The following is a 57,671-nucleotide window of genomic DNA, read 5'->3' as shown; positions in this document are numbered from 1 at the left end:
AAAGCAGTGTGGGGGGTTCTTTCGGTCGTCCTTATCGGGGCAGTAACGCTTATTGGCTTCGTGGGTGCAAAAATTGAGCATGATACAGTCACCGATCTTGAGACATTAGTGCTCATTCTAGGGACTTTCCTTACCGTAGTAATGGGAATGGGCATCCTTATGAACAGCACTTTAGTCGGAGGATCTATTAGTGAAGAAAAAGACAAGAAAGTAGTTGAGATTCTACTCTCCCTAGCTAGACCAGAAGAACTTTACATCGGAAAAATGCTCGGTCATTCCCTCATTGGGTTTACTCAGCTCGTTATCCTGTGGGCAACAGTCCTTGTTTTTACGCTGGTCTTTGATATTTCCACGCTGTCTAAACTACCCCTCTGGTTTTGTTTCGTCATGCTCGCCTTTATGCTGCTAGCATACTTATTATTCACAGCTCTCTACGCGCTTGCTGGGGCACTCGTATCCAACGTAGAGGACTATTCCGTCGCTCAGATACCGATTGTTTTCCTTTTCATGGCGTCAATGTTCCTGCCTTTTGCGCCAATAATCGGATGGGGTTCATTAAACGAAGGATGGGTTCCGTTCGCGTCCTGGATACCGCCGCTATCAATGACGCTGGCTCCGACCCTAGATGCTTTTGGCGACGGGCTATGGATCCGAACAATCTCCTCATTTGTGATCTTCTTTGTGGAAATTTCAATTCTAAATTATCTGGGAACTAACATATTCCGTAAGAAAGTTCTGAAATAAAGAACTTCTGATGCTGTCCCAGTTAAGCTAACACTCGCGGCGCTTCGCCAAGTCAGATACGAGGCCGGCACGAGAGTGTGTGGGGGTACGTAGTCCACGAAACGGTTGGGGTAAGCCACGGCTAGTTGATTGATGGCTTGTTTCCATCCGGTTGTTTTGACTCCTTCAATATAGCCGTTGCATCTGATGTCAAGTTTCGTTTTCTTTGCTCGTTAGGCAGTGCGCGTGAGAGTCTGATGGTTTGTGTGTTAGCCTATGCTGGGTAAGGAGATGGACCAGAATGACTACTCCTGCGAGACGAGATCCGGCCGATAAGGCCACAAATTGATGCGATTGAAAAGGCTGTTTGCTAACCCTTAAATCGCGAAACTAATTGTGTGATGTCTAGTGACTTTTTGGACTCTGGCTTGTTGACAATATGGGGATGGCAATTCCCATTACTCTCCGCAAGAAGATAGCGGATTTCGACCCCATCCGTGAGGGCATCACGGTCCAGCAGTTCTGCAAGAACATCGGCGTATCGAAGCAGACGTACTACAACATCAAAGCACGTATCGCCGAAGGTGGGCGGGCTGGCATCGTGCCGGATCGCACGGCACCGCTGAACCCGCGACGGGTCTACGATGTCAAGATTCGACAACAGGTCCTGCAAGCTCGCGGTACGTTAAAAGCCCACGGCCAAGACTACGGCCCATGGTCAATCTTCTATTTCTTCTTCGACGAACTCGGCTACGACCAACCACCGTCACGAGCTTTAATCGCACAATGGTTGCACGAGGCTGGCGTCGCTGAGATCAATGCACGGAAACGACCGCGTAAGTCCTACAGGCACTTTGCCAGGGGCGAAGTCAATGAACTGTGGCAGATCGATGCGTTTACCTACAGACTCTTCGATGTGGCTCACACGCAAGTGACTATCTACCAAGTCGTCGACGATGCCAGCCGCTTCGACGTCGGCTCCTAAGCTTTTGGAACTCCAGAAAACGGCACCGATGCCCGCATCACGCTAAGTGGAGCCATTGATGCTTACGGACTTCCCCAAGAAGTCCTGTCTGACAACGGTGATGCCTTTGCCACCTACCATCGCGGCCGGCTGTCGCAAACCGAATGCTGGCTCGCCAGCCTGGGAGTTCAATCAAGTGCGGGCTTTGCTCCCACGACGCAAGGCAAAGATGAGCGATCGCACCAAACCATGACCAGGTTTTTGGATGCTCGTACCCCGACGACGCTGGCGCAGGTCCAACAGCTGATTGTCGACTACCGCAACTTCTACAACACACGCCGTCGCCACCAAGGACTTCTCAAAGGCAAGATGCACATCACCCCAGCCCAAGCCTGGGAGATTATCTCGCATGCCCAGCCACCGACGCAGCCGATTGACCCAGATGTTTTATGGACAAAAATCGCGAAACAATATCACCGGATTCACCCCGACAACCAGGCAGATGCCTTAGCAGCCGAGACAGTGGTCGCGACAGATAATGCCCTGCCTGAAGTTGCAGCTTCAGACAGGGCACCAAGTAACGACACTCAGGCGATCCAGCAAGATGCACCCCATGCCGATTCCTCAACCGTAATGCCAAGCTCTACCGGTGTAAATGCACTCTGGCCTATCCCGGACAAGCTGTGGATCAACAAAAGCGGGGTGGTACGCGTTATGGGACACGGCCTTTACGTCGGGCTGCGCTTTAAAAAATCGAGCCATCTACAGCAGCGTAGCCGATGACTATGTGGAATTTTTTACTGATCACGACGGTGAGAAACTGTTGTCATTTCCGCTGCCGATCCAACTGAATCAGCGTCCACCCGGCGGTCAAATCAACATAAACCACGTTGTCGGCATGTGGCACCGACAACCCCCCAGAGCTAAAACCCAACCTCTCTGGGCCACGGCCAAGCCGCCGGAAGAAGCCAAGTTAGCACCAGTACAAAAACTCCGTGGACTCCCCGTCCAAAAAGCGGGGAGACTCCGCGTCCACAAAGTCCCTAGACTCCGAGTCCAAAAAGTAGCTGGACTCCAAGTCCAAAAACCTCATGGACATAACATCACGAAACTAATTGATGATCTAGGAACGTCCACTCCGGATGCCAATGACTTAGTCCGGAGTATGGGGCAAGTCTCCATTACCAGGGGTTTGAATGCTGAGATGGATTCCCTTTTAGGCTACGCCCCTGGCGGTAGAAGCCCTAAAACTGCAGTTGGAACAGGCAATCACCGCAACGGCATCTACCCAAAAAACCGTGGATTCTCACTACGGGCCGGTTACTGTGGATATCCCCAGAGACAGTGCCGGGTCGTTTATCCCAACCATGGTTCCTCAAGGATCAAGGAGATTGACCGACGTTGTGGAGATGATTGTGAACTTGTATACCGGTGGGATGATCAACCGCAGTGTATATCACCACATGGCAACTGCGATGCGGGTTGATATTGGCGAGAGCGCATACATATACTTGTATGTAAGGTAATAAAATCGTTAGCGAGAAGATCATAGTCGACCTAGAAGAGTGAAATCAGCAGGCACCACGAATAACAGGAATACAGACACTCCAAAAATGGGTAGCCACTCAACTTTCTAAAGTGCTATGCTGAGATGTAACTGTCAGATTTGAATCATACAAAAAGCTAAAAATTAGATCAGTAATCAATAAAAGGTGAGACGGAACCACTATAGAGGCGTAACTAAACCAAAGAGAAAAATTCTAGAGCCGGAGAGATACCGAAGGGATAAAACAATGAAGTGCAGTTTCAGTCTAGTTGAAAGATCAAACATAGAACACAAGTGGGCCCTATGACTAAAAAAACTAGGGAAGCCCCTAGGATTATCCAGAAGTCCCACGCTGCAATGCCCATTACGTTGTTAGCAGTTCCGCTTGGAGGAGCCTAGACCAACTTCCCACCTTAAAAGCCTGCGGTCTCATTTCAGCGGTAAGCTCCGCTAGGCCTCCCCTTTGTCTTCGGCCGGATACCGTCGGTAAAGATATTGCACAGTTTGCGACACCATATTCATTTCGTTTGCCTTTCTGTCCGCAGATTCCGCCAGTCTAACGAGTTTCCACTGAAGCATTGCAGTGGATAAGCTCCTGCCGGATTTCATCCCGGTCGGCATACAATTCGTTTTCTAGCCTTCCGACTTCAAGCCCAGTACAACCCAAAATCAGTACTCAACACACTGCTCACCATCTTTTTGTATGGACACACCTATTGTAAAGTATTTAAAAACGTGGAAGACGCTCCGTCAAACGATCAGGTAAAGTTGGAACTGGTTCCCATTATTTGCCTAGCATAAAAATCGTTGCGGCAGTGGTTTTCCTGAAAAGAGGACACTTGAAAGCTGCTGTAGTAGGGAGCGGCCCAAACGGACTAGCTGCCGCTGTTGTATTGGCTCAGCATGGAATGGAAGTCACCGTATTTGAAGCTGATAACACGGTAGGCGGTGGGATGCGTAGCCACCGGGGCCTCCGTGCCGGAGTGATTCACGACATGTGCTCCGCGGTTCATCCGCTTGCTGTAGCTAGCCCTTTCTTCCGCGAAGTGAAATTGGAGCGCCACGGGCTAGACTTTGTGTTTCCTGAACTTGATTTGGCCCATCCTCTGGACGACGGTAGCGCTGGCCTCTTATACCGTAGCCTCAATCAGACTACCGAAAAAATGGGCAAAGATGAATTGTTGTGGCGTGCAACTTTTGGCCCACTAGCAAAAAACTTTAACTCCATTGCTTCCGATGCGTTAGGTCCGGTGTTACGCGTTCCACGTAGTCCAATATGGACTGGACTGTTTGGCTTTAATGCAGCTCTTCCAGCCTCGTTGTCAGCATTGCGATGGAGGGAGGAAAGTACACGGGCTTTGTTCGCAGGTATAGCTGCGCATGCTTTTTCCAGATTGGATACTCCACTAAGCTCTTCGGTGGGAACACTGTTGATAGCCGCCGCACATAATACAGGCTGGCCCGTCGCGGTAGGAGGAAGCCAGTCTATCGTGAAAGCGTTTCTTGCAGAATTGGCACAGTTGCGTGTAACGGTCATGTGTGGAACACGCATTGACTCGTTCCAGCAAATTAATGATTTCGATGTGGTGATGCTAGACACCGCACCACAAGATGCGCTGAGAATACTCGGTGATCGATTGCCGAAACGCATGCAGAAGGCCTATTCACGGTTTTCCCACGGGCCTGGGGCGTTCAAGGTGGATTTTTTGATTGACGGCGATATTCCGTGGAACAGTAAAGAACTTCGGCAGGCGGGGACCGTACATCTGGGAGGTACTTTTGCAGAGATCGCGAAAGCAGAAAAGGGTATTGTGACAGGCAAGATGCCTCAAAATCCTTTCGTATTGCTGGGGCAGCAGTACCTTGCAGACCCGAGCAGATCGGATGGAAGGCTCAATCCTGTGTGGGCTTATGCTCACGTGCCGAATGGGTTCGATGCCGATGCCACGGAGCTAATAGTCCGTCAGATTGAGCGATTTGCGCCCAATTTCCGAGATACGATTGTGGATTCAGTTTCGTTCAGCACCGAAGAATTGCAGCACTATAACGCTAATTACGTAGGTGGTGATATCATCGGTGGCGCGTCTGGAGCACGGCAACTTATTGCACGACCTATATTATCTCTTGATCCGTATTACACTGGGGTTTCAGGGGTCTATATTTGTTCATCTTCGACGCCACCAGGTGCCGGTGTACACGGGATGTGCGGGAAGCACGCAGCAGAAAGCGCTTTGAAGCATTTACAACAGCGGTGAAAATGTTGGGCGGAAATCCTATATTTGACGATGTATATTATGCTCAACTGCGTGGCCTCCTTTTTTGAATGCACCTTCGACCGGAAATGTCTCGTCATAGCCGCTGAACCAAATCATTTCGATCTGACTGCCTATCTTAATGAAAACAATCACTAAAACCTCGCCTAGGCGGACGCGGAAAGGTGATTTTTCATTTTTATCAACTGGGTCTGAGCCCTGTTTGGTATGCACTTGATATCCAGCCCAGTCGCGCTGGCAAGATTCGTAATCTACCACCATGTCCAGGTTTCCGAACAGTTCAAACGCGATGCCATGGTCCTCTACAAGAGCAATGAGGACTTCTCGCTGAACACAGTATTAGCCCAGCTCGGCATCAACCGAGCCTCGATACATTCTTGGGTCAACAATTATGGCACCACAAAGCGTGCCCGCACGAAAGCCGTGCAAGATAAAGCGGTCAAGTCCCGTGGAGTGGTGTAGCCGTCTAGCTTTCGGCTCAGTATACAGTTCTGTGTGTTAGGTCAGGCGGTTAGCTGGTGGTGGTCACCATGGTCACTTCCAGGTTGGTCAAGAGGACGCATGAGTTGTTTTGTTTATTCGAGTGCTGAAAGTGACATGTAGCGTTTTTGCTTCGACCCAATCCTTGGGTTGTCCACCAAGGACCGCACCGACAAGCCAGATGATGGCTTCCCGGTTTCAAAAGATGCCAACTACGTCGGTACGTCGACGGACCTCCCAGTTTAACGGCTGTGTGGGGTTGGTTGACCAGACCTTCGACCACACCGGCTTTGGGACTGCGGTGAACACCAATACTCCATCGAGTGACTGCTTCCAAATAGGTCACAACCTGAGGGAACTTTGGCTCTAGTAGGTCGACTACTTCGCGGGCTTGGGACGAGGTGGATTGGGCACCTGGTTGTTGAAAGATTGCCTGGAACATCGCAGAGCCCATTGGCCACTGCGTTTTCGGGACCATTTCGTAGAGGTTTTTGCACAATGCGTGCGGCAGTGCTGCCACGTCGCATCGGGCAGCAGTTTAGATATCGGGTGTTGGATGCCCTTGTGAGCATTACTGGTGACAAGGAGGACGCGCGAAGCCCGCGGGCTTTTAAGTCTTGGAGGAGGCATTTCTATGACGCGTTGAATGATGCGGTGGCAACATACATGCCAAGTATCTTGCGGTAGCCGTCGGCGTTGACCCCAGTGGCCAACAGTACGCAGCATGTGACCACGCGGGCGTCTTCGTTCACTTTGACCGTCAGTGTGTCACACGGCAGGTAGGGGTATCGGCCGGGATCGAGCGGGTGGTTTGAGACATCGGCGACCACCTCGTCGAGTTCTTCCCACATGCGCGAGACATGGGATGTCGGAATGTGAGCAATGCCTAGTGTTGCCACCAGATCATTCATCCTGCTTTTAAGGTAGCAGGTCGCAATCACAGTTGATAGTGCGCATTCGGCACGTGTACGGCGCTCAAACAACCAGCCCGAGAAGAGGGCCTGTTGGGGAAATTTTCGTACTACCACATTGATTGTGGCGACACGGGTGTCAAGGTCGCGATGGCGGTACCCGTTGCGGTGGTTGGGTCCGTTCGGTGGAGGCAACATTGTATTCGATATCGCAGACGATGTCTTGGCATGGGTGGAGAGGATTTGGTTGATACCTGAAGCGTCCCATCTACTCAAACGGAACAAAACCTAGGACATTTCAACGGATGTATTCATCAATTGCGTGGTAGAACTCCTCCACACTGGTGAATGATTCACCGTGGTACATCTCTGACTTGAGATGCCCAAAGAAGTTTTCCATCACCGCATTGTCGTAACAGTTTCCCCTCCTTGACATCGACTGTGTACCACCAATACCTGTGATGAGTCTGCGCCAACTGGAATGCTGGTACTGGAATCCCTGATCGGTATGCACAACCAATCCTTGATCTGGTGATTCTTGCGCAATGGCATCACGCAAAGACTTCGAGGTAAACACCGTATTCGGTGAGGTTGAAACGCTGTACGACACGATCGAGCGATCGCATAAGTCCATAATCGGCGATAGGGGCCTGACCCCCGGAAAGTGGACACGTCGGGGTTAACTATGCGACTTTAGCCAGTGTAGCTGAAGTCGTAGCTTCAAAGACATCAGGAGCCACAAGATTGCACCAGGAGTGTCGTCTGCGCGTGTTGTAGCGCATGCACCATCGAAAGACTTCCTGGCGGCAGGTAATCGGATTGTCAAAGACTTTCCTATCACGCAAAACTTCCCGCTTTAAGTTGGCGTTAAACGATTCCGCCAAAGCATTATCAGCACTAGTTCCTACCGCACCCATGGATTGGCGCACACCAAGTTGGGCACAGTGGTCTTGAAATGCCTGTGAGGTGTACACACTGCCGTGATTGTCAGTGGAATACAGCCCCGTCAAGACTGCCACGCACGCCGTGTGCGTGGGCTAGGGCTTCGATGACCAGTGAGACACGCATGTGGTCTGCAAGTGCACAAACTGCACGTTTCCGTGAATAAGTGTCAATGACCGTGGCAAGGTACATGTTCTTGCCGCTCTTACACGGCAGGTAGGTAATATCGCCGACATAAACGCGGTTCGGCTCGTTAGCGGTGAATGTGCGTCCCACTAAAACCGGCATGACACGGTGGCCAGGCTTGCGCTTGGTGGTGATGCATCGACGCCGTGTGCTCAAGCCTTTTAGCCCCATAGCTTTCATGATTCGTGCGACCTTCTTATGGTTGATCGGACCGAGGTCCGTACCTTCGTTGAGGCTTGCAGCGATGCGTTTAGCCCCATAAAGACCAAGCTCATCATCAAAAATGGACCTGATTTTTACGCCAATAAGACTGTCAGAATGCATCTTTAACCTGCTCTTTTCGCAGGTGCTGACCCATTTATAAAACGAGGAACGATTGAGCTGTAAAACGTGACACATCCGTGTGAGCCGAATACTCGGTTCGGTGGTCATAGACAAACTGGAAGCAGATCACCAGTGAGTCTGCTTTCAGCAAAATATTTGGCAGCCTTGCGCAGAATATCGCGTTCTTCGCGCAGCTGAGCGTTTTCTTTTGTCTCACTGGTGGATTTGCTCAGATTCTGTGGTGGCTTGGGCTTTATCACGTATGGCTTTTATGCGGGCACGCTTTCCGGTGCCGTACTTTTTGACCCATGAATGTAGCGGGACTCGGTTGATGACGAGCTGGGCTGATGCTGTGTCCAGTGAGAGTTCCTCATTGTTTTCGTACAGGGCTACGGCATCGCGTTTGAATTCTTCGGAATACCTGGGCATGGTGGTAGATTATCTTTCTTTCCAGCCCGACTGGGTTGGGTATCAGGTGTCCACCAAACAGGGTTCAGGTCCCACTTCATCATGACGTTCGTCGATGATCTCGCCACCATCGACTCGCAGGAGGAATTCGATCGGGCACACAAGGAATGGTGCACGAAGACAGTCGCGGAGTTCGAATAGCATATCCATCTCACCTGGACTGGTTTCGAATTCCACGACGGCCAGGCGCAGAAGTGGCTGAACATGACATCGCAATACTTGGCAGTGTTGGACCATCCCGATGTGCAGAGGGTTTGCTCCTACCTGCACGCGCCCGTGGACCTGTAGGTCTACAACGAAGCCTCCAGAGAAGAGGTCAAACGCCTAACCGCCTGGTCAACACTCGGCCCAGAGAAGTACATTGCCTATTAGGAGAGCCTGAGGGAAATGGTGAAAGCCAAAGGAAATACTTCTCCTCCCCCCCGATTGGGAGACTGACGTGTGGGTCGCTAGAGATAGCGCCACCCCATCCCCATAAAGAAAGGACCTTGGGCTGACCAATCGGTTTGACCCCGTAGACTTCTCTGACTCCTTCCCAAACTGCGAAACCTTCGAAAATTTTTTGCCGAACGGAGCGTAAAAACATCTCGAACGGCATCGGGGGAAGCGGATATCTCGTGATCGACTGGGAGGGAAATCAGGTATATACACGAAAGTACTCTTGAAGGAAAGCGTCCCTTATATAGGATGCGACCGAGCACTTTTAAAACCGAGGTGTTTACGAGACGTACTTTTCCGCTTCTCTCATCATCATCTCAAAATGGCCCCGGTGTGCTCCATTGGAGGCTTTTTGGAAAACCCTATTAAATGCTTCCAGCCAGCGCTTGTTAGAGGTGGACGACTGAGCGTAGACTTCTGCATCTACGATGGTGTGGGAACCACGATGCGACCAGGCAATGAGCGCATCGTGAAGTGCTTTCTCTGTGGGCCTCAGCCCTTCACCAAGCTGGTACAGATTCTCCTGACCTCCTAGAGTGGAAAAATAGCTCTCTAGAATTCTTCGCAAAATGTTCGGGAGCCAAGGCATCCCAGAGTCGGGATATAGATGTGCCGCAGCTACCTCGTCCCAAAGTTCCTGATAAGCCGAACGAATAGGATTCTTCGGTCCACAGTCTTGCATCTGATTCGGTTCAGGAGAGAACTTTCTGATCCGGTAGAATTTCACTTCCGGCGACTCTTTACCCTTGTGGCTATAGCTGACTTCTTCATGGAACCGAGTGCTATGAGTCAGGAGAAGCACTTGTGAGACGCGAGCGTGTTTTTTCTCGCGGACACTCCGAATTAGGTCGCGGATTAAAGCAGAGACCACGAACATGATATCACCGTCAAGACTCGAGACGGGGTCGTCGATGATCGTGCAGATCTTCTCGGTTTCCCCGTCCTGCCTTACTTCGGAAAGTGAATGGTAGAAGTAAAGGAAGGTGATGAAAGTGCGCTCTCCCTCACTGAGAGTAGCGATATCGGCTGTTTGACCATCGTCTCGAACGATTCGATAACCGTCTTTCGTGCCTGCTTTCTCCAGCTTGAAACTATGAAACTGGCTCATTTCAAGCATTTCGTTAATTGTTTGAATGGTGGCTTCACTGGAAGTGGTCCGGGCTCGAAGTTGACGTAGATCGCTCTCGTACCCTTGGAGGAATTCCTTCTGCTGTTTAATACTTTGCTGGAGCCCGTCAACCTTCTTGTCTATTCTTCCTTTTTCCTCAAGAAATGTCGTGATGAGCTCGTTTACGTGCCCCCGCACAAACTCTCGCCAAGCGTTGTCGATAATGATGGAACCCTGGTTCTTACGGTTCCGAACGATTGTGTTGGCCTTCTCAATCTCTTCATTCGCCTGATCGACGATCGACACAAGCGCTGCATGAGATTGGGCTGCACTGCCCACTTCTATGACATCCGAAGGTTTCATCATTTTTTGTTTGAGAGATGTTGCAATGCTTTCCAAGCTCACTTCGACAGCCTCGAAGGCCTGGTTGACCTCAACAGATTCAACGCCACGTTGCAAAGAATCAAAATTCTGATTTTTATAGGAGGTCAGGGATTGGATAGAGGATTCAACCTCCTGTTGTAACTGTTCGATCTCGCCACGCTTTTCTTGGTAAGTGTCGTCAAAGAGCCGCGCAAGCTGGTCACTTAGGTCTTTTGGGGCAATCTGCTGACAAAAAGGGCACAGCTTGGAAGGGTTCCGCGGACCATGGAAATGATCCATTCCCTCCCTCACCCAGTCGGAGATGTCTAAACGTTCAATCATGTCCGCCAAGGGAACATCTGCACTGCCAACAATCGGGGTCCTGAGCGCTTCGCGCAGTTTTTCTTCATCCCATGTCAGGTCTGGAACACGAAGAATTGGAGGTTGCTCATCGATTTCCTTTGAGAACGCAACCTCGGCTCTTGGCGCAAGGGATTCGAAGGTTTCTTCGCCTCGATCAGGGAATTCGGCAGCTATACCAAGCGTACGGGCAAGGCACTGATCTCGACTTCTGTTCAACCCGGTCATCTGAATCCTAATTACTTCAGGTATATCGTCACGACGCTTCCATACTTTGTCAGCAAGGTCCTGGCGCTTAACCTCGAGTTCCTCTTTCGCTTGATTGATGAGGGTTTCACAACGATCGATTTTTTCCTTAGCCTTTTGGAATTCCTCCTGCAGTTTTTTGATCTGGTTAAAGGTTTCTTTGCTGTCCTCACCGAGAAGAAAAACGCCACGTTCCTCCGCTTTGGTGAACGTCTTGTTGACGTAATCCCTGTTGTAAACCTTTACCGTCTGCAGTTCCGAAGACCAATTGACATGAGAGTAGTCATTGTCATTACCATTTAAGCTCCGGCTAATCGTTGTTTTGCCAGAACCATTGGGCCCAAAAACGTAGTTTACCGTGGTGAGATTATTCAGAACTTCATCATCGCCAAAACTAGGAAACCCGGAGAGGGAAACCGACCTGATCACGAGTGCCTCCTAAACACTTCCGCAACCCAGATGCCGAGTCAAGGCCGTTCTCATGGTTCCGGCCTAGCGCGAGCATCGAGGGCAACGCATACACATCATCCTAAACTTGAGCACCCCACGCCCTCCAAGGCCACCAGACGGCGATAGGCTTTTATAGGGTATCAAATGTAACGAGGTTGCTCGGTGGCCGAGACGGACGTCCTGCAGGTAGCCGCGGGCTTGGTTTTGTGTGGTGAGCCTACCTCAGCGCTTGATCACGCGACGGCTGGGGGAGTCATGCGTAAGCTATACGACGCGGCTGCCGCCGGGTGTGCTGTGATTATTGTTAGCCATGAGGAAGGCTTATTGAAACAGTGGTGTACTAGAGTGCTGCATTTTTCCGAGCTCGCGGGGCGCACATGAAACTCAATCAAAGCTTGCTGACGCAGTAACCATATTTACTGCAAATCCTGGACAGTCTAAATTAATCGACGATCCCGGGCAGCGGTGACGGCGGCGGTGCGCGATTCCACACCCAATTTCTGAAAAATATGAATCAGGTGCGTTTTGACTGTCGCCTCAGAAATAAAAAGCTTCTTTGCCAAGGCCTTATTGCTCGCACCGGTGGCGAGTTCCCGCAGAATTTCAATTTCACGCTGCGAAAGGCTCTGCTGCGGTTGCGAAGTCCGCTGCGCCAGTGCCGCCGCCACATCCGGCGACAACGTGCGCTTGCGTTCATGGGTGGCGATGATGGCGTCGAATAAACTTGTCTCAGGCGAATCCTTCAGCAGATAACCCAACGCACCGGCCTCAAGAGCAGCGACGATATCGGCTTCGGTGTCGTACGTCGTCAAGATCAACACTGGTGGACCGCCTGCCTTCGCTAATTTGCTGGTCGCGGTGATTCCGTCAACCCCTGGCATCTGGATATCGCACACCACCACATCCACATCAGTGATGCTGCCGTCGACAAGCGCATCCACCGCGCTACCATCGGCGGCCTCGTGGGTGACATGCACCCCGTCGAAGCTATTCAGGATTGCACGCAGGCCAGCGCGGACAACGGGGTGGTCGTCGAGAAGCATAACGCGGATCATGGTGGTCTCCTGGAACTAGCTAGCTGGTGTGTGCTGCGAAGTCAGCGGGATGCGGGCCGCAACAACCGTGCCTTCACCTGGGCTCGATTCAATATTTACTGTGCCAGATAATGCAGCAATGCGTTGCTGAATCCCACCAAGCCCATAGCCGTGGCTGGCGTCTTGCTGGGGTGCCCGCGCCGGGTCGAAACCGCGGCCGTCGTCAAAAATATCGACGGTTAACTCGTCGCCAAGCACCGCGACCGACACCACCGCATGATCAGCATGGGCATGCTTGGCGACGTTATTCAACGCTTCTTGCACGCATCGCACCACCGCGGTGACCACGGATTCGGGCAGCCGACGGTGCGTATCACCAGAGAAATTCGCCCGGAATTCGGTGGATTCGCCCAAGCTGCTACCACGCCGACGCATGCGCTGAAGAATCTCAGTGATGGCATCTGGCAGATCTGCTTGCGCAGATGGTGCGGTCAGATCCCGCACGAAACGGCGCGCCTCCGCCAGGTTGTCACGGGCGGTGTCCTCGATGGTAGACAACACGTCTGTAGCTGCATTTTTGGACTCGGGCGATGCTGCCTCGGCGGTGCTAGCGCTAGCCCGTCCAGCACGCGCCAACAACACGATGGAACTCAACCCCTGCGCGAGCGTGTCGTGAATATCGCGGGCCAGGCGCTCACGCTCTTCCAAACGCCCGGCCTGATGCTCGGTGGCTGCTAGTTCCTGCTGGGTCGCGGCTAATTCTTCCGCGATACGCCGCTGGGTCAGTGCCTCACGATGCAACGCGCGATAACTCACATAAATCGCTACGGCAAAAACCGTACCGATGCCCGGGCCAATCGCCACCGCAATATGCCAATGCTGCGGGTGCAACCACGCAACCACGACCACCCCAGCAGCCCACAACACCGCAGCGGCCAGCAAGTTCGCCGAACGGGGCAATACGGCAAGCGTGACAAAAACCAGCGGGAACAACACCCAAAGAAAATCATTCGCCAACACGAGTGCACTCAGCCACAGCACAACAACAGCGGCCCACCACCAGCGCGCGCTCCGTTGCTGATTCACAGTTGGGTTGGAAACACCGCCCGCACTGCGCCGCGCCCGGTATTCCACGACGATGCCACTTGCATAAACCAGCCCTAGCGCGGCCGCGACCAGCAAAACGACCGGAAGCTGGGCGTGAGCTGCGTCGTCGGCAAGCCAGACCCGCACCGCACCAAGAATGAGCAGCGCGCAAAACATCACGTGTAAACCCACCCGCAGGTTGCGCAATACCGTGGACAGGCCGGGGCCTGCTGGGCTCGCAGGGCTTGTTGTGTTTGCGGGGCTGGATGCGGCAGAAGCGGCGAGATTTCTCGGCGTAGTCACCCTGCCTAGGTTAGTGCGGAAGGCTGAGTGGCCGCGATCAACCATCTGGTTGATAGCAGAATCAACTAGTACCCCGATGCCGCACTGAGCTGCAAAAACAACAATAGGTATTATGTTTTTGGCACTCAGGGATATCGTCTCCGCCCGCGGACGCTTCAGCTTGATTAGCTTCGTCGTCGGTCTGATAACCGTACTGTTGGTGATGCTCACTGGCCTGACCGGTGGGTTGGCTAAGCACAACACCTCTGCTTTGGAGGCCCTGGCCCCTGAGCGATACGTGTTCACTAGTGACGAGCCGTCTTTTCAGGAATCACAAGTCACCACCTCTGATGTGCAGGAATGGCAGGAGCTTGTCGACGCCGACAGCCAGGTTATCCCGCTTGGTACCGCGCAGACCCGGTTGGAAGCAGGTTCTGCGATGGGTGTTGCCGTGCTGGGCCTGCCAGCAGGGACTAAGGTTCCAGCGCCCGTAGTATCCGGTGCGGGTGCCGCGGGAACAGAAATAGCTGGTGCCACAGCCGCAGGTGCGGCACCAGAAGCAGATTCGGCCGCGTCGCAGGAGCAGCAGGAGGCGGTGCTAGGCGAAGACGGGATTGTCCTTAGCCACGAAATTGTTAGCGAAGCCGGTGTGCAACCAGGTGAGACGGTAGAAATCGGTGGCGTCGAACAGCCCGTGACTGCCGTCGTAGAAGACGAGCACTATTCGCACCAGCCCGTCGTCTGGGCAAGCACGCAGGTGTGGCAACAGATTGCACGCGCGCATGACGTCGTCGTCGGCACTGTCCTGGCGGTGGATACCCGGGACCGGCACGCAGGTGCCTTGCGCGATGAGGAATGGCAGGATGCCGAAAATCAGACCGGGGATAGTGTTGCAACAGTCGAGGATTCTTTTTCTGGCTTGGCTGCCTACCAGTCGGAGCAGGCATCGCTCCAGCTGATTCAGGTGTTGCTGTATGCCATTAGTGCTTTGGTGACCGTGGCGTTTCTGAGCGTGTGGACAATCCAGCGCAGCCGCGATCTTTCCGTGCTCCGCGCACTTGGCGCCAGCCCGGGGTATGTGTGGAAGGATGCGCTGGGACAAGCCGCTGTGGTGGTCGGCATCGGCGTTGTGCTTGGCGCCGGCGTCGGCTGGGCAGCTGGCGTGTGGGCCGGGGGTTCTGTTCCGTTTGATTTGCAGTGGACCACCATCGTGGTGCCCGCCGCGGGCATCTGGGCGCTCGGTATGTGTGGCGCACTGGTAGCAACCCGACGAGTGAAAAAGATTGATCCGGCATCGGCATTGGAGGGCAAATCCTAATGAATACTGAATATAAAAACCTAGCCGATAAAGACCCGGCGATCGCTTGCCGCAACGTCACCGTTGATTTCCCCGACGGCACCGGCACCGTGCGCGCTTTGGATCAGGTGTCCTTGCAGGTTCTGCCGGGGACGGTGACTGCCATCGTGGGCGAATCAGGATCCGGCAAATCCACTTTGCTTTCAGCTATGGCGGGGTTGTTGCAGCCCACGGAAGGTGAGGTGCGTATCGCCGGTGAACTGATGAGCGTCGGCTCGGAGGAAAAGCGCAGCGAATTACGGCGCCAGCACATCGGGATGATTTTCCAACAGCCGAACTTGTTGGAATCGTTGTCTGTTGCCGAGCAGTTGCTGATCACCGACCATCTGCGTGGACACACCCCGCGCCGGGAGCGGGCAGAAGAGCTGTTGGCCAAGGTTGGTTTGGAGGGGCTGGGCGGCCGCAGCGTCGGCAAGCTATCCGGTGGTCAACGGCAGCGGGTGAATATTGCGCGCGCAGTGATGAATGATCCGGATGTTTTGCTTGCCGACGAACCTACTTCCGCGCTGGATCAGGAATTGTCGCAAGAGATCATGCAACTATTGCAGCAGTTATCACGTGATTTGGGGATCGCGACGTGTGTTGTCACCCATGATCGGGGAATGTTGAAATACGTGGACGAAGTGGTGGAAGTCATCGACGGCAAAATCAAGTAAAAATTTCACATATTGGTATGATTAGTAGCCGCATGAGGTTTAGAATATCGATTTGTGATTTTCCATTCACGCGCACGCCGCTGGCGGGGATTTAGCCCCGCGCAGCTGGTCTCCGTGAGCTTCCTGCTGCTCATTCTCGCGGGAACAGTCCTCTTGTTGCTGCCCGTATCCCGCAGTGGGGTTGACAACCCGGAGTTCACCACTGCACTATTCACCGCTACGTCCGCGGTATGCCTCACAGGCTTAACAGTTGTGGATACAGCGACTTACTGGTCTCATTTCGGACAGGTAATCATCTTGGTGCTTGTCCAGATCGGTGGCATTGGCATCATGACCTTGGCCACGGTGGTGAGTTTTGTGCTTGCCGGGCAGATGGGCGTCAAGGGGAGGCTTCGTGCCGCTGCAGAGCAACGCGGAAGAAGCCTAGGTGAGGTGCGTACCGTCATCTTCGGCACAATTGGTTTTTCCTTAGCCGTGGAATTCGTGATCACCGTAGTACTTACTATCCGTTTTGCCACGGAATACGAATATGCCTTTCTGCCTGCAGTATGGCAGGGGGGCTTTCACGCCATTTCTGCATTCAACAACGCAGGATTCGGGCTCCAGTCCAACAATTTGGTTCCCTACGTCAACGATTCTGGAATTATTTTGCCGGTCGCCGCGGGTGTGATCGTTGGTGGTTTGGGGTTTCCCGTACTGCTGGAAATCAAGGAGCGGCGGTGTTCGAAAGTTCAACGCCCGCGGTCGTTGACTTTGTTGTTTACCCTGGTTGGCACCGTGATTTTGCTGGTTGTCGGCACCATCGGGTTTGGGATCATGGAATGGACGAACAGTTTGCGTGAGCTGAGCCCGTGGTCGGCGGTTCAAGCGGCATTTTTTCACTCTGTATCCACCCGCACTGCCGGATTTAACTCGGTTGATCTATCGAACCTGCGGCCTTCTTCGCTAATGTTGACGGATTTTTTGATGTTCATCGGTGGTGGATCCGGCGGTACCGCAGGCGGAGTGAAAGTAACCACCGCTGCCGTACTAGTGGCAGTGTTGATCGCCGAAGTGCGCGGTGATGAAGAACTACTGGTTGCTGGTCGGCGTATCCCCGGGCGTATCGTGCGCCAATCGATGGCAGTATTCATGATGGCTTTCATTCTGATTGCAGGCTCCATCATGGGGCTACAAATGCTGCTACCGCAGTTCAATTCCCACCAGATCACCTTTGAAACCATCTCTGCATTCGCTACCGTTGGTCTGACCACCGGTATTACTCCGGAGCTGCCGGAATTCGCGCGTGTATGGCTGGTAGTGCTGATGTATGCCGGGCGTATCGGCCCCATCACGGTTGTCGCCGCCCTAGCTGCCCGCACCAACCAACGCCGCTATTCATTCCCCGTAGAAAGGCCTTTCATTGGCTAAGCTGTTATTCCACCACGCTAAACAACCCGTCGTCATCATTGGCCTTGGCCGATTTGGCATGGCGCTGGGCGAAGAACTAGTCCAATCCGGCGTAGAAGTACTGGGCATCGATGTAGACGAGGCGGTAGTAACCAAAGCCGCTTCGCTACTCACACACGCCGTCATCGCCGAAACCACCGACCAAGAAGCACTACGCCAACTCGGTGTACACGATGCACACCGAGTGGTGATCGGCATCGGATCCGATATGGGGGCGTCGCTACTAACGGCATCTGCCGTGATGGATCTGGGCGTGCCTAACGTTTGGGCGAAAGCAGACAACCAGCAACAGGCCAAGATCCTGACACAAATTGGCGTGCACCACGTTGTGCGCCCAGAGCGGGATACTGGCCGACGCGTGGCACACTTGATCGCTGGGCACGTGCAGGAATATATCGAGTTCGATTCCGATTTCGCCATGGCTAAGCTAGCCCCACCGCTGTGGATGCATGGGCGGAAAGTAGAACAGACCCCGCAGGGCATCGCCATTGTTGCAGTACGCTCGGCAGATGCGCACTTTTCTACTCCACCTGCTGGTTACGTGCTCCGCTCCGGTGACCTAGTGATTGCTGCCGGGCGGATCAATGACCTAGACAAGTTCGCGGATTCTTAAATGAGATGTCTTGGGTCTTCTGCCTGGGCAGAGATGGAAAATCTTTGATCTTGTTGAAGAAGGATGAAGCAGAAGCATGAGTAGGGAAGAAACATGGAAACTTTTAACGTAAATGACAGCGCTTCTGATGCGTGCCACTCATCGACTAGATAATAAAGGATTGAAAAGGATTAGGCGGCAATCTGGGAAGAAAGCTAATTCTTAATCGGAATGAATTTGAGACTCTGATAGAAAAACATACCAGGGATATATTCGCCTTTCATGTATCGTGAACAATAGCATCGGGGACCCCCATCGCGGAGCTAGGTAGATTCTATTGGGCCTTTAAGGAGCTGTAATGCAAAATCTGCTAAAGAGAATATCTGAGTTTCAGGAAGCATCGGCATACCACTTCACCTACACACAAAGGACCCTGGAAGCCGGTGGGGAAGTCGCCCAGATCCGTGAAGAGGGAACAGTCGATTATCGGAGTGGCACCATTGAAAGTACGGTCTACGCAGTCGTCGGGGAACTTGTCGACGAACAGATGCGCTACCGCGTAGAACGGCAAACTAAATACGCCACTATGGCTGGGAGCGAAGAAAATGCGGAGATGCCGTATTTCGGTCTTGGGATGGAAGCCCCGGGACTGCTGTTGAGTTTGTACATGGCGCGGGAGATCGAGATGGATGGTAACGCATTAAACGGTGTGCTTTCTTTGGAAAATCCGGCACGGCCATTGGTGGATGATGACTATGATTCTATCCGACAGTCTGTCGCGAGCTTATTTGTACAGGGCAATGGTTTTCCGCCACAGTTCAATGTAGAAATAGGCGCCCATAAAGCAACGGTTGAAGTTATTCAATCCCCGGCCAGCCAGCATCATCAAGATATTCGCTCCGGGGTGATTTCTAGTCTCGAGCTAGTTGCTATCTAAGAGCAGCCTTGGAGGTTGAAGATCCTTTGTCTGCAAATCGTGGACACGTAGTAGAGCTACCTAGTGGTTAGACGGCTATTTCTTTTCTGCTGGTGGTTAGACCAATATAATTCTCGAAGTCGACGGGGCTCACCATACCGAGTGCTTCAGTGCCGGGGCCGACGGTCGTAGACGACTTCAATCCAGTAGGTAACGGCCTTGCCTGTGGCATCACGAGTTGGCCAGCGCTTACAGTCGTAGAACTTAAGTTTTAAGCGTCGACCAGAACGACTCAGCCATCGCGTTATCGAAGCACACACCGCTACGACTCACGGACTGAGCAATACCCAGGTCGCGGCATACTTCCCAAAGCTTCTCGCTGTTAAATTGCGTCCCGCAGTCAGCTAGTCAGCGTGAAACACCAGCCCGTCAGCGACGTCACCACGGAAGCGTATGCGTTTGATACTGAAATTCTCCTTGCTCTGGCTGCATTAATTCGAATTTTTCTGTTCGCGTTGCCTTAAAGCGAACAAGGCTGTCGGGTTTGACAAAAACTCATTATCCATCTTGGCTTGTGCCAACGAGCGGCGCAGACGAGCATTCTTAGCACGAAAATCCGGCTGGCTTAGCCCATCGGAGGATCCTTGGCGTTCACGCTCATTTTTGACCCACCGGCCTAAAAGACCTGGTGCGACGCCAATCTCCTTGAGCTAGATGAGCGATTGGGCGCTGCGATTCGATTACCAGGTTCGCGGCTTCACGTCGATACTCAGGTGTGTATTTCTGGCGTTGTTGACTCACAATGAACATCCTCTGCTACGGACACAAAATCCGCACTAATAGGGTGTCCACTAAACGAGGGTAACATCAGCTCCTGATGTTTTTGAAACCGAAACGTCAGCTATACGGGCTAAAGTCGCATAGCTATCCCCGAAGTGCCTACTTTCCAGGGGCAGGTCTGGGTATCCGCTAAACAAGTGTAACCTCAGGAATGAGTAGGGTTCATAGAGTCTGGACTACACCCCGCCAAGGTGAATAATTATCTTGAAAACAGGATATGTGTTCAACGGATCCTCTGACGTGGACGTTATCGCAGTTGGTGCGGACATCCGTAAATTGCACCTGAACACCTAGTAGTGCAACAATTACGCCACAACATGCAAGCGTGAGAGCGACTACAAAGTATTTAATTGATTCCTTGCGTACTGCTTTTACAAAGAGTTGAATGAGCGTCGATATCGCTACAGCGGTAGAAAAAACACCGTGAATAATAGCGAAGAAAGGAAGAACTAATGCAAAAACAGATATAGTAAGAAAAAAGAAAGCACTTTTACTTGCGTGTGGAGGCAAAGCGGGCAATCGGGTGTTTTGTTTCCTGTAGATTTTGGTTGAATTCATTATTAACCATTCGTTTTGAGAGAAGGGTTGCTGATCTGCTTACCCAGATCAGCAACCCCCAATGAGTCAGCAAGGAATTGCTTGGGGTTAGCGTCCGATATGGATTGAGCAGCCCTTGGTGACTTCGTTGCACATTAGCCATCCGGTGATGCAGCCAGGTGTACATAGAGACTTAGATGTTATCTGTGGTGAGACAGTGTCGTTTGAATCTCCGTCTGCGAAGTCAAGATTGAAGTCGGACATTATGTTCTCCTTATGAAGTGAGACATGGATGATATGTTTTGAGAACGCTATCTTGTGTTGAGATTGCGTGCTCTGTTTTCTATAAAACGCCGGAAATACTCATTTGACAAGGGCATTCAGTTCAAATGACCTGAGCTATTTGTTTGAACATATTCATAAAGCGGAAACCTGTGAGAAGATCGGTTTGGTGATAAGCTCCAACCAGGTATCCTCTAAACCCGAGCCAACTGAATAAAATCGGGATAAGCTTTACTAGTGTTGGATTGAGAAATCTCACGATAGTGGTGAAGGATAAACTCGCCATTCTTTGACGTTAGCCCACCGAAGCGAGGACACCGTAATGATTCAGAAAATCCCCTTGAAAGCTTGGGAATTAATGTTTTCTTTATTGGTGCTCTTTTTGGCTCTATTTTACGTTTCTATAGCGTTTGATGGGGGACTGCATAGATCCATTCAAGCTGCTTTGGCTGTTGCTTTCGTACCCGTCAGTTTTTTCTGGCGGATTAAACCCATATTGTCTTCATTCTTGATGGTGATGATTCTGTATGCATGGTCCGTTAATTGGATTACCGCACTCCCAACTAACCTGGGACTAACTCCTTTCTTCTTATTTCTTCCGGTCGCCGTATATGGGGTTTCGCGACAATCTGATAGTAGAAGGTGGGTGACTGGCATTGCACTGTTAGCTTTTGTCTATTGCACTATCTCTCCAGTCATGTGGCAATTTGGGACTGACGCAATGGCCTACCGTCGCCTTGAACAGGCCATCTCGTGGCTCCTAGTACAGTGGCTCGCGCTTTCCATTGTCCTGCAATTCGGTCGGGCTGAACGGAAACAAGAACAGCAGCGGGAACTCGATAGAAGAATAAAGGAACAATCAAATTTAGAGAAGTTAAGAAAAATTCAAGCCCAAGAAAGGATACAGATTGCGCGAGAAATTCATGATGTCCTTGCCCATAGTTTGACATTAATTAATGTCCAAGCATCTGCAGGCGAAATAGCTGGGAAAGCCTCTGCCGATAATAGCAACAACGCACAAGAGGAAGCTCTAAAGAATATTCGTAGAATTAGTTCTGATTCGTTAGTGGAAGTTCGTGGGATTGTTCGAGCATTGAGAGATAACACTAGTAAAAGCCAGGAGCAAGGCCTCACTGGGCTAAGCAATATGCATTCTCAATTAGAGAAATTTTCTAAAGCTGGACTCAAAATCCACGCTGATTTGCCATCTCAAGAGGATATGCAGGAACTTGTACAATCTGCACCTTTAATTACTCAATTGGCTGTACGCAGAATCATCGATGAGTCACTGACGAATATCCTTCGTCACCAGGGTGTTGAGACGTCTACGAGTATAAAGATGTTGATTTCGTTTGCTGCTAACGAGCTTTCTTTGGTTATTACAAGCAAATCAAAAGGAAAGAGCGTTGAAGCGTTTGAGGGCTCGGGAAGCGGCTTAATTGGTATGCAAGAAAGAGTTGCCAATCTCGGCGGCTGGATTACTTTCAAGCACAAAGATGGTATGTTCTCCGTAACAGCTTCGGTGCCGATTCTGCCGAGATAGTATCCCCGGATGGGGAAAGCATGAATTATTTAAACGGTGGTAGAGATGAAGATTCGAGTACTAATCGCAGACGACCAGCCGCTAATGGCTTCTGCCTTGAAGACTATTTTAAGTACTCAAACAGATCTTGAAGTTGTTGGCCTGGCGCAAAATGGGATTGAAGCGGTACAGATTGCCTCCCGATGGAAGATTGACGTCGCGGTGCTGGATATTCAAATGCCACAAATGAATGGGTTGGAAGCTGCAAAACAAATCTTAAAAGAGCATAAAGATACTAAGGTGCTGATGCTGACAACTTTCAGCGACGACAATCTAGTGGAAGACGCCCTAGAAGTCGGAGTTCACGGGTTTCTACTCAAAGATATTGATCCTGAAAATCTCATCAGTTCTGTACGTCGAATTTATGAAGGAGCTTCGGTACTTTCTCCGGATGTGGCTAGCTTCGTATTTGAGGAATTTCGGCGAAGATCAACCTGGAAGTATAAACCCACGGATGATGAAATCGAGATAGTGAACTCGCTGACCGAACGTGAAAAAGAAGTCTTAGGACGGGTTGCCTGTGCGGAGACGAATGCAGAGATTGCGGGTGCTCTTTTTATAGGTACCGCGACGGTCAAGACATATGTTTCTCGGCTGATAAATAAATTAGGAGTTCGGGATCGCGTTGGTTTAGCTGTCTGGGCACACAAAAACCACTTGACGAATCCAGAAGAATCATCGCAGTTTTAAGCATCTGGACAACCGGCTCGCTTCATCCTCTAGAATGATGCCGTATTCAGTCGCCTGACGTAGCACGACGTCGTGAAAAACCTCCTAGAGATAGATGCTTTTATCTTAGGTGCGCCGCATCATAGAGTCATGGCTAAGACAGACGGACCAACACCTGCAATCTCATGTAATGATCTACGGATTAGTTATTCAGGACATGTGGTTCTTGATGGTTTCTCGATGGATGTAATCCCTGGTCGGGTCCATGCGCTTCTGGGGCGTAATGGAGCAGGGAAATCTACTTGTTTCCGTATGATTCTCGGTTTGGAAGACCGCGGACAAGGGGATATCCAAATTCTTGGCGCTCCCCGGACTAGAGACAGTCTGAAGAATATAGGGGCTTCCATCAATGGGCCAGCCTTCTACGGCCACCTCTCAGCGCTAAATAATATCCGTGTTCACGCTAAGCTGCTCAATATTCCAGATCTCCAGGCACAGAAAGCGCTTGATTTCGTAGGACTGGGACACGCTGGGAGAAAGAAGGCGCGCTCTTTTTCCACTGGTATGAAAGCGCGACTTGCTCTTGCAACGGCAATTCTTGGACGTCCCCCCATCCTTATTCTCGATGAGCCTCAAAACGGTCTCGATCCGCAGGGGATCGCAGATCTGCGAATTCTTATACGCAATTGGGTGAAGTGCGAAGGCACCGTTTTGGTTAGCTCCCATCAGCTCGGGGAAATTTCTAAACTCGCTGATGACATCACGATCCTAGCCAAAGGTCATAGTGTTTATTCCGGGCCGTTGAGCCATTTTGCCGCAAGAGACCACCTTGAAGAACGCTTCCTGGACATGACCCAAGGAAGTGAAGAATCATGAGCAAAGTAAGGTCTGTGTTCGCTCGATCGCAGAGTGCGCCGAAGGCGCCCGGTATTATTCAAGCCGAAATTGTTCGTACAAAAGGTTCAGCAGTGCAGTGGTTTCCACTGATTGGTCTGTGGATTGGTATTATTAGCTCGACCTTAGCTTTCTGGTCCGCTGAGGGTCATGATGCCTCGGGTGCGCTGGCTTGGCAGGCTATGTACGTCACTGGTATGGCTGCTCCTCTTCTCGCTTTATTAGCTGGTCTGGCAGAAGATAGGGAAAAAGCGAACCGATACGGAGGGACAGATATTCGTCCGGTGTCTCCATATGCTATTCGTGCGGCACGTATCGGTGTTCTCATTGTAGTTTCTGCATTGTTTCACCTGATGAACTTTGGGTCGTCCTGGGCATTAACAATATTGGATGGACGTGAAGGGGCGAATTCCCTTCTTGTTGCAGGTGGGCTAGCGTTTATGTCCAGCATTTCGACGCTTTGTATTTTCAGCCTGGTTGCACGGTATTTCTCTATTGTAATGACGTTATTAGTGGCGGTGGTGTATCAAGTAGCCGGAACTCTTTTATCTGAATCCGCACTGTGGAATCTGCTTCCACCGACCTGGCCAGTGCGTTTGCTTCTACCCGTGCTTGGCGTTCACTCCAATGCGGTCCCTTTGACTGAAGGAGAGTTACTTGCGCAAGAAACTCCGTTGCAAGGAATTGTCCTTAATAGCCTCTTTGCGCTTGTTACTCTTAGCTTGACGGTTTTCGCGCGGGGCCGCCAAAGAAAAGTTACGAATAAGAAAAATACGCAAGCACAACCACAACAAAGCATTTCACCTGCACAGTTTTCTCTTGATTCTGTATACGCTTCGCCTGATTTCTCTGGGCGCAATAGTCCAGACAACCTAGCTCTTGCTTTATCGTCCATCAGGATCGCATTATTCCGTAGCAGTATTTCGTGGTTGTTATTTGCCGTGTTAGCGGTTTTTGGGATGATGGCTATCTTTTATCCAGCAAGCTATATCAGCGGCTTCTATACGTTTTTCGTCCTTCCCTTAGGCGCGGGCCTTCTTCCTATCTTGAGTTGGAAATTGTTGTCTTCTGCGTGGAGAGTCACTGTATTGGAGAACGCTAAAACTCGTGTTTCCTATCTTGTGTGTCATTCCATCTTGCTCGTTTTTCTCGCGATAGTGGTAGGAGTTTTGCATACGTTTGCGGGCGGGAATTTTCCTGAAACGGTGAAGCTAGTCGTGTTGTGGTCAACGACGGGAGTAGTGCTGGCGACTATAAGCACCGTGCTGTGCGTGTCCTACGGTGTTGGCCTCACGATCGCATGGTCAATCTTTATCACGGTATTGTCGGCGACTCTGGGAGGCGATGTCCTGGCTGAATCCATCCTGTGGGTTGTAGCGTTGCCTGCTTGGCCAGAGATTGCTGACACTCCAGAACGGGTCATTTTTGCAGTAATAACTGAATTACTCGTTCTTGGTCTAACAGTGCGTTGGTTTTTTGTGGCACTCAGAAAGTTTGAGCGAAGATCCTAGGATCTGATATTCAGAAAGGTGGTGACCCTAAAACTATGGCTTCCAATTTCAATGGTTTTATTCGAACAGAATCATATGATTCAGACAACACTCACTATGTACAGATCACAGGAAAATTACGAATCAATGGTAGACCGGTTTCTAGCGTTAGAGCGGTAGAGCTTCTCCATCTGGTTGCCAGTAACGACAATCAGATGTCGCGCAACGAAATTGAATTGCACCTTTACAGGGGTTATTGTGCCCGCTCATCGCTCTGGTATCCGCTTAAGGTGTGTCAGAAGTCTGGAGTAGATATTCGATATTCCAAGAAGGAAAGGACTGTTTTTCTCTATAGCCCAATCAAATTTGATTACGACTTGGCGATGCACTTTTTAGAGCAACGAGATCTGAATGCTGCACTGTGGATTCTCAACGGGTGGCCTGTCACAAACCAGGCCGAATCCTATTTTGAATATCTGCTAGAGAAGCTAAGAAACGAACTTAAATCAGCTAGTTCACATTACTATTGGAGTGAAATTGAGGAAATATTCGAATCCATCGACCGCAAATGTCAAGGTAACGGTGCCAACCGGTACTCCAGTCATTCGCTCTGCGTCAGTTGATATCGGCATTCTGGGCAAGGTTGCGAATGCGAGGTCATTGGCTGAGTTAATAGCAATTGCCAAAAGCCAACCGCTCATGTGCGTTGAGCTACAACTCTTCCATGCAGAGTTACTTCGTCAAATCGAAAGGATTATTTCCGGCGAAGAACCTCGCAGGAAAATTTTCCGTAAGAGCGTTCGTACTTTGGTTAGTGTACTTTCACGTGCTGCGAGTCGTGCGACTCCTTCACGTGTCATTGGATCTGTTGGTACGCTCCATACAAGCACTATCGATAGTGTCGGTATCGTTCTTTGCGATGCAGCCATTATCACCGGTTCACGTCGGATGATTTCTGTCAAAGAACCGAATGGTGAGCAGGAGTTGCTCCGGTGGAATCCTTCTAATGTAGTGCTCGGGGAGCGAAGCTATCTCACCGCACCGAGGAAAGCTAAGCTCGATGTTTTTAGTTCTGTCGGTATGAATCCTCTTCTTTGTCTTATCCATGAACTTACTAAGAAAATCATCTCGCGTAAAGATCTGATCAGTTCTGTCCAAAAGAGATATTCGGACATTCCTCGTGAGGTTATTGAGAAAGTCATTTGCCAACTTGTTGATAAAGAGGTTCTCCTTACTGAACAAGATGAGGGGTACTATGTTTATCGACAGGAAAGAAAGATTTTTCGAGAAAATATACATATCTCAGCTGAAGGAATTGATGGCCTGTTCGTTGACGATGCCTCGTCTTTAGATATTGATCTATACCGCGATGCCCATGGAATGCTCCCTGATACTTTTGATTCAGTTATTTCTGACTATCTGGAGCATGGTTTTGAATACGGAGTTTTTGATTACAACGATTCTGGTATTACTGCGATATTTGCGGAGCTCCTTCTTGAAAAGTATGGGGCGGCACGTGTACCCATAACTCATCTTATTCACCCTACTAAGGGGCTTCCTTGGGATGTTATCAAGAGTGCACGGAACTCTGTTGCTCGCCAAAAAAATTTAGATTACCATAGAGCGGTTTACAGTCTTGGAGTACAAAGTGATAATGGGTGGGTTGATCTAAAAGAGGTTGCTGGTATTCTCCCTGTTACTGGAAGAACCTACAGTAATTTAGACTCAGTTGATGTGATCGCCTCTCTGCACGGTGATGCTGACCACGCAGTTTTTTCTATGGCAGATGCCATATCTGGTATTTTTGCCGGTTCTACCACAGGGCGTTTTGACCTTCTAGATAATCACGTGTTGGAAAACCACTATGCCGTTAATATTGACTGGATTTCTAATAAGGTCGCGTTTAACAGCGTGCGGGAAAGTGAAGCTTGTTTCTCGAGAACCATTAACGTTAACGCCTTTACTTCGTCTGATAATGAATTGACTATCTCTGATCTCCAGGTTTGGAGTGATGGGGCTGATATTTACGTCTGTGACGCAGCGGGAGATCCTGTTGAGTTTCAGCCTACCTCGATGGCGGGGGTGGGAGCTTTTCCAGAGTGGCTCATGCAAATAGCTATTGCAGGAACGGCACACACTCCGGATATTAACTGGTCATGGGGAGAGATTGAAAACAATGTTGATTATTTACCCGGGGTTCGATACGGATCTCTTATCCTGTCTCGACCTGCGCACCGGTATACTGGCAGCAGCGATCCTAAAGATTTTAATAACTGGGCATACATGCACAATATTCCTGAGTGGATTCGTATCGGTAGTTCAGATAAGAAGATTCTTATTAACAGGTCCGCGGATAATTATAGCGAGCTTCTCTATAGTGAGCTTCAGCGCGGAGACGGGTGGATCTATTCCACGTTTACCGAAGAGCTAACGCCCTTTTCTTCAAACAGCGAAGGGGAAAAAATCTACTCTGAAATCAGTCGTTCTTTTGTTGTTGAGGGATCACAGTCCTCGAGGATTCAGCAAAGAGACACCGCCCGAAAGCTGCCAGTTGTGATTCGGAGTAGCCAGACGAAAGAGATCATTCCTACAGTAACCGATTATGCCAATTTGGTTCTGATCCCTCGTGACGGGTTTTATGGGCGCGTCTTAACTACCCTGTTTGGTCACAACCCGCTGTCTAGTGGCATGTATTTTATTAGGTATCCATCATCTTCTGGTAAGTCTTCTATTCGTTTGCGCTTCTTGCGTGATTCCGAGACTACATTGGCACTGCGAGCTGCGATAGCGGCTATGACCGAGAGTGGCCTGTTTCTCGATATTGTTGAAGAACCGCACAGCTTTGAATTCGAGCGTTATGGCGGAGAGCGTATTTTTTCCCTTTTTCGACGACTAGCCATGCTCGAAAGCCTGTTAGTCGTAGAGATCGCTTCGTCATTCAAAGATGCGGTGGTTCCCGCTGAGAGCCATTTACATTTTCTCGATTGGTGGTTGGATCTTTTCCCCGGCTACAGGGAAGAAGTTATCGCTTTTTCTACTGATAACCAGGTTTTTGAGGCACCCACCAAGAAAGAAGCCTCCCTGATTGCTCGCGTTATAGGAGAAGAAAACATTACTAGCGTTATTCCGGAGGATCTATCTCTTTCTATGAGAGAAATAGCTCAAAGAATACTCGAATTTCCACTGAATCCGTATGAACTGCACTCAGCTGCACACTTGTTTTGCAATCGGCTGGGAATTACGGCTGACCGAGAGAAAGCACTCTGGCTTGCACTCAACAAAGTTGAAAGGAAGAAGAATTATGACCGCCTCCGGATCTAATGCACTAACTATTGATCTTGAAGCAGCGACTAGGCATCTTTTTGAAGGATTGAATTCTCGACGCCGAATGGAGCTAATTGAGCACACCCCCTTTTCCATGATCGATGGCGTGCTGGGAGATGCTTATACTATTTCCAGTATTTACCACTACACACAGGATGACTCATGGTGGAACCTTTTTCTCAAGCGCATCCAAGCTCTTATCGATGTTCTTCGTAGCCACCGCTTTGATGCTGAAGGGCTTTTAGGAGGGCTAAGTGGGCTTGCATACCTCTTGCATGTTTCCAAGCGGTCAGACGGAGAATTTAATAATGCGATATCTAGTTTGGCGGATCGTATCACGACACTGGCGGAACGACGCATGTGGAAAGTGCGTAATAGCATTGGTGTGAGCCGTGAAGATTATGATTTCTCGACCGGATTGGCAGGTACCGCGCACTTCCTTTTTTCTGTCGGAGGACAAGGGTACCCTATCGCTCGGAAAATTTGCGATGGCTTTCTTGAAAGGGCACGGCAACCTTTCCCAGATTCTTTTTGGACCTGTGCTGGCGATTTGGGCGAACGAATGATTGAGAACAATCCGAGGCTGAGTTCTGGAATGCGTGACTTAGGGTTTGCTCATGGCATAAGCTCAGTGATCACTACGTTGAAGCGGGGGTTCGGTGTTTTTCGAGAAAAAGAATACCTTGACGCGGCTGAGAAACTATGTGATCACTTCATAGATGATCTCCAGAGGCATAATAACCAGGGGATCTCTTATTATGAGTATCCTTTCCAACTCGATAAAGGAAAAAGTCTTTCTCCTCTCTCGCGACAAGCATGGTGTTATGGTCTCCCTGGCCTTCAGGTAGCGATTGCGGGAATTCCTACGCTAGAAGAAAAGATTTATTCGCTTTTGGATTATCCGGATTCGTATTTGGACCCCGTTGCTGGTGATTTCGATGGTATGGGGCTTTGTCATGGCATTGCTGGGCGCCAGTATGTTTCTGACCAGCTGTCCTTGCCTGCCTCAGAGTCGTGGCTTGACGGCATGAAACTCCACATCCGTGGGTTTCTCGGCGGTGATCCCCTCTCTACCAATCTTAGCTTTTGGGAGGGGATCGGCGGCACGCTTGCAGTTATGAGTGCTTACGAAAAAGAAATCAACTACGCGCCAGCCTTGGGCGTTTTAGGAGCATAAATGATTCCTGTAAGTTTTTATTCCACAGTCTATCCCCAGGCTCGTTCGGAAGAGCCTAAAATCTCGTTTCGGAATGTCGATGTTAGATACGGGAAAAATGAAATTTTAACCGACCTAAATGCTAATATATATGGGCCCGGTTTGTGTAGCATAATTGGAGCTAACGGGTCAGGAAAGACCACCTTGCTCAAAATAGCGTGTGGGTTGTCTTTGCCTAGCAGTGGTGAGATCTTTGTGAACGGACTTTCTACAAAGGATAATTGGGGTGCGGTTCGTACGAATATGGGAGTTAGTCTTTATTCGGAACGATCTTATCACTTCCGGTTGACTGGAAAACAAAATATTGTGTACTTTGGTCGCCTTAATGGAATTAAGAAAGCGCATACTTTGGAAAAGGTGCAGGTGCTCTCCCGGAATTTTTCAATAGAGCCATTACTTGAACGGAAATTTTCTGATCTTTCTCTTGGTCAGAGAAAAATCTTCGGAATGATCGTTGCTTTTGTCTTCTCTGGTGACATCGTCGTTCTTGATGAACCTACCGCTACCCTAGATAATCAAAACTCACGTGCAGTCAGCGCGATGATTCTATGGGGTGTAGACCAGGGAAAGACAATTCTCATCACCACTCATGATCAGAGTCTCGTCGAACAGTCACACCAGGTGATTACGCTATGACAAAAAGATTAAATATTTTCAGCTTACTTTTGCTCGTCATGTTTGCTGAAATTCAACGCGTTTGTCAAGAAAAAATGACTTACCGTACTCAATTGGTACTTGGTGTGCTCACGGGGTTTGTTGGGCTTGCACAATTTGCAATCTTGGGGTATTACATTAGCCTTGGCGGAACTCCACCTGGACTTGATGAATACGGGGATAGTGTTATTGCTTTCATGATCATTGGCAGCTTGTTTACCGCTATCGCTCTGATGATGATGAATTCTCTGAAAATGCAAATCCAGTCTGAACAACAACGAGGAACACTAGAAGCGATCGCTCTCTCGGGTGCAGGAATTTTTCGGTTTTTAGTTGCGGGAAGCGTATTTGGAATTCTTTCTTCTTTATCCTCGTCAGTCGTTATTTTTACAGCTTTCGCAGTAATTTTTGATTTTGAACTGAATGTTAATTTTTTTGGTTTAGGTATCGCTATAGTTTCTGCTGCTTTGTGCATGTGGCTGATTGGCTTATGTGCTGCTTCTTATATTCTTGTTTCGAAGCAGGGTGAGCCAGTTACTTGGGTGGTAACGACTCTTTTGGCTCTCTTTTCTGGGGTGATGTATCCCATTACTGTTTTCCCTGACTCCATTGTTAATGCTTTACAATATCTTCCAACGGTCGGGATGCTCCACGGGATTCGTATCGCTTTGTTTTCGGGCGCATCAAGCATGGACGTAATTACCGCGCTTACACCAACCTTGTTCACAATCGCGATCTTTCTTCCTCTGAGCAGTATTTTTTGGAAACACGGCCTACAAAGAGCCCGCTGCAACGGTACTCTCGGCACGTACTAATACTTTATGATCTCTAAGGACGACTCATGCTTGATGAATTCCTAACACTGATTATGGTTCTAATTGCCCTGCTATTTTCAGGCGCTCCCGAATCTAACATTCTTACTTCTTCCCGAGAAATGCCATCTGTGGTGGTCGACGATCAGGATTCGATGGACGAATTAGTCGCAAATGGTGGGATCAATATCTCAAACAGTGTTGAGAGCATGGGCAATACGTTCTCGCTTGCTGCTATTGCAATTTACGATCCTAGCGGTGTATCAACCTGTAACGGTGTTACCCTGAACCCACAGTGGGTTCTCTCATCTGCGCATTGCTTCAGAGATGATCGGTCTTTCGACTCATATGTGATTTTTACAGATACTAGGTCTACCGTTGAAAACATTGTTTTTGTTGAAGGTGCTGATTTGGCTCTTGTCAGGTTGTCCGGAGATTATCCCGATGTCGGATGTACTGTTTTGCCTTCGACTCTCCCGGCTGTGGGGGAAGGCGCAAGTGTCTTCGTTATTCGTGGAACAGGTAGTATTGAACAAATTTCATTGACTATTGATGAAACGCAATATATCGCAGATAATCCAGCAGCTGGCTTGGGTAAGCACCCTATGATTTCGCTGGTTTCTCCAGTTTCCGGTGAACTTACGCGTGATGGTGATTCAGGTGCGGGTGTCTTTATTTCAAAGACCAATGGCAGCCCTCAGATTCAAGGCATTGTCTCTGGTGTAGGTACGAAGAAGAAAGCCGTTTTGGTTGAAGATATCTCTAGGCACACACAAGACATTTACACTACTGTAGGCTACTGTTCAATGGTCTAGTGAAGTGTTCCAGGTTTTGTTCCGTGTGAGAAGATGGGAAAACTGAAGTGTCCTAGGTTTTGTTCCTAGGCATTTGCCTTGTTTTCCATTATTGCCTGTGGCAAGTTCTGCTTCCAAAATTCGGTTTCGACCTCGACCGGGGCGCGGTACCCCAAACTTTGGTGGAGCTCGGAGTCATTCCACCAATTCACCCACTCGAACGTCGCGATTTCTACCTCGACACGTCATCCCACCTGCGGGTATGGATCAGCTCGTTCTTGTAAGAACCGTTGACGTTTTCAGCCAAAGCATTGTCATACCAGTCACCAACACTTCCGGTGGAAGCTGTAATGCCGCGCTGGATAAGTCGTTCGTTGTAGACCACGCTGACATACTGCGACCCGTGATCCGAATGGTGCACCAAACCTGTTGTTTCTTCAGCGCACTTGGGTCGCCTGGTTGAGAGCTTGCAGCGGCAGTGCTTTGGTTCGCATGGAATCTGATAATGCCCACCCAACGATCCGTCGGGAGTAAACGTCGGTGACAAACGCGGCATACACGGGCCTAACCCCTATTTGGTGGACATCTGATACCCAGCCCAGTCGGGCTGGAAAGAAAGGTAATCTACCACCATGTCCAGGTATTCCGAATAGTTCAAACGCGATGCCGTGGCCCGTCGTGTCCGCATTTCGGGGGTTAGGCTCGAAATTCGCTGAGTAGGAGCAGTGCGTGGTGTAGCGTATGCGCAGGGCTACTATTTACCACTATTTGCAAGGCCCGCCAAACGAAGGCTTTCGTTTAACTGGAAAACTGAGGCCCAGAAATCTCCTGTTTTTGCGGCAAGCGCATTATCTAGCAGGGATCCGGTTACATCAAATTGCTCTAGCTGAGGATAATAAATTCCAAGTAGATTATGCTCATGGCTAATTTTCTTGTCCAAGATAGAAGCATGCGCCCATTGCCCTGAAAACCGCCTGCGTAGACCTTCTCCAAGGAACATCTGGTATTCAATTCGGCGAGGGGCAGGAATCGTTTTTGCGTTCGCAAGCAACCATTTTTCGCACGCTTTTAATGATTCTTGGCTCCACGGGGTGCTTTGTTTTATTCCGGGGAGTAGAAGGTGCTGTTTCGAATCGACGTAGTTTTTAGCCTTCTGCGTCCAATCGGCAAGATTTACCTGCGAACTTGCCACCATACCGACCCTACCTTTCATAATTTAAGTTAATCTGATCATAACTTCCGGAAAATCGGGGCACTAAGTTGGCGCAGTAAACTGGGGCTAAATGCCCCCGTAAGCAAAGGAACTGTCATGCGCATTAATGAGCACGAATGGGAACTGGTGGAAGGTCTCGATCTGCCGTACCAGGAGGATGAGAACACCACCCATGCGCAGTCACGCCAAGCCCGTGCGGTGCCACAAGTAACCAAGGTCGCCGAGCTAGAAGGCGCCACCGTGGTGCGGTTATCCTTCCGCGCCGGTGACACTATGGCGAACCACAAGGCCCCGCGCCCGATCCTGGTGCTGGGGCAAACGGGTTCAGTCACGTTCACCATCGGTGACGCGGATGCTGGTGAGCCCGTCGATGAAATCACACTCGCCCCGGGCAAAGCCGTGCACGTCGACGAAGGCAAAATCCACGCCTTGCATGCCGACGCCCCGGCAGTGGTCACACTGTTGATCCTGGGCTAACAAGGCCAGCGGTGCAGCGGTGATTGCCCCAGCCCGTGTACGGAGCAGTGCTTGTTTTCACCTTACTGACCTTACTGGCCTTACTGGCTGGAGAAATACGCCAACGCCCGGGGAATCGCGGTAGCAATCGCGCTTGCCGACGTCGGCGCCATCCCAAATTCTGTTTGTGCAGCAAGCTGCGCGGCCCAAGAATGCACGACGACAGCGCGCCGGAAAACGTCGGCAAGATCCGTCTGGCCTGCCTCGTTGTGTTTAGTCTTCGGAACGGCTGCTGGTGCATTCCACTCGGCGAGGAAAGCTCCCAGAATTCCGGACAGCACATCACCGGAACCGGGCGTGGCAGCCCACGAAGAACCCGTATTCACCGACACCAATCTGCCGTCGGGGCTCGCAATCAGAGTGATTCGACCTTTGCGCAGCACCCACGCATTCAGTTGTGCCGCCAGGGCACGGGTAGTGCGCAAACGGTCGGTGGCGTCAGAGGAACCAGAGACGCCAGCGGTACTAGCCGTAGTGGCGTCGTTTGCAGAACCATCCTGATCAGGTGCAGATAGCGCGTCTGCTAAACGCTGGAACTCTCCATCGTGCGGGGTCAGCAACACCGGGCTAGCGCTTGCCCGGTCGCGCAGGAGCTCCCGCAGCTGAGCGCTAGCCGCTAACAACGTGATGGCGTCGGCATCCAACACCAACGGCTGCGAACCGCGCAGTGCATGTTCCAATTCCAAGGCAGCGGAGATATCCGTTCCGCGCCCTGGGCCAACAACCAAGGCTTGTACCCGTCCGGCGGTGCGCACACTGGCGTGCGTGACTGCTTCCGGATGCGCACGCACCACATCACGCGTGAGCTCGGCAGGCCCAAGCACCCGCACCATCGACGGTGTGGCGGCGATGGCACCGGCCGTAGCTAAAATGCTCGCGCCGGGATATGCCGCCGAGCCGGCGCATAGACCAACCACGCCCGAGGAATATTTGTCCCCAGCTGGCTTCGGTTCTAGGTTTCCGGGGTCGCTGCCGACGCCGACTGTGCCATGCTGGAATTCCGGCAATTCTGGTTGTTGTGGTGGTGCCGTTGCGCTGCCGCTTGCCGACGCCCAAGACTGAATCTGTGTCCGCGTTGCGATTGCTGGAACCTGGAAAAACTCGGTGATGTGATGCTCATCTTCACCGCGCTCATCTTCGCCGTGCTCGCCGTCCTCGTGTGCGATAGCGGCGCTTTGCCCAATCGGGTTCTGGTGCGCAAGTTCTTCGGCGAACGAACGCGGGCCCTGTGGTAATTGCAGATCAGCGATCACCACTTTCCCGCACACCGGTGTTGCCGCGTGTGCCAAGCGACCAGCACCAAAGGAGATCGTGACCGTCGCACGCACATAGCTATCTCCGGGCTGGCGCTCACATGGTGCCGCATCCTGATCTGTGTTTGCAGCCGTAGATGTTGCTTCTCGGGCGGCGGTTTCTGGAGCGGTTTCGCCCGTATCGCAGTGCACCCCGGTTGGCACATCAACGGCGAGGACATCGGTGCCCAGCCGCCGCTGCGCGTGGAAGAACTCGGCAATCGCGCCATCTAGTCCGCGACCAGCCGATAAGCCAGCGATCGCGTCGATGATTAGTGCGGGCGCTTGCGCAGAATCAGCCAGTCCGGCCAGTTCACCGGTGCCGAGCAGCTCGCCACCGGCGGCGTGGAATGCTTGCCACGCAGGTTCGTGCACCTTTGGGGAGCCGTCGGCAAGCGTAGCCACTGGTACTGCGTGTACACGGTATCCAGCCAACAACAAGTGCGTGGCGGCAAACAAACCATCGCCGCCATTACCGCCGGGGCCGGCAACTACCACGACTTTGTCGGAAGACTGCGCCCGCAACATATCCAGGGCCGTATCGGCCACGGCAGCGGCGGCGAGCTTCATCATCTCGTCGTCGGCAACCTCATGGGCCAGGAGTGCTTTTTCCGCAGCGCGGATCTGATCAGCAGAATAAGCGAACATAAACCAAGCTTAACCACCCTGGCCTAAGCCCGTGGTGGGAATCTGCACCCAAATGATCAAGCCTGGCAAGTCGGACACCAAAACAGATTGCGCCCCTCGTAGGCTTTCATCGCGATATCCGATCCGCAGACATAACAGTCATCGCCCGCGCGCCGGTAGACATAGACTTCACCGCCGTGCTCGTCGTCACGCGCCGGGCGGTGCATCACCTCCGGGGTGTGCTCATCGCGCACCGTATTAATCTCGCCGTCGACTACGCCTTGGCGCATCAGCACCACCAGGTCCTCCCACATCGCGAAAAACACGCTGCGGTCAATCGCATTGCCCGGAGTAAACGGCGACTGCTGATGCCGGAACAACACCTCCGCACGGTAAATATTGCCCACCCCCGCAAACAGTTTCTGGTCCATCAACAACGAGCCGATGCTGCGCTTGGAACGTTGTACCTTCGCCCACACTTGCCGCGGGTTCGCATCATCACGGATCGGGTCTTCGCCGATCTTGCCGACGGCGATGGCGTATTCCTCATCGGTGATCAGCCGACACCACTGTGGCCCGCGCAGATTCGCCGCCAGGTTGGTGGTGTCTTCTGAGCTGCCGTCGTCGTCAAGCGTTTCGATGCGCAATCGGATCTGCCCCCAGACCTTCTCGCGATCCTCAAAACGCAAGTGCCCAATCAGGCCCAAGTGGATATAGATGATGTGCTCGTCGGACGCGGCGTCGAAGTGCAAAAATAAGTGTTTGCCAAAAGCTTCCGCGCGCTCGAGCCGGGAGCCGTCGACAAGCGCTGCTTCCGTGGCAAAACGGCCCTGTGGGCTGGTGATATGCAGGCGCTGGGTGCCGAAAATGCGGGTGAATTCGTCGGCAAGGCGGTGGATGACGTGTCCTTCAGGCATGCCTCTAGCCTAGCGCTGTGTTTGCACTGTGTTCGTGCTGGGCGCGTATACTATTCATGCGTCATAGATTTTTCGAGGCTGCACGCGGGGGATCCTCGCGAGAGAAAGTAAGGCACAATGGCGCATAAGATCGGGTTTGATCGCGAGAAATACATTCAACTCCAATCGGAGCACATCAACGCGCGACGGAAAGAAATCGGCGGCAAGCTTTATCTCGAAATGGGGGGCAAGCTTTTCGACGACCTACACGCATCACGCGTCCTGCCGGGTTTCACCCCGGACAACAAAATCGCGATGCTGGAGCAGTTGAAAGATGACCTGGAGATCATGATCTGCGTGAACTCCAAGGACCTGCTGCGCAATAAAATCCGCGCGGACCTCGGCATTACCTACGAAGATGACGTGCTGCGGCTTGTCGACGTCTTCCGTGAGCGCGGTTTTTTGGTGGAAAACGTCGTCATCACCCAGCTGGAAGACGGCAACCACCAGGCAGAAGCCTTCATCCAGCGCCTGAACCGCATGGGGCTGAAGGTTTCTCGCCACCGCACGATCCCGGGCTACCCCACGGATGCCGATCGCATCGTGTCCGAAGATGGCTTTGGCCGCAATGATTTCGCAGAAACCTCCCGCGATCTGATCATCATGACCGCGCCGGGACCGGGTTCCGGCAAGATGGCGACCTGCCTATCGCAGATTTATCACGAACACCAGCGCGGCGTGAACGCTGGTTACGCAAAATTTGAAACCTTCCCCATCTGGAACCTGCCGCTCGAGCACCCCGTCAACTTGGCCTACGAGGCAGCCACCGCAGATCTGGACGACGCCAACGTCATCGACCCATACCACCTGTCCGCCTATGACGAGAAGGCCTCGAATTACAACCGCGACGTCGAAGCCTTCCCGCTGCTCAAACGCCTGTTGGAAAAGCTGGTGGGGGCTTCGCCGTACGAGTCGCCAACAGACATGGGCGTGAACATGGTCGGCTACTGCATCAGCGACGACGAAGCCTGCCAGGAAGCCGCCCGCCAGGAAATCATCCGCCGTTATTTCAAAGCCCTGGTTACCGAGCGCACCGAGGAACTCGACAGCACGTTATCTGGGCGCGTGGCCGTGGTGCTGAACAAAGCCGGTGTTGCCGTCGACGATCGTGCGGTACTTGCTCCGGCGCGCCGGGTGGCGGAGGAAAGCGGGCAGCCGGGTTCGGCCATTGAGCTTGCCGACGGCACCATGATCACCGGAAAAACCTCCAGCTTGCTGGGCTGTTCGGCGGCAATGCTGTTGAATGCTTTGAAGCACTTGGCAGGTATTCCTGACGACGTCTTGTTGCTGGCTCCGGAAGCCATCGAACCGATTCAGACGCTGAAAACCCAGCACTTGGGTTCGAAGAACCCGCGTTTGCACACCGATGAAGTGCTGATTGCGTTATCGGTGTCTGCGGCGAATTCCGCCGATGCCCGCGTGGCACTGGCGCAGTTGAAGAACCTGCGCGATTGTGAAGTGCACACCACCACGATTCTGGGACCTGTCGACGAAGGCATTTTCCGCAACCTTGGCGTGCGCGTGAGCAGCGATCCGGTGTTCTGGCGTAAAGGCTTGTACCACAAGGTTTAAGCCTGCGGCTTCTTCTGTTCAGGCCTGGCGTGCCAGGTATTTCGGCACTGGCCCCGGCGTGCCCGGTGTTTCGGCACCGGCCCTGCAAAGTATAGACGTTCGGGGCAGAAACACCAGCGTTTAGGAAAACTTCCGGCTGGTTATTAAAATGCGGCTTATGACTAGCCGCAGCGAATCGCTTGAATCCAAAATCCTGCTGTATTACCAGTTCACCCCTATCGCAGACCCGCAGGCGGTGATGCTGTGGCAAAAGGCTTTGTGTGAATCGCTGGGGCTGAAAGGCCGCATTCTCATTTCCAAGCACGGCATCAACGGCACCGTCGGCGGCACGGTCGCTGCCTGTAAACAGTACCGCAAGCGCACCCGCGAATATGATGGCTTCCATTCCATGTCCTTCAAGTGGTCCAATGGCAGCGCTGACGATTTCCCACGCTTGTCAGTGAAAGTCCGCGATGAAATTGTTGCTTTCAACGCTGCTGATGAGTTGAAGGTTGATGAAAACGGCGTGATCGGCGGCGGCGTGCACCTGAAACCGGAAGATGTGAACAAACTCGTCGAAGAGCGCGGCGACGACGTGGTGTTTTTCGATGGCCGCAACGCCATGGAAGCCGAGATTGGCAAGTTTAAAAATGCGGTGGTGCCGGATGTGGAAACCACGCATGACTTCATTAAAGAAATCGAATCCGGTAAGTACGACTGGATGAAGGACAAGCCGGTGATTTCCTATTGCACCGGCGGCATCCGTTGTGAGATTTTGTCTTCGTTGATGAAAAACCGCGGCTTCAACGAGGTCTATCAGGTCGACGGCGGCATCGTGCGCTACGGCGAGAAATACGGCAACAAGGGCCTGTGGGAAGGCTCGTTGTACGTGTTTGATGAGCGCATGCACATGGAATTCGGACAAGACAATGATCCAAATTTTGTGCAATTAGGACATTGCATCCACTGCGGATTGGGCAATAATAAGTTCAATAACTGCATCAATGAAGACACCTGCCGCAGGCAAGTGCTCATTTGCGATGACTGCTACGCTAACCCTCGTACCGCGCATTGTGGGCGCGAGGATTGTCAAGAAGTTGCTGAGGCCGTCGCAGAAAAAGCGGAAAAGCAGGGCGCGTAGCTTCCTGCAGCACTACGGCGCCGCAGTGATTTATAGCGGACGTTTTATAGCGCTAAGATCTGCACGGCGCCCAGCCCCCAAAACATGGCGTTAGGCACTAATACCCAGAACACGCCCATCCAGGTGCGCCACCGCACGCCGGCGCGGAGTTTGCGCACCATGATGATCGCGCAGATCACCATGCTGAAAAACGGAATCGTCCACGCGAGGATCGGCCACCAGGTGTGCGAGGCTTCAGTACATAACCAGGCCGCTTCGCCGGATTCACACAACGTACCGCCCAGCAGCCGGGTGATCACAAGCGAACCCAGACCGACGATGAACGATCCCGCCATGGCCCAAATGAGAAAACGCAGGGCCTGCCGGGAGGATTCTTCGTCTTTGCCTGCCCGCATATACGGGTCTGGGCTATGAGCGAGTTCGTCGAGGCTGCGGGGATTCTGCGTTAACCGAGAGGGATCGTCATCATAGAGATCGTTTTCTGGGTGCGAAAAATTCGGTGTAGCAGACATGTCACCAGTCTAGGGGCCTGGGACTCATTTGGCTGTGACTACATGCGTCCAGCCACACTAGCCCGGCCGCACTAGTCCGGCTACATTCCGCCCAGCCGGATTCGCCCGGTCTAATGCTGCTGCGGTGTAACGGATTCGGGTTGTGTGAACTCTGGCTGCTGGTAATCCACGGGCAGCACAACGGTGGGAACCCGGATATGCTGCAAAAACTCGGAAGTCGGGGAGCCGATAAACACCCGCGGGGCAGGGCCGCCGTTGCTGGAATCCAGGCACAACAGATCGCCTTTCTTCCACTTCAAGGCATCAATGGCACCGCTCCAACCGTCGCCGGAACCGATGCCCGTTTCCACCGTGATGTCGGGGAAGCAGTCCATGATCCGATCGCGCGCCCGATCCAGCATCGCCAGCGCATTTTCGTGCCACTGATCAGTAAGGTCTTGCACCAACGATTTCTTGATCATCACCGGGATATCCACCAGCCCGGTCGGGGAAAACGCCATGATGCGCAGAGGAACTGACAGCTTGTCCGCTAAATTCGCGGCATATAACAAGCCTGCCTGCGAGGTGTCTTCGCCGGATTCTAAGAAGGCGTAATTCAGGCGGGTGATGCCGTTTTTCGACAGCTTCGTTGCCCGTGGCGCCAGCCCCAGTGGGCTTGGCGACGAGTGCAGCAGCGCGGATGTTGTCGAGGACGTATTGAAACGACCCTTGGGCGTCGACGTGCTCGATCCGACGATCACGAGGTCAGCGTTAAATTCTTTCGCCGCGTCGGTCAGGATCGGGGCGGGCGACGAGCCGTCGGCAAGCACCGAGACGTCATCATCCCAGTACTGCTGGTCCACCCCGGCGTCAGTCAAAACTTGTTCGACCGCTTCCTTGCACGCTTTGGCTTCTTTTTTGAAGGACTTTTTGTATTTCCCACCGAGCTTTGCCAAAGAAGTCGCTGGCCACGGGCGTAACAGAATGGATACGACCCGGATTCTGACGGGCATGGCACGGGTGAGCCAGGCGGCATAAGCAATGGCCTCGTGCCCAGAAGAAGAGGGATTCCAGGCGACGAGGATGCGTGCGGGTTGGCGCGTGCTTGTCGACGAGACAGCGCCGGCAGAATCAGTGGCCATGAACCTTAGTGTAGTTCGTTGTGTTTTGCGGGGGTATAACGCTCCGCCAACTCGACGATGACGTCGGCAAGCTCAAGTGCGTTGGCCAAAGAATCTTCATCCAAAGTATCCAGAAGCTGCGCCAACGTCTTCCGACGTGCCTCGCGCGCTTCTTCATATTCAGTCTTGCCCAAGTTAGTTAGGGCGACTTTTACTCCACGACGATCAACGCTGTCACGTACACGACGAATTAACTCCCGGCGCTCCAACTGCACCAAGGCATTGGACGCGGTGGGCATCCGGATACCTTCGGCTTCAGAGACTGCACTAATACGGCTAGCGCCATTTTTGTACAGAAACTCCATGATGGTCATCTGCGCGGGGGTCAACGAATAGTGACTAGCGATGCGATCATATAGTACTCGCAAACGAGTCATTGGTTCCTGGAGTTTCGCTGCCACTTCTTCCGCTGTTTTGCTCATAACTGATAGCTTAGTCACCTTTTGCAATGAATGCTTCTAGCTTGGCCGAAGCTTCGTCGTCGGAAAGCTGAATCGGTGGTGATTTCATGAGATAGGACGACGCGGAATCCACCGGGCCAGCTACTTTCCTATCCAAAGCGATTTTGGCCACACGGACGGCGTCGATGATGATACCCGCAGAATTGGGTGAATCCCAGACCTCAAGCTTGTATTCCAGATTCAACGGAACCTCGCCAAACGCAGAACCTTCCAAACGAACATACGCCCACTTGCGGTCATCGAGCCATTCGACATAATCCGATGGGCCGATGTGCACGTCGCGGCCGGATTTCAGACCCGCCAACGGGCCATTGTGCAGATTCGAGGTCACCGCCTGCGTCTTGGACAACTTCTTCGATTCCAAGCGGTCGCGGTCCAGCATGTTTTTGAAATCCATGTTTCCGCCGACGTTCAACTGCATAGTGCGGTCCAAACGCACGCCGCGGTCCTCAAAGAGCTTCGCCATCACACGGTGGGTGATCGTGGCTCCCACCTGCGACTTAATATCGTCGCCGACGATCGGCAGCCCGGCATCGACGAATTTCTGCGCCCACTCAGGATCGGATGCGATAAACACCGGTAGCGCGTTCACAAAAGCGCAGCCAGCATCAATAGCAGCCTGCGCGTAAAACTTATCGGCTTCTTCCGAGCCAACCGGCAGATAAGACACCAACACATCGACCTCGGCATCGCGCAGCGCTTGGGCGACGTCAACCGGCTCTTCCGCGGATTCCTCGATAGAGGCAAGATAATGCATGCCCAAACCATCCAACGTCGGCCCGCGCTGCACGGTCACCCCGGTGTGCGGGACATCAGCGATGCGGATCGTGCAGTTCAGCGAAGCGTCGAGGGCGTCGGCAAGATCAGTGCCGACCTTCGCAGCATCCACATCAAACGCCGCGACGAACTCCACATCGCCGACGTGGTAATCACCCAACTGGGTGTGCATGAGGCCAGGGATTTTCTCGTCGACGGCGGCATCGCGGTAAAACTCCACGCCTTGCACCAGGGAAGTAGCGCAGTTACCGACACCGGCGATGGCCACACGAACTTTAGACATTATGGTGTGCTCCTTTCGTTAGCCAGCCCAGGATAAATCCGGCAGGACGCAGAAACCGCACCCGATGGATGGTGTATCGATTAAGAAGAACCAGGTGAATCGATCAAGATCGACCACGAGGGGCTCGCGGTGGTTTCCCCGAATTGGACACACCCCGTATTCTTTGAGGAGATATTTCTACAAGGCAATGACAGAGGTTTGACGGTGACTGAGAACTCCCAGACTGACACCGACGATTCCCGCACCGATGATGCCCGGCAGCCGCGCACACGGCGCCAGAAGATATGGATCACGCTCGCGATCATCTTCGTGGCTATTTTGGCGATCCCCGGCATGATTTTTGCGATCGCCTATGTGCGCGCTGATACCCCAGAACCCGGGGAGGTCACCACCGCACAGGTGTCCCATATTTATGCCGCCGACGGCAGTACAGAACTGGCACGGCTGGTGCCACCGGAAGGCAACCGCACCTTCGTCTCGTTAGATGATCTCCCGGACTACGTCTCTAATGCAGTACTAGCTGCCGAGGACCGCGACTTCTGGGACAACAGCGGATTCTCCCTGTCCGGATTTCTGCGTGCCGCCTGGGGGCAAATCACCGGAAACACCAGCGCCGGCGGTGGTTCTACGATCACCCAGCAGTACGTGAAAAACGTCATCGTGGGTGACGATCACTCCTATGCGCGCAAATGGAATGAGCTTGTTCACTCCATCAAAATGACCAACGAGTGGGACAAGGCACAGATCCTGGAGTCCTACCTCAATACCGTATATTTCGGGCGCAACGCCTATGGCATTGAGGCTGCCTCGACTGCGTACTTCAACAAACCGGCCACCGAGCTGACCATCGAAGAAGCAGCCGTGCTGGCCGCGACCATCCAGGTGCCGAACCAGCTTGATCCGTGGAATAACCCAGAGCAAGCCGAAGGTCGCTGGAATTACGTGCTGGACGGCATGGTGGAAATGCAATTGCTGCCCAGCGAACAACGCGCCGGAATGGTCTATCCAGAAACCCGCGACCCGGCGGAATACTCCGCATACACCGAGGCGACCGGGCCGAACGGGCACATTAAAAACAAGGTCATCGAAGAGCTCGAAACCTTAGGTATCACCGAAGATGATGTGACCAACCGCGGCCTACAGATCACCACCACTATTGACCAGCACGTGCAGGATTCCGTGCTGCAATCCGTAGAAGAAAACATGGCCGGGCTGCAGGAAGACGCGCGCTCTGCCGTGGCCACCATCGAGCCGAGCACGGGTGCCGTGCGCGGTTACTACGGTGGCGACGAGGCCTCCGGCTGGGATTACGCTTCCGCCGGGCTGCAAACCGGATCGACCTTCAAGATCGTCGGACTGGCCGCCGCCTTGCAACAGGGCATCCCGCTGGGCGCGAACTACGCATCGACACCAGTAACGCTGCCGGGTGGCATTGAAGTCACCAACTGGGACGGCAACGGCTGTGGCGTGTGTTCGATCGCCACTGCATTGGAATACTCCTACAACACCTCGTTCATCCGGCTGCAGGACGATTTGGTCAACGGCACACAAGACACCGCCGATATGGGGCATGCGCTCGGCGTCGCCAAGTCATTCCCAGGGGTGGAAGAAACCCTGACCGAACACGGCGAACAACCTTATGAAGGCATCGTGCTGGGCCAGTACCAATCGCGCGTGATCGATATGGCAACCGTGATGGCCACCCTGACCAACCACGGCGTTTACAACCAACCGCACTTCGTCTCCCGCGTAGAAACCTCCCGCGGCGAGGTGCTGTACGAACACAACGACCACAAGCCGGAACGACGCGTTTCCGAAACCGTGGCAGACAACGTCATCCAGGCCATGCAGCCAGTGGCAGCCCACGCTGGTCAGGTGCTGGCCGGGGGACGCCCGTCGGCAAGCAAGACCGGCACCGCGCAGTTGGGTGATACCGGATTGAACAAGGATGCTTGGATGGTCGGCGGCACCCCAGAACTGTCCACCGCAGTGTGGGTCGGTACCGCTGATAACACCTCCGCGATCTTCAACCAATACGGCGGCAACATGTACGGCGCAAACACCCCGGGATCGATCTGGAAGGATTCCCTGGACCGCGCGCTGGAAGGCCGCGAGCAGACGTCATTCGAGAGTGCAGCTCCGGTGCGCTGGCGCACCTACGGCGGCAGCGGCTCCAACCTGATCGAAAGCTACGTTCCACCGGCATCCAGCGGTTCGGGACGTTCCGGTGGCGGTTCGCAAAGCGGTGCTGCAACCTCATCTGAGAGCCCAGAAGCGCCGGAAGACGAGGACGACGGCGAGCCAAACGAGGGCGACGAAGCACTAGCGCCGGGCGGACGCCCAGGTGGCCAGGGCGGCCAAGGCGGTGGCCAAGGTGGCCAGGGAGGCCAACAAGGCGGCGGACAGGCCCCACCTGCGGCACCGGCGCCTGGTGAGGTTATCGAAGATGCCATCAACGAACTGGAGAACCTGCTGTAATGACCAACCGGGCTGGCTGGGTCGCGCCAGCTGAGACCGAACCGGCGGCCCGGAAATTCATCGATTTCCTTGGTGGTCCCGTCGGCAAGCACGGCAGGCTGGCTGAGTCGCGCTGGTTCCACCCCGTGCAGGCGATCGTCTCGGTGGCGATACTGATCCTGGCTGGTGGATTTCTCACCAAAGCACACTGCACCAGGGGCAGCATCAACCCCGATACCGGAGCAATCGACCTGGACTGGTCCGGTAACCGGGCATATGTTTCTGCTTGCTACAACGACATAATTCCATTGTTTGCCGGGCGCGGGCTGGATACCGGGGGATTTCCCTATGCCTACTCCTGGCAGGAAGACGACCTTACGCGCTACCTGGAATATCCCGTGCTTACCGGCTATTTCCAAGGAATCATGGGATGGTTAGCCCGGGTCAGCTATCCGCCGGTCGAAGCTGTGAGCAAGCATCTGGTACCGGTGCCGATGGCTGGCTGGTATTTCATACTGACCGTCCTGGTGCTTTCCCTGTTCTGGGTGGCAACCGTGCGCATGGCGTGCGCCCTTGCTGGACGACGAATCTGGGACATCATGCTGGTTGCAGCCAGCCCGTTGGTGCTGGTGCACGCATTTACCAACTGGGATATCCTGGCGATCTTTTTCGCGGTCGCCGGGTTGCTGCTGTTTGCTCGCGGACGCACCGCGTGGGCAGGCGTCGCCATTGGCTTAGGCACGGCGACGAAACTCTGGCCGCTATTTTTGCTGGGCGCGATCATCGTCTTAGCACTGCGGCTGCGTAGATTCCGCGCGCTCATCATCGTGGCAATAACCACCGCGGTGACGTGGCTGGTGGTCAACCTGCCAGTGATGCTGGCATACCCCGAGGCCTGGAACGAGTTCAATCGTTTAAACAGCACCCGTAGCTGGGAATGGACCACCATTTATGCAGTGGCCGCACGATTGACGCTTTTCGACGGCTTCGACCCGGACGGTGCAGAGGTACCGCAGATTCTGAACACGGTGAGCCTGGCACTGTTTATCGCCAGTTGCGTCGCGATTGCGATCCTCGGACTCGTCGTCAAGCGGCAACCACGAATGGCGGAACTAGTTTTCCTGATTATTGCCGCGTTTTTGCTGTTTAATAAGGTCTGGTCGCCGCAATATTCGCTGTGGTTGGTTATTCCGGCAGTACTTGCGTTTCCACGGTGGCGGCTGTTGTTGACCTGGATGGCCGTCGACATGCTGGTCTGGCCGGTATTGATGTGGCATATGCACGGCGCGGACAACAATGGCCTGCCTGCAGAATTTTTGGATGTCGTTGTGCTCACCCGCACCGGACTGATCGTCGTGCTGGTGGTGTGCGTGGTGCGGCAAATGCTCGGAAAAAATCTACCGGGGCAACAGATATCGGGAGACCGGAACCAAGCAGATCCCGTGTACCGCGCACATAATGGATATGACCCACTGGCGGGACCGTTGCAAGTGACACCCGAGAAAGCCGCAGAACACGTCGGCGGACAACAAACCCCTGAAACCAGGCAAGGACACCCAGCTAAGGAGACTGCATGAACGTCATCGTGATCCTCGGAGTTATCTCTATCATCATTGGGCTGTCCTGCATAGGTGCTGCGTATTGGGCAATCCATCGCAAACCTACGCGGCGGCCCGCTGTGGTGCTCGGGTTAGTCGCGCTGCTGTTTTTGACCGTCATCCCCACAGTGCTGGCAATATTTTTCGCCACCACCAACGCCGGGTAGCTTCGCTTGCTTCGCTTGTTGGCGACCGAAGCCTTGGCACCCCGGCGCACCGCGTACCCCGATATGGATGCGCGGTATCCGCCACGGCGCAGGCGTGGGTGATTGCGGAAAGACCCTGGGTGCGCTAGTCTTTGATGGTTGCTTGACGCAACGAACCCTCCTGCCATATCCGCGAAGGTGATATGGCCGAAACAACAAGACCATAGGAGGTGATGAGGTCCGTGCGTCGCTACGAAGTAATGATCATTCTGGATGCTAAGCAGGATGAACGCACCGTTGCCCCATCCCTGGATAAGTTCCTGGAAACTGTCCGCAAGGATAACGGCAAGGTGGAAAACGTTGATGTGGTGGGCAAGCGCAGCTTGGCTTACCCAATAAAGAAGAGTTCCGAAGGCATCTACGCCGTCATCAACCTGGAATGCGAACCGGATTCGGTTAAAGAGCTTGATCGGCGTTTGAACCTTTCCGATACCGTACTGCGTACCAAGGTTCTGCGTACCGACAGCTAAATCCGGATACTGGAGGTCGTAGACCACGAACCTGCATCCCGGAAAGCACTGAGGAGAAAACATGGCACAGGGAGATACCAACATCACGGTGGTCGGCAACGCGGTTGCGGACCCGGAATTGCGCTTCACCCCCTCGGGTGCAGCGGTGGCTAACTTCCGCATCGCTTCCACGCCGCGGCGCTACAACGCGCAAACGCAGCAGTGGGAAGACGGTGAGGCCCTGTTTTTGACCTGCAACGCATGGCGCAATATGGCCGAAAACGTTGCAGAATCAGTGTCCAAGGGCATGCGGTTGATCGTGACCGGCCGGTTGCGCCAGCGTTCCTTCCAAACCAAAGAAGGCGAAAGCCGCACTGTCTTTGAAATCGAAGTGGATGAAGTAGGCCCATCGCTGAAATACGCTTCCGCACAAGTGAACCGCAACTCGCGTGAGGGCGGGTCCGGTAACTTCGGCGGTGGCGGAAACAACCAGTCCAACCAGGGCGGTTTCGGCGGCGGTGCTCCTGCTGGCGGTTCTCAGGGCGGATTTGGTGGAAACCAATCCAACCAGTCGAACAACAACGGCCCGGATAACGACCCGTGGAATTCTGCCCCACCTGCTGGTGGATTCGGCGGAGACAGCGAACCTCCGTTCTAAGATTTAGCTCGTTTATTCACCGCAAAACTGCTGCACCGCGCCAAATCACCCATATCACTGGCGGGGCCAAAGCACACAAACAACGAAAGGCAGGGATCATGAAACTGATCCTCACCGCTGCCGTTGAGAACCTCGGCGCCGCAGGCGAAGTCGTAGAGGTCAAAAACGGCTACGGACGCAATTACTTGCTGCCGCGTGGCCTGGCTATCCCAGCCACCGCCGGAGCAGAGAAGAACATCGAAGGCATTCGCCGTGCGCAGCAACAGCGCGAGATCCGCGACCTGGATCACGCTGTTGAGGTCCGCGAAGCTCTGGACAAGCTGTCCCTGAACGACGTCGTCGTCAAGGTTAAAACCTCCTCGAAGGGTAAGCTCTTCGGTTCGGTTACCGCAGAAGACGTCGCCCAGGCCGTTGCTAAGGCCGGCGGTCCGAAGCTGGACAAGCGCATCATTGACCTGCCAAAGGCTCTGGTGAAAAAGACTGGTAACTACCAGGCTGAGGTTGAATTGCACTCCGATATCAAGGGCAAGATCAACTTCTCTGTCGTCTCTGCTTCCTAGAGAGTCCTAGAGAAGCTCTTTAAGTTAACGACAACAGCATTTGCATTACTCCCCGTTCGGGTGGTCTGTGAGGGGACCACCTGGGTGGGGAGTTTTGTCGTAGCTATGCCTGCATGGTCATCGCCGCTTGCGTTCAGGGGGCGTTGCAGCTGCAGGGTTCGGTGGGGGTTGATCGGAACGTTGGGGTTTGGCGGGCCAAGGTGGTGCATTTTTACAAATAGTGGCTCAAAACAAGGCCTAAATCGGTGCCTATTTGTAAAAATGCACCATGGCCGCCTCACAGTTGCACCCGCTCCCGCCCGGCAGTTGCACACGCTCGCACCAGGGTTGCACACCCCCCGCCGCACAGTTGCCCACAGCGCCGAGCGCACTTGTGGATAACTTGTGGGATTTGTGAAGAAGTTTCCCCGCCCGATGGTGCTGGTGGTGTGCGATTTGCGTAAAATCCAACATTGTGGGCAGAGAACTTTCTGCTGGTACAGCGAATATTCAGAGTTTGTGCACAAGCTGTTTAATTCTTTGTAATGCCGTCTAGCTGGGGTTTTATGGCGAATGGCAAATATGCACACACGGTCATCCACAAGAATTCCACAAGCTGCGGAAAACCAGCAGGTCGCAGTCGCTCACGGTGGCAATCTCCACGGATTCTCCACCATGCCTGTGAATAAACCTGTGGATAACTTTTGGTTGTGGCCGTGGCCGGGGTGACGGCCTCGTCGGCAAGCGTCTCCGCCTGCAACGAAAAGACTCACCCGACCGCAAACACCACCCACCGCGATCGAACACACCAGCCTGCAACCACAAGCCAGACCGGACCGCCATCACCAGGCACGAAAACCACCGAAATTTACCGCAAGGGTCGTGTCGTTAAAATAAACTCCACAGAATAACCCGCCACGCTAAGGAGAACCCCATGAGCCCGGAAGCCAACGCGAACTTCGACGACGATTATCAGCTTCCGGAACCACCCCCGGAGGAGCCAAGCTTCGATAATTTCGCGGTTCCTGATCCGCACGATGCGGGCTTCAGTGTCTCGGATAGTAATTTTTCCTCGAATACATTCTCCGGTAATGACGCGCAGTTCCGCTCCCGGAACAGGGGCAGGCGCGGTAAATTCCAGCAGGAGCAGGCCGACGAGTACGCGGAATTGCGCCAGCCGCCGCATGACCGCGACGCAGAGCAAGGTGTGCTGGGAGCGATGTTGATGAGCCCGAACACCGTGATGGAAGTCATCGAAGAATTAGATCCCGAGGATTTCTATTATCCTGCGCACAGCCTGATTTATGAGGCAATGCTGGATCTGTATGCCAATGGCGAAAATATTGACCCGGTGATCGTTTCCGATCGGCTCAACAGGTTCAACAATCAGGAGCGGGCCGGTGGTCCGGTGTATTTGCACACCCTGATTTCGACGGTTCCCACGGCCGCGAATGCGCTGTATTATGCGGAAATTGTCGCGGAGAAGGCCGTATTGCGCAAGCTTGTCGACGCCGGCACCCGGGTGGTGCAGTTGGGCTATTCCGGAACGGAAGACGCGGAGGTCGCTTCGGTGATCGACCGCGCCCAGCAGGAGGTATTTGCGGTCGCGCAAAAGCGCAAAACAGAGGATTATCAGGCGTTGAGTGACCTGATTAAACCCACGGTCGACGAGCTGGCGGCATTGGAGCGCGTGGGTGGTTTGGAATCCGGAGTGCCGACGGGATTTATCGACCTGGACAAGATCACCAATGGTTTGCATGCAGGCCAGATGATTATTGTCGCGGCGCGTCCAGGTGTCGGTAAGTCGACACTTGCGATGGATTTCATGCGCTCGTGCTCGATCGACAACGGCAAGACGTCGGTGATTTTCTCACTCGAGATGTCCGCCTCGGAGATCGTGATGCGTTTGCTTTCCGCTGAGGCAGAGATTCAGCTGACGGATATGCGTGCCGGAAAGATGGATGAGCGGGCGTGGGAAAAACTCACTGACAAGCTCAACACGGTGCAAAATGCGCCGATCTTCATCGATGACTCGCCAAACTTGACGATGATGGAGATCCGGTCGAAAGCCCGCAAGTTGAAGCAGCAGCATGGTTTGGATTTGCTGGTGTTGGACTATTTGCAGTTGATGAGCTCCGGTAAACGTGTTGAGTCGCGTCAGCAGGAAGTTTCGGAGTTTTCGCGGCAGCTGAAGCTGTTGGCGAAAGAACTAGAGGTGCCCGTGGTGGCTATTTCGCAGTTGAACCGTGGCCCGGAAGCTCGTACGGATAAGCGGCCGCAGCTGGCGGACCTGCGTGAGTCGGGTTCGTTGGAGCAGGACGCGGATATGGTCATGCTGTTGTACCGTCCGGATTCGCAAGACCGCGATGATTCGCGTGCGGGTGAGGCCGATATTATTCTTGCGAAACACCGTGGCGGGCCGATCGATACCGTGACCGTGGCGCACCGGTTGCGCTTTTCGCGTTTCGACAACTACGTACAGAACATCTAGGCGGTGCAACAGCCGATGGAATAGCGTCGGCAAGTTAGTTGTTGTGTCATATGTACGACGTACTTTCGGTGCGCATCGCTACGCCGTCTCGGCAGCCAGCCGACGCACAGGCGAGCATGAGCGCGTACCGTGGGGATCTGTCGATAAAAGCAAGTAGACCCTATGCGATCAATTAGAGGAGAATGCCACCATGGCAACCGTAGACATTACTGAAGACACCTTCGAAAGCACTGTTGCGGATAACGACATCGTTATCGTTGATTCTTGGGCTGACTGGTGCGGTCCTTGCCGCCAGTTTGCGCCTACTTTCGAAAAGTCGTCGGAAAAGCATGACGACGTCGTACATGCCAAGCTGGACGTTGATAACAACCAGGGCATTGCTGCGGCTTTGCAGATTCAGTCGATCCCTACTCTGATGATCTTCCGTGATTCGATCATGGTCTTCCGTGAGGCCGGTGCTTTGCCACCTGCAGCGCTGGAAGATGTTATCCAGCAGGTGAAGGGGCTTGACATGGATGATGTGCGCAAGCAGCTTGCAGAGCAGAACGCGCAGCAGGACAATTCCTAGATTTCGGCTCTAGATCACGACGGGTTTCCTGTGTGATTCTTGCCCGGATTTTGACCGGTGGAATAGGTAGAACGAAGCCAATGCAACGTTCCATTTATTTCGCCGGTTTTGGCTATTCCTAGGGTTTTGCAGCGGATTCAGCGATATCTTTCTGAGACGGCAGGCCCGCAAATCCCGATAACACGCCAACCCGCGACGGCACAGCGACGTCCGCGCCTGCCTACTATGCGATAGGTCACTGAAAAGCCGCTCAGAATTCCGTATTATTTTTGGGGTACGGCGATAGACGAAATTCGATTTCGGAATGGAGCAAACGTGGATCTATACGAGTACCAAGCTCGTGACTTGTTCAGCGCACACGATGTCCCTGTGCTGCAGGGCATTGTCGCAACGAATCCAGAGCAGGCAAAGCAGGCAGCCGAGAAGATCAACTCGGATCTTTTCGTGGTTAAAGCACAGGTGAAAACCGGCGGCCGTGGTAAAGCCGGTGGCGTTAAGCTGGCCAAGAGCCCAGCTGAGGTTGCTGAAAAGGCTGAGGAAATCCTCGGTTTGGACATTAAGGGCCACACCGTTAAGACCATCATGGTTGCCGAGGGTGCAGATATCGCAGAAGAGTACTACTTCTCGATCCTGCTGGACCGCACCAAGCGTCGCTACCTGGCCATGTGCTCCAAAGAAGGCGGCGTGGAGATTGAAACGCTCGCCGCAGAGCAGCCAGAAAAGCTGGTGCGCAAGAACTTCTCGCCACTGTCTGGTCTGACCAACGATATCGCTCGTGATATCGCCAAGGAAGCCGGTTTTAGCGACGAGGAAACTGAGCAGCTGGTTCCGGTTTTCCGTAAGCTTTACGAAGTTTATGAGCAGGAAGACGCTCAGTTGGTTGAGGTTAACCCGCTGGTCAAGACCGACGACGGTCGCATCATTGCTCTCGACGGCAAGGTCTCGTTGGATGACAACGCGCTGTTCCGTCACGGCGATCATGCCAACCTGGAAGACGTCGAAGCAGCTGACCCGCTGGAGCGTCGTGCCAAGGAGCTGGATCTGAACTACGTCAAGCTCGACGGCAGCGTCGGCGTGATCGGTAACGGTGCTGGTCTGGTTATGTCCACGCTGGACGTTACTGCCTACGCAGGTGAAGAATTTGGCTCGAAGCCAAAGCCAGCAAACTTCCTGGACATCGGCGGCGGCGCTAATGCGAAGGTCATGGCTAACGGACTGGAGGTTATCTTCAGCGACGAGCAAGTCAAGTCCGTTTTCGTCAACGTCTTCGGCGGTATTACTGCGTGTGATGAGGTAGCAAACGGTATCGTCCAGGCCAACAAGATTTTGGCTGATCAGGGCATTCAGGCTAAGCCAATGGTCGTCCGCTTGGACGGCAACAATGCAGAGCTGGGACGTAAGATCCTCAGTGAAGCCGACCTGGCACACGTTGAGCAGGCAAGCACCATGGACGAAGCAGCACGCCGCGCAGCCGAACTGGCTGACCAGGCTTAAGGAAGGGGCATAAAAACAGTGTCTATTTTTCTCGACTCAGATTCGAAGATCATCGTTCAGGGCATGACCGGCTCTGAGGGCATGAAGCACACCCAGCGCATGCTCAACTCGGGTTCCAATATCGTTGGTGGTGTCAACCCAAAGAAAGCCGGCGAGCAGGTCGAATTCGAGGGCGGTAAGACCGTTCCAGTGTTCGGCTCCGTGGAAGATGCAAAGAACGAGACCGGAGCCAACGTTTCTGTCATCTTCGTGCCAGCGAAGTTCACCAAGGCTGCTGCGGAAGAAGCCATTGATGCCGAGATGCCACTCGTCGTCGTGATCACCGAAGGTGTACCAGTAAAGGACACCGCGGAATTCCACGCTGCTGCACAAAAGAGCGGCAAGACCCGCATCGTTGGACCAAACTGCCCAGGTCTGATTTCTCCGGGCAAGTCCAATGCCGGCATCATCCCAGCAGAGACTGCTCCAAACCCAGGAAAGATCGGCTTGGTTTCCAAGTCCGGTACTTTGACCTACCAAATGATGCACGAGCTGCGCGACATCGGATTCACTTCGTGCGTTGGTATCGGTGGCGACCCAGTCATCGGCACTACTCACGTCAACGCGATCGAGGCATTCGAAAACGATCCTGATACCGAAGCCATCATCATGATCGGTGAGATCGGCGGCGACGCTGAAGAATTCGCAGCGGAATACATTAAGGAGCACGTCACCAAGCCGGTGGTTGGTTATATCGCAGGCTTCACTGCTCCAGAAGGTAAGACCATGGGGCATGCGGGTGCTATCGTTTCCGGTTCTTCCGGAACCGCAGAAGCCAAGAAGCAGGCCCTGGAGGCTGCTGGTGTCAAGGTCGGTAAGACCCCAACCGAAGCAGCTAACCTGATGCGCGAAATCGTTGGTGCGTAAATCCTGCCGTTGCTGTCAGGCTGCCGAGCCGCTAGTCGCTGGCCAGTGTTGCTGATGCAGCGGTAGAACGCATAATTTTGCGGTTACCGGCCCGCCGATCCACACAATCTGGATCGGCGGGCCGGTTTTGTCTGTCTGCGCATTCCGGAACCATGCACATAGATTCCGTATTATGGGCTGCAAGAATGCAATTGAGCTAGGCAGCGAATGCTATTGCACAGCAGGCTGTTGCAACCAAGGAGTGAAGCGAACATGGCTAACCCGATTAGCAAGGGCTGGAAATACCTCATGGCGTCGTTCGACAACAAGATCGACGAGCACGCAGACCCGAAGGTACAGATCAAGCAAGCAGCCGATGCTGCGAAACAGCAGCACCGGGAAATTTCTGAGCAAGCATCCAAGGTGATTGGTAACCAGAAACAGCTGGAAATGCAGCTGAACCGCTTGTTGCGGAGTCAAGAGGAATATCAGTCACAAGCCCGGGAAGCTTTGCAGGCGGCAGATAAGGCTGAGCGCGACGGAGACGCGGCGAAGGCCCAGCGATTCAACGAGACCGCAGAGCTGATTGCTTCCCAGTTAGTCGGCGTGGAAAAAGAGCTGGAACAGACCAAGGAAATGTATAGTTCCGCGAAACGTTCTTCGGAGCAGGCGAAAGCGGAGCTGCAGAAATCTGAGGCGCGGTTAGAAGAACAGCTCAATGAAGTTCGTCGCCTGGAGCAGCAGGTCGATCAGACCAAGATGCAGGAAAAGACCAGCGAGGCGATGGACTCGATGAATGCACAGATTGGCAGTAATGATTCCACCCCAACGTTGGATGGGGTTCGCGATAAGATCGAGCGTCGTTATGCGAATGCTCTGGGAGCACAAGAACTTTCCCGTAGTTCTGCGAACGATGCCATGGCGGAGATCTCTGCTGGGACTTCAACCCGTGATATCAAGGCCAGTGCGAAATTAGACGAGATTCGCGCCTCGATGGGTACTGGTGCGGGATCGCACAACAAAGCTATTGACTCTGCTGACAACGGCGACGGAAAGCAGTAAGCAGACAGCAGACGGTAGGCTCCAGGCCCTGATTGGCAATAGTATGCCGGTTCTTGTACGCAGTAGCCGACGGCGATAAGCCGTCGAGACCGGCTTTTGTACAACGAAAAGCGCGGACCACGTTGAGGTGGCCCGCGCTTTGTGTTTGGCGGCTATCTACTGGTTATCCGGTTGTCTGCGAACCCGTTAGTTATCGCGCGCAGCGTTGAGCAAGACGCCGCGGATTCCGGAGTGGAACCCGTCACGCAGTTTCACGCGTTGGGATTCGCTCAAGGTGTATTCGTGGAGCGTTTCGCACGCGAACTGCAGAAGTGGCCGGTCTACCTCTGGGGGTAATCCGCCACCGGAAAGCAAGTGCGCCTGATCGCGTTGCTCAGTCGATGCTGCGTTGTCGTACCACCAACGAGCGTACTGCTGGCCGACGTCGTAAGGGGTTTGGAATCCTGCCGAGGTCCAGACTTCCTCCGGCAATGGAACGTAGCGGGAACGAAGTTTGCGACGCGGCGCCATCATGGATGGGGATGGCCGCGGCGTGGCTGGTTTCGGGGAGGATGCGGGTGCTGCGGGCTGGGTGCCTTCGTTGTTTTTAGCGTCGGCACGGGATTCAGCCTGGTGCGTACCCGGGGTTGCGCGGCTTTGTGCATGCAATTCGGCCTCGACTTCAGACGGATCGTTGTCGTCGTCAAGTTGTTCGCCTGGCGCGGTTTCGGGCTGGGTAGTAGGCGCTGCCGGGCTGATTTTTGGTGCAGAATTGTCGCCGCCGGGAGTAGTGGGTGGAGTCGGCGCTACGTCGTCAGACGCTACGGGCGCATCCTTTGCCGTGGACACCTCGCTTGGTTTCGGAGCAGGCGCAACGGTCTCTGCGAATTCGTCGCTGTCTGGTTTCCGTAGGTTTTCGCCCGGTTTTGCGCCGCTTGCCGACGCCGAGTGTTTGTTGTCCGGCAACTTCGGCGATCCGGTCGACGCCGCGGCAGAAGAGGAAGCCGGAGCACCCGGAGCGATCGATGCAGCGCGGTCGGTTGCGGTATCTGAAGTTCCTGGTTCGGAGGCTTTGGCGGTGGTGCCAGCGCCCGCAGTTTCCGGCGTGATTGATTCGCCTGTGGTTGATGCAGATGTTGTTGGGTCGGTGTCGTCGACCTCAGGCTGTGCAGAACCTGCCTGCACATCGGCTCCAGCTTCTGACTTGGCATCGTCTGCTTCTGGAGTCGCGCACTGGGTTTCTCGCACGGTAGGCGGCAGGGGGCCTTCCAAAACCTGTAGTTCCATGGCACCGGTGAAATCCTCCCGGGGATCCAGGATCGTGGTCGTGTCGCAGGCGTGACGCAGCGCAGCCGACATAGAATCCCAACCAAACCCGTAGAGGTGCACGCGAATTCCGGCGTTGGTTGCTTCCTGTACGCCCGGAATCATGTCTGCGTCGCCAGAAACCAGCACCATATCGGTGAATTGTTGTTTGCAAGCGGTGGTCACCATGTCTGCAACAAGCCGCGTGTCGACGGCTTTTTGTGTGCGCCGTTCTCCCCATTCGATTAATTGGCCGGTGCGAAGTTGCACCCCCTCGCACGTCCGTAAGGCGCGTTGGTAGCGGTGTGGCCCGGTATCGGGGATCCCGTCGTACCAGTTCTGCCGGTGCACGCGTTGGCCTAGTTGGTTCGAGATCATGCCATCAAGGATGGCGACGACCTCAGGTAAATCGATTTCTAATTGAGCGCGGGCGCCGATCTCCCACGAGTTATAAAAGCTCGCAAGCAAATAAGAGGTATCGACGTACACAACTGTGCGTTCAAGCATGTCTCCTAAGTCCGTTTCTCTAATAGATCTAAATAAGTTTCTCTATCTAGTTTGCCTGAATACGGGCAATGAGTCGATTAAACCGGACCGTTAACAGGGAGATTCAAGGAGAAAGGCAGTAAGAGACTGGGAAATTCTGGTGTTGAGGCGCGGGATGCGGGGCTTGGCGGAAAGGAAGCGGGCGCACAAAGGTTTAGCGGGAATTAAGACTTAAACACCTGACATAGACGCGGTTATAAGCGGGTTATAACGCGGTTAAGTCTATGCGACATGTTAAGAAAAAACATGGCTTGACCTGCATCAACGAAACCGTTGAACAATCGATTTGCGTAAACTTTTGTTATCGCTTAAGCTTATCCAAGTCGCCGCGAGGGGCTGACAGAGAAAATAACTTCACAGGATGTTGTTTCTGGTGGTTGTTCTGCTTTGTTTGTCTGGCGGGGATGACAATAATTTTATAGGGCCGATGCTTGCCTTTGGTGGTTGCTGACTGTGTGGTTGGTGGTTGTTGTGGGTGGGTTTCGCTGGTTGCTTGTGTGGCAGTCTGGTTCGCGGTGTTGTGATCAACGACACAATGTTCTGGTTTGTGTTCAAGTAACTTGGTGTGTAAAGTCGGTCTGGCTGCTTTGCTGAAAGGCACTTGGTTGATAACAAGTGTTGAGTAGCAGGGTGGTGGTGTTGTGTGAGAACTCAATAGCGTGTCAATGTACTTATTATTTTTGATACTTACTTGATT

The 57,671-nt window shown here is 53.1% G+C and carries 46 protein-coding genes and 7 pseudogenes (2 of these 53 only partly in view); 34 read left to right on the top strand and 19 right to left on the bottom strand.

The genetic code is table 11. The annotated features are described in order from the left end of the window. The 4 genes and pseudogenes from ACP8MI_RS10755 to ACP8MI_RS10740 all read left to right on the top strand — a co-directional run. Positions 1 to 744: the 3' portion of an ABC transporter permease gene (locus ACP8MI_RS10755; RefSeq protein WP_018121652.1), read on the top strand. 66 nt of this gene lie to the left of the window's left edge; 744 of the gene's 810 nt are visible here — the last part of the coding sequence; its start codon lies off the left edge, out of view; the stop codon is at positions 742 to 744. Positions 745 to 1,168: 424 nt separating this feature from the next. Continuing rightward, positions 1,169 to 2,664 (top strand): annotated as a pseudogene (locus ACP8MI_RS10750) (integrase core domain-containing protein). Between the two features lie 125 nt (positions 2,665 to 2,789). Then, positions 2,790 to 3,177, top strand: a pseudogene (locus tag ACP8MI_RS10745) (transposase); the annotation flags it as partial. An 895-nt stretch (positions 3,178 to 4,072) separates the two neighbouring features. Beyond that, positions 4,073 to 5,488 (top strand): phytoene desaturase family protein, encoded by a 1,416-nt coding sequence (locus tag ACP8MI_RS10740; RefSeq protein ID WP_490290746.1) that lies wholly within the window; start codon positions 4,073 to 4,075, stop codon positions 5,486 to 5,488. An 18-nt stretch (positions 5,489 to 5,506) separates the two neighbouring features. On the opposite strand, the gene ACP8MI_RS10735 is transcribed toward ACP8MI_RS10740, so the two are convergent. Next, the gene (locus tag ACP8MI_RS10735; protein WP_284573079.1) at positions 5,507 to 5,767 is read right to left on the bottom strand and encodes a hypothetical protein; all 261 of its coding nucleotides are present in this window, start codon (positions 5,765 to 5,767) and stop codon (positions 5,507 to 5,509) included. 33 nt (positions 5,768 to 5,800) lie between these two features. On the opposite strand from ACP8MI_RS10735, the gene ACP8MI_RS10730 reads away from it, so the two are divergent. After that, a complete protein-coding gene (locus tag ACP8MI_RS10730) occupies positions 5,801 to 5,968 on the top strand; it encodes a hypothetical protein (protein ID WP_284573078.1) in 168 nt (55 codons plus the stop codon). Between the two features lie 216 nt (positions 5,969 to 6,184). On the opposite strand, the pseudogene ACP8MI_RS10725 reads toward ACP8MI_RS10730, so the two are convergent. From ACP8MI_RS10725 to ACP8MI_RS10695, 7 genes and pseudogenes are all read right to left on the bottom strand, one after another. Further along, positions 6,185 to 6,616: pseudogene (locus ACP8MI_RS10725) on the bottom strand (transposase). A 2-nt stretch (positions 6,617 to 6,618) separates the two neighbouring features. Then, positions 6,619 to 7,095 carry a transposase gene (locus tag ACP8MI_RS10720; RefSeq protein WP_367317218.1) on the bottom strand — a complete coding sequence of 159 codons (477 nt, stop codon included), beginning with the start codon at positions 7,093 to 7,095 and terminating at the stop codon, positions 6,619 to 6,621. 106 nt (positions 7,096 to 7,201) lie between these two features. Beyond that, positions 7,202 to 7,543 (bottom strand): annotated as a pseudogene (locus ACP8MI_RS10715) (transposase); the annotation flags it as partial. Between the two features lie 37 nt (positions 7,544 to 7,580). Beyond that, positions 7,581 to 8,778 (bottom strand): annotated as a pseudogene (locus ACP8MI_RS10710) (IS3 family transposase). Positions 8,779 to 9,535: 757 nt separating this feature from the next. Beyond that, a complete protein-coding gene (locus tag ACP8MI_RS10705; protein ID WP_284585896.1) occupies positions 9,536 to 11,761 on the bottom strand; it encodes an AAA family ATPase in 2,226 nt (741 codons plus the stop codon). A gap of 458 nt (positions 11,762 to 12,219) precedes the next feature. Then, a complete protein-coding gene (locus ACP8MI_RS10700; RefSeq protein WP_284587411.1) occupies positions 12,220 to 12,837 on the bottom strand; it encodes a response regulator in 618 nt (205 codons plus the stop codon). 15 nt (positions 12,838 to 12,852) lie between these two features. Further along, positions 12,853 to 14,205 carry a sensor histidine kinase gene (locus ACP8MI_RS10695; protein WP_284587410.1) on the bottom strand — a complete coding sequence of 451 codons (1,353 nt, stop codon included), beginning with the start codon at positions 14,203 to 14,205 and terminating at the stop codon, positions 12,853 to 12,855. Between the two features lie 112 nt (positions 14,206 to 14,317). Here ACP8MI_RS10695 and ACP8MI_RS10690 point away from each other — a divergent pair, with 112 nt between their 5' ends. From ACP8MI_RS10690 to ACP8MI_RS10670, 5 genes are all read left to right on the top strand, one after another. Then, positions 14,318 to 15,502 carry an ABC transporter permease gene (locus ACP8MI_RS10690; protein ID WP_337891831.1) on the top strand — a complete coding sequence of 395 codons (1,185 nt, stop codon included), beginning with the start codon at positions 14,318 to 14,320 and terminating at the stop codon, positions 15,500 to 15,502. After that, the gene (locus ACP8MI_RS10685; RefSeq protein WP_284606005.1) at positions 15,502 to 16,197 is read left to right on the top strand and encodes an ABC transporter ATP-binding protein; all 696 of its coding nucleotides are present in this window, start codon (positions 15,502 to 15,504) and stop codon (positions 16,195 to 16,197) included. The genes ACP8MI_RS10690 and ACP8MI_RS10685 overlap by 1 nt, the downstream gene beginning before the upstream one ends. Positions 16,198 to 16,251: 54 nt before the next feature. Next, positions 16,252 to 17,607 (top strand): TrkH family potassium uptake protein, encoded by a 1,356-nt coding sequence (locus ACP8MI_RS10680; protein ID WP_284796853.1) that lies wholly within the window; start codon positions 16,252 to 16,254, stop codon positions 17,605 to 17,607. Next, on the top strand, positions 17,600 to 18,259 hold the full coding sequence (locus ACP8MI_RS10675; protein WP_249624689.1) for a potassium channel family protein: 660 nt from the start codon (positions 17,600 to 17,602) through the stop codon (positions 18,257 to 18,259). The genes ACP8MI_RS10680 and ACP8MI_RS10675 overlap by 8 nt, the downstream gene beginning before the upstream one ends. A gap of 337 nt (positions 18,260 to 18,596) precedes the next feature. Beyond that, positions 18,597 to 19,175: a hypothetical protein gene (locus tag ACP8MI_RS10670; protein WP_147579179.1), complete on the top strand. Its 579-nt coding sequence runs from the start codon at positions 18,597 to 18,599 to the stop codon at positions 19,173 to 19,175. A gap of 1,464 nt (positions 19,176 to 20,639) precedes the next feature. Here ACP8MI_RS10670 and ACP8MI_RS10665 read toward each other — a convergent pair. Continuing rightward, the gene (locus tag ACP8MI_RS10665; RefSeq protein WP_147579180.1) at positions 20,640 to 20,795 is read right to left on the bottom strand and encodes a gallidermin/nisin family lantibiotic; all 156 of its coding nucleotides are present in this window, start codon (positions 20,793 to 20,795) and stop codon (positions 20,640 to 20,642) included. A gap of 340 nt (positions 20,796 to 21,135) precedes the next feature. Between ACP8MI_RS10665 and ACP8MI_RS10660 the strand changes: the two genes are divergently transcribed. The 10 genes from ACP8MI_RS10660 (at position 21,136) to ACP8MI_RS10615 (ending at position 32,269) form a co-directional block, all read left to right on the top strand. Beyond that, positions 21,136 to 22,356, top strand: a complete 1,221-nt coding sequence (locus tag ACP8MI_RS10660; RefSeq protein WP_337891830.1) for a sensor histidine kinase — start codon at positions 21,136 to 21,138, stop codon at positions 22,354 to 22,356. A gap of 45 nt (positions 22,357 to 22,401) precedes the next feature. Then, positions 22,402 to 23,085 (top strand): response regulator transcription factor, encoded by a 684-nt coding sequence (locus ACP8MI_RS10655; protein ID WP_337891829.1) that lies wholly within the window; start codon positions 22,402 to 22,404, stop codon positions 23,083 to 23,085. A gap of 129 nt (positions 23,086 to 23,214) precedes the next feature. Continuing rightward, the gene (locus ACP8MI_RS10650) at positions 23,215 to 23,940 is read left to right on the top strand and encodes an ATP-binding cassette domain-containing protein (protein WP_284796848.1); all 726 of its coding nucleotides are present in this window, start codon (positions 23,215 to 23,217) and stop codon (positions 23,938 to 23,940) included. After that, positions 23,937 to 25,469: an ABC-2 family transporter permease gene (locus tag ACP8MI_RS10645; RefSeq protein ID WP_284796845.1), complete on the top strand. Its 1,533-nt coding sequence runs from the start codon at positions 23,937 to 23,939 to the stop codon at positions 25,467 to 25,469. Before ACP8MI_RS10650 ends, ACP8MI_RS10645 begins: the two co-directional genes overlap by 4 nt. A gap of 35 nt (positions 25,470 to 25,504) precedes the next feature. Then, on the top strand, positions 25,505 to 26,071 hold the full coding sequence (locus ACP8MI_RS10640) for a hypothetical protein (protein WP_284796842.1): 567 nt from the start codon (positions 25,505 to 25,507) through the stop codon (positions 26,069 to 26,071). After that, positions 26,031 to 28,769 (top strand): lantibiotic dehydratase, encoded by a 2,739-nt coding sequence (locus ACP8MI_RS10635; protein WP_337891828.1) that lies wholly within the window; start codon positions 26,031 to 26,033, stop codon positions 28,767 to 28,769. The genes ACP8MI_RS10640 and ACP8MI_RS10635 overlap by 41 nt, the downstream gene beginning before the upstream one ends. Continuing rightward, a complete protein-coding gene (locus tag ACP8MI_RS10630) occupies positions 28,750 to 29,949 on the top strand; it encodes a lanthionine synthetase LanC family protein (RefSeq protein WP_284796836.1) in 1,200 nt (399 codons plus the stop codon). Before ACP8MI_RS10635 ends, ACP8MI_RS10630 begins: the two co-directional genes overlap by 20 nt. Next, the gene (locus ACP8MI_RS10625) at positions 29,950 to 30,624 is read left to right on the top strand and encodes an ATP-binding cassette domain-containing protein (protein ID WP_284796833.1); all 675 of its coding nucleotides are present in this window, start codon (positions 29,950 to 29,952) and stop codon (positions 30,622 to 30,624) included. Further along, the gene (locus tag ACP8MI_RS10620; RefSeq protein WP_284796832.1) at positions 30,621 to 31,457 is read left to right on the top strand and encodes an ABC transporter permease; all 837 of its coding nucleotides are present in this window, start codon (positions 30,621 to 30,623) and stop codon (positions 31,455 to 31,457) included. Before ACP8MI_RS10625 ends, ACP8MI_RS10620 begins: the two co-directional genes overlap by 4 nt. A gap of 26 nt (positions 31,458 to 31,483) precedes the next feature. Next, positions 31,484 to 32,269: a trypsin-like serine protease gene (locus tag ACP8MI_RS10615; RefSeq protein ID WP_284796829.1), complete on the top strand. Its 786-nt coding sequence runs from the start codon at positions 31,484 to 31,486 to the stop codon at positions 32,267 to 32,269. 733 nt (positions 32,270 to 33,002) lie between these two features. Here the strand turns inward: ACP8MI_RS10615 and ACP8MI_RS10610 are convergent. Then, the gene (locus ACP8MI_RS10610; protein ID WP_337891827.1) at positions 33,003 to 33,443 is read right to left on the bottom strand and encodes a hypothetical protein; all 441 of its coding nucleotides are present in this window, start codon (positions 33,441 to 33,443) and stop codon (positions 33,003 to 33,005) included. A 114-nt stretch (positions 33,444 to 33,557) separates the two neighbouring features. Here ACP8MI_RS10610 and ACP8MI_RS10605 point away from each other — a divergent pair, with 114 nt between their 5' ends. Continuing rightward, complete coding sequence (locus tag ACP8MI_RS10605) at positions 33,558 to 33,938, top strand: cupin domain-containing protein (protein ID WP_284819313.1); 381 nt, start codon at positions 33,558 to 33,560, stop codon at positions 33,936 to 33,938. An 80-nt stretch (positions 33,939 to 34,018) separates the two neighbouring features. Here ACP8MI_RS10605 and ACP8MI_RS10600 read toward each other — a convergent pair whose 3' ends face one another. Together ACP8MI_RS10600 and ACP8MI_RS10595 are read right to left on the bottom strand one after the other, a co-directional pair. Next, the gene (locus tag ACP8MI_RS10600) at positions 34,019 to 35,917 is read right to left on the bottom strand and encodes a bifunctional ADP-dependent NAD(P)H-hydrate dehydratase/NAD(P)H-hydrate epimerase (protein ID WP_337891826.1); all 1,899 of its coding nucleotides are present in this window, start codon (positions 35,915 to 35,917) and stop codon (positions 34,019 to 34,021) included. 56 nt (positions 35,918 to 35,973) lie between these two features. Then, positions 35,974 to 36,813 carry an Fpg/Nei family DNA glycosylase gene (locus tag ACP8MI_RS10595; RefSeq protein ID WP_284589848.1) on the bottom strand — a complete coding sequence of 280 codons (840 nt, stop codon included), beginning with the start codon at positions 36,811 to 36,813 and terminating at the stop codon, positions 35,974 to 35,976. Between the two features lie 117 nt (positions 36,814 to 36,930). Between ACP8MI_RS10595 and ACP8MI_RS10590 the strand changes: the two genes are divergently transcribed. Both ACP8MI_RS10590 and trhO read left to right on the top strand, forming a co-directional pair. Then, positions 36,931 to 38,424 carry a DUF1846 domain-containing protein gene (locus ACP8MI_RS10590; protein WP_284589849.1) on the top strand — a complete coding sequence of 498 codons (1,494 nt, stop codon included), beginning with the start codon at positions 36,931 to 36,933 and terminating at the stop codon, positions 38,422 to 38,424. A gap of 157 nt (positions 38,425 to 38,581) precedes the next feature. Then, positions 38,582 to 39,544 (top strand): oxygen-dependent tRNA uridine(34) hydroxylase TrhO, encoded by a 963-nt coding sequence (gene trhO / locus ACP8MI_RS10585; RefSeq protein ID WP_284589850.1) that lies wholly within the window; start codon positions 38,582 to 38,584, stop codon positions 39,542 to 39,544. 44 nt (positions 39,545 to 39,588) lie between these two features. Here the strand turns inward: trhO and ACP8MI_RS10580 are convergent, their stop codons facing one another. The 4 genes from ACP8MI_RS10580 to ACP8MI_RS10565 form a co-directional block, all read right to left on the bottom strand. Then, on the bottom strand, positions 39,589 to 40,056 hold the full coding sequence (locus tag ACP8MI_RS10580) for a hypothetical protein (RefSeq protein WP_049149479.1): 468 nt from the start codon (positions 40,054 to 40,056) through the stop codon (positions 39,589 to 39,591). Positions 40,057 to 40,166: 110 nt separating this feature from the next. Next, complete coding sequence (locus ACP8MI_RS10575; RefSeq protein WP_144736861.1) at positions 40,167 to 41,177, bottom strand: universal stress protein; 1,011 nt, start codon at positions 41,175 to 41,177, stop codon at positions 40,167 to 40,169. 5 nt (positions 41,178 to 41,182) lie between these two features. Continuing rightward, entirely contained in the window at positions 41,183 to 41,638 is a 456-nt protein-coding gene (locus tag ACP8MI_RS10570) for a MarR family winged helix-turn-helix transcriptional regulator (protein WP_049149474.1), read from the bottom strand. A gap of 10 nt (positions 41,639 to 41,648) precedes the next feature. Beyond that, on the bottom strand, positions 41,649 to 42,737 hold the full coding sequence (locus ACP8MI_RS10565; RefSeq protein WP_018120552.1) for an inositol-3-phosphate synthase: 1,089 nt from the start codon (positions 42,735 to 42,737) through the stop codon (positions 41,649 to 41,651). A 204-nt stretch (positions 42,738 to 42,941) separates the two neighbouring features. Between ACP8MI_RS10565 and ACP8MI_RS10560 the strand changes: the two genes are divergently transcribed. The 11 genes from ACP8MI_RS10560 to ACP8MI_RS10510 all read left to right on the top strand — a co-directional run bounded on the left by ACP8MI_RS10560 (position 42,942) and on the right by ACP8MI_RS10510 (position 55,144). After that, positions 42,942 to 45,215, top strand: a complete 2,274-nt coding sequence (locus tag ACP8MI_RS10560; RefSeq protein WP_284589851.1) for a transglycosylase domain-containing protein — start codon at positions 42,942 to 42,944, stop codon at positions 45,213 to 45,215. Beyond that, positions 45,215 to 46,771 carry a glycosyltransferase family 87 protein gene (locus ACP8MI_RS10555; RefSeq protein ID WP_284589852.1) on the top strand — a complete coding sequence of 519 codons (1,557 nt, stop codon included), beginning with the start codon at positions 45,215 to 45,217 and terminating at the stop codon, positions 46,769 to 46,771. Before ACP8MI_RS10560 ends, ACP8MI_RS10555 begins: the two co-directional genes overlap by 1 nt. Beyond that, positions 46,768 to 46,959, top strand: coding sequence for a hypothetical protein (locus tag ACP8MI_RS10550; protein WP_018120549.1), 192 nt, complete (start codon positions 46,768 to 46,770; stop codon positions 46,957 to 46,959). The genes ACP8MI_RS10555 and ACP8MI_RS10550 overlap by 4 nt, the downstream gene beginning before the upstream one ends. Positions 46,960 to 47,180: 221 nt before the next feature. After that, a complete protein-coding gene (rpsF, locus tag ACP8MI_RS10545; protein ID WP_023018753.1) occupies positions 47,181 to 47,468 on the top strand; it encodes a 30S ribosomal protein S6 in 288 nt (95 codons plus the stop codon). Positions 47,469 to 47,529: 61 nt separating this feature from the next. Next, positions 47,530 to 48,105: a single-stranded DNA-binding protein gene (locus ACP8MI_RS10540; RefSeq protein ID WP_018120547.1), complete on the top strand. Its 576-nt coding sequence runs from the start codon at positions 47,530 to 47,532 to the stop codon at positions 48,103 to 48,105. A 98-nt stretch (positions 48,106 to 48,203) separates the two neighbouring features. Next, positions 48,204 to 48,665 carry a 50S ribosomal protein L9 gene (gene rplI / locus ACP8MI_RS10535; protein ID WP_018120546.1) on the top strand — a complete coding sequence of 154 codons (462 nt, stop codon included), beginning with the start codon at positions 48,204 to 48,206 and terminating at the stop codon, positions 48,663 to 48,665. A 913-nt stretch (positions 48,666 to 49,578) separates the two neighbouring features. Beyond that, positions 49,579 to 51,135: a replicative DNA helicase gene (gene dnaB / locus ACP8MI_RS10530; protein ID WP_018120545.1), complete on the top strand. Its 1,557-nt coding sequence runs from the start codon at positions 49,579 to 49,581 to the stop codon at positions 51,133 to 51,135. 190 nt (positions 51,136 to 51,325) lie between these two features. After that, the gene (trxA, locus tag ACP8MI_RS10525) at positions 51,326 to 51,703 is read left to right on the top strand and encodes a thioredoxin (RefSeq protein WP_018120544.1); all 378 of its coding nucleotides are present in this window, start codon (positions 51,326 to 51,328) and stop codon (positions 51,701 to 51,703) included. Between the two features lie 315 nt (positions 51,704 to 52,018). Next, the gene (gene sucC / locus ACP8MI_RS10520) at positions 52,019 to 53,197 is read left to right on the top strand and encodes an ADP-forming succinate--CoA ligase subunit beta (protein ID WP_018120543.1); all 1,179 of its coding nucleotides are present in this window, start codon (positions 52,019 to 52,021) and stop codon (positions 53,195 to 53,197) included. Between the two features lie 18 nt (positions 53,198 to 53,215). Then, the gene (gene sucD, locus ACP8MI_RS10515; RefSeq protein WP_018120542.1) at positions 53,216 to 54,103 is read left to right on the top strand and encodes a succinate--CoA ligase subunit alpha; all 888 of its coding nucleotides are present in this window, start codon (positions 53,216 to 53,218) and stop codon (positions 54,101 to 54,103) included. A 252-nt stretch (positions 54,104 to 54,355) separates the two neighbouring features. After that, positions 54,356 to 55,144, top strand: a complete 789-nt coding sequence (locus tag ACP8MI_RS10510) for a PspA/IM30 family protein (RefSeq protein WP_018120541.1) — start codon at positions 54,356 to 54,358, stop codon at positions 55,142 to 55,144. Between the two features lie 186 nt (positions 55,145 to 55,330). On the opposite strand, the pseudogene ACP8MI_RS10505 reads toward ACP8MI_RS10510, so the two are convergent. The 3 genes and pseudogenes from ACP8MI_RS10505 to ACP8MI_RS10495 all read right to left on the bottom strand — a co-directional run. Continuing rightward, positions 55,331 to 55,669 (bottom strand): annotated as a pseudogene (locus ACP8MI_RS10505) (NYN domain-containing protein); the annotation flags it as partial. A gap of 695 nt (positions 55,670 to 56,364) precedes the next feature. Then, positions 56,365 to 56,935: pseudogene (locus ACP8MI_RS10500) on the bottom strand (NYN domain-containing protein); the annotation flags it as partial. 340 nt (positions 56,936 to 57,275) lie between these two features. Further along, positions 57,276 to 57,671, bottom strand: the 3' portion of a protein-coding gene (locus tag ACP8MI_RS10495; protein ID WP_490290666.1) for a hypothetical protein. 30 nt of this gene lie beyond the right edge of the window; only the last 396 of its 426 coding nucleotides appear in the window; its start codon lies beyond the right edge, outside the window — the gene reads right to left on this strand; it ends in the stop codon at positions 57,276 to 57,278.

It is taken from the genome of Corynebacterium sp. LaCa_70 (assembly GCF_058182015.1).
The sequence above is the reverse complement of the archived record's forward strand: the minus strand, read 5'-3'. Positions and strand labels throughout refer to the sequence as shown.

Coding starts and splice junctions, on each gene's coding strand:
- ACP8MI_RS10685 (WP_284606005.1), top strand. CDS start 15,502: ATGAATACTGAATATAAAAACCTAGCCGATAAAGACCCGGCGATCGCT.
- ACP8MI_RS10645 (WP_284796845.1), top strand. CDS start 23,937: ATGAGCAAAGTAAGGTCTGTGTTCGCTCGATCGCAGAGTGCGCCGAAG.
- ACP8MI_RS10570 (WP_049149474.1), bottom strand. CDS start 41,638: ATGAGCAAAACAGCGGAAGAAGTGGCAGCGAAACTCCAGGAACCAATG.
- ACP8MI_RS10605 (WP_284819313.1), top strand. CDS start 33,558: ATGCGCATTAATGAGCACGAATGGGAACTGGTGGAAGGTCTCGATCTG.
- ACP8MI_RS10565 (WP_018120552.1), bottom strand. CDS start 42,737: ATGTCTAAAGTTCGTGTGGCCATCGCCGGTGTCGGTAACTGCGCTACT.
- ACP8MI_RS10510 (WP_018120541.1), top strand. CDS start 54,356: ATGGCTAACCCGATTAGCAAGGGCTGGAAATACCTCATGGCGTCGTTC.
- ACP8MI_RS10600 (WP_337891826.1), bottom strand. CDS start 35,917: ATGTTCGCTTATTCTGCTGATCAGATCCGCGCTGCGGAAAAAGCACTC.
- rplI (WP_018120546.1), top strand. CDS start 48,204: ATGAAACTGATCCTCACCGCTGCCGTTGAGAACCTCGGCGCCGCAGGC.
- ACP8MI_RS10625 (WP_284796833.1), top strand. CDS start 29,950: ATGATTCCTGTAAGTTTTTATTCCACAGTCTATCCCCAGGCTCGTTCG.
- ACP8MI_RS10655 (WP_337891829.1), top strand. CDS start 22,402: ATGAAGATTCGAGTACTAATCGCAGACGACCAGCCGCTAATGGCTTCT.
- ACP8MI_RS10615 (WP_284796829.1), top strand. CDS start 31,484: ATGCTTGATGAATTCCTAACACTGATTATGGTTCTAATTGCCCTGCTA.
- ACP8MI_RS10550 (WP_018120549.1), top strand. CDS start 46,768: ATGAACGTCATCGTGATCCTCGGAGTTATCTCTATCATCATTGGGCTG.
- ACP8MI_RS10730 (WP_284573078.1), top strand. CDS start 5,801: ATGGTCCTCTACAAGAGCAATGAGGACTTCTCGCTGAACACAGTATTA.
- ACP8MI_RS10700 (WP_284587411.1), bottom strand. CDS start 12,837: ATGATCCGCGTTATGCTTCTCGACGACCACCCCGTTGTCCGCGCTGGC.
- ACP8MI_RS10660 (WP_337891830.1), top strand. CDS start 21,136: ATGATTCAGAAAATCCCCTTGAAAGCTTGGGAATTAATGTTTTCTTTA.
- ACP8MI_RS10555 (WP_284589852.1), top strand. CDS start 45,215: ATGACCAACCGGGCTGGCTGGGTCGCGCCAGCTGAGACCGAACCGGCG.
- ACP8MI_RS10690 (WP_337891831.1), top strand. CDS start 14,318: ATGTTTTTGGCACTCAGGGATATCGTCTCCGCCCGCGGACGCTTCAGC.
- ACP8MI_RS10580 (WP_049149479.1), bottom strand. CDS start 40,056: ATGTCTGCTACACCGAATTTTTCGCACCCAGAAAACGATCTCTATGAT.
- ACP8MI_RS10575 (WP_144736861.1), bottom strand. CDS start 41,177: ATGGCCACTGATTCTGCCGGCGCTGTCTCGTCGACAAGCACGCGCCAA.
- ACP8MI_RS10620 (WP_284796832.1), top strand. CDS start 30,621: ATGACAAAAAGATTAAATATTTTCAGCTTACTTTTGCTCGTCATGTTT.
- ACP8MI_RS10540 (WP_018120547.1), top strand. CDS start 47,530: ATGGCACAGGGAGATACCAACATCACGGTGGTCGGCAACGCGGTTGCG.
- ACP8MI_RS10595 (WP_284589848.1), bottom strand. CDS start 36,813: ATGCCTGAAGGACACGTCATCCACCGCCTTGCCGACGAATTCACCCGC.
- ACP8MI_RS10610 (WP_337891827.1), bottom strand. CDS start 33,443: ATGGTGGCAAGTTCGCAGGTAAATCTTGCCGATTGGACGCAGAAGGCT.
- ACP8MI_RS10735 (WP_284573079.1), bottom strand. CDS start 5,767: ATGGTGGTAGATTACGAATCTTGCCAGCGCGACTGGGCTGGATATCAA.
- ACP8MI_RS10590 (WP_284589849.1), top strand. CDS start 36,931: ATGGCGCATAAGATCGGGTTTGATCGCGAGAAATACATTCAACTCCAA.
- dnaB (WP_018120545.1), top strand. CDS start 49,579: ATGAGCCCGGAAGCCAACGCGAACTTCGACGACGATTATCAGCTTCCG.
- ACP8MI_RS10665 (WP_147579180.1), bottom strand. CDS start 20,795: ATGTCCGACTTCAATCTTGACTTCGCAGACGGAGATTCAAACGACACT.
- ACP8MI_RS10670 (WP_147579179.1), top strand. CDS start 18,597: ATGCAAAATCTGCTAAAGAGAATATCTGAGTTTCAGGAAGCATCGGCA.
- trxA (WP_018120544.1), top strand. CDS start 51,326: ATGGCAACCGTAGACATTACTGAAGACACCTTCGAAAGCACTGTTGCG.
- ACP8MI_RS10720 (WP_367317218.1), bottom strand. CDS start 7,095: ATGTTGCCTCCACCGAACGGACCCAACCACCGCAACGGGTACCGCCAT.
- trhO (WP_284589850.1), top strand. CDS start 38,582: ATGACTAGCCGCAGCGAATCGCTTGAATCCAAAATCCTGCTGTATTAC.
- ACP8MI_RS10650 (WP_284796848.1), top strand. CDS start 23,215: ATGGCTAAGACAGACGGACCAACACCTGCAATCTCATGTAATGATCTA.
- ACP8MI_RS10630 (WP_284796836.1), top strand. CDS start 28,750: ATGACCGCCTCCGGATCTAATGCACTAACTATTGATCTTGAAGCAGCG.
- ACP8MI_RS10640 (WP_284796842.1), top strand. CDS start 25,505: ATGGCTTCCAATTTCAATGGTTTTATTCGAACAGAATCATATGATTCA.